The organism is Psychrobacter urativorans (assembly GCF_904846675.1).
Lineage (GTDB): Bacteria > Pseudomonadota > Gammaproteobacteria > Pseudomonadales > Moraxellaceae > Psychrobacter > Psychrobacter urativorans_B.
Genome location: NZ_CAJHBT010000004.1, coordinates 1 through 57,671 on the forward strand (window position 1 = coordinate 1; position 57,671 = coordinate 57,671).

General features: G+C 43.3%; 43 protein-coding genes, 1 tRNA gene and 1 pseudogene (1 of these 45 running past the window's edge). 34 read left to right on the plus strand and 11 right to left on the minus strand.

What is annotated here, in order from left to right; genetic code table 11:
• From tuf to rpoC, 10 genes and pseudogenes are all read left to right on the plus strand, one after another.
• Window positions 1-231: pseudogene (gene tuf / locus JMY06_RS03245) on the plus strand (elongation factor Tu); the annotation flags it as partial.
• Window positions 232-527: 296 nt separating this feature from the next.
• A tRNA-Trp gene (locus JMY06_RS03250) sits at window positions 528-603 on the plus strand.
• A gap of 50 nt (window positions 604-653) precedes the next feature.
• Window positions 654-1,139, plus strand: a complete 486-nt coding sequence (gene secE, locus JMY06_RS03255) for a preprotein translocase subunit SecE (RefSeq protein ID WP_201616188.1) — start codon at window positions 654-656, stop codon at window positions 1,137-1,139.
• A gap of 96 nt (window positions 1,140-1,235) precedes the next feature.
• On the plus strand, window positions 1,236-1,766 hold the full coding sequence (gene nusG, locus JMY06_RS03260; protein WP_201528490.1) for a transcription termination/antitermination protein NusG: 531 nt from the start codon (window positions 1,236-1,238) through the stop codon (window positions 1,764-1,766).
• A gap of 97 nt (window positions 1,767-1,863) precedes the next feature.
• Complete coding sequence (gene rplK / locus JMY06_RS03265; RefSeq protein WP_201528492.1) at window positions 1,864-2,295, plus strand: 50S ribosomal protein L11; 432 nt, start codon at window positions 1,864-1,866, stop codon at window positions 2,293-2,295.
• Window positions 2,295-2,996 carry a 50S ribosomal protein L1 gene (gene rplA / locus JMY06_RS03270; protein WP_201616190.1) on the plus strand — a complete coding sequence of 234 codons (702 nt, stop codon included), beginning with the start codon at window positions 2,295-2,297 and terminating at the stop codon, window positions 2,994-2,996. Before rplK ends, rplA begins: the two co-directional genes overlap by 1 nt.
• Before the next feature lie 493 nt (window positions 2,997-3,489).
• Window positions 3,490-4,017 carry a 50S ribosomal protein L10 gene (gene rplJ, locus JMY06_RS03275; protein WP_201528496.1) on the plus strand — a complete coding sequence of 176 codons (528 nt, stop codon included), beginning with the start codon at window positions 3,490-3,492 and terminating at the stop codon, window positions 4,015-4,017.
• 126 nt (window positions 4,018-4,143) lie between these two features.
• Window positions 4,144-4,515, plus strand: coding sequence for a 50S ribosomal protein L7/L12 (gene rplL / locus JMY06_RS03280; protein WP_201528498.1), 372 nt, complete (start codon window positions 4,144-4,146; stop codon window positions 4,513-4,515).
• 712 nt (window positions 4,516-5,227) lie between these two features.
• A complete protein-coding gene (gene rpoB / locus JMY06_RS03285; RefSeq protein WP_201616191.1) occupies window positions 5,228-9,346 on the plus strand; it encodes a DNA-directed RNA polymerase subunit beta in 4,119 nt (1,372 codons plus the stop codon).
• Between the two features lie 201 nt (window positions 9,347-9,547).
• Window positions 9,548-13,777 (plus strand): DNA-directed RNA polymerase subunit beta', encoded by a 4,230-nt coding sequence (gene rpoC, locus JMY06_RS03290; RefSeq protein ID WP_201616193.1) that lies wholly within the window; start codon window positions 9,548-9,550, stop codon window positions 13,775-13,777.
• A 278-nt stretch (window positions 13,778-14,055) separates the two neighbouring features.
• Here the strand turns inward: rpoC and JMY06_RS03295 are convergent, their stop codons facing one another.
• Window positions 14,056-16,719: a penicillin-binding protein 1A gene (locus JMY06_RS03295; protein WP_201616195.1), complete on the minus strand. Its 2,664-nt coding sequence runs from the start codon at window positions 16,717-16,719 to the stop codon at window positions 14,056-14,058.
• A gap of 254 nt (window positions 16,720-16,973) precedes the next feature.
• On the opposite strand from JMY06_RS03295, the gene JMY06_RS03300 reads away from it, so the two are divergent.
• The 9 genes from JMY06_RS03300 to JMY06_RS03340 all read left to right on the plus strand — a co-directional run bounded on the left by JMY06_RS03300 (window position 16,974) and on the right by JMY06_RS03340 (window position 27,272).
• Entirely contained in the window at window positions 16,974-18,029 is a 1,056-nt protein-coding gene (locus JMY06_RS03300; protein ID WP_201616197.1) for a pilus assembly protein PilM, read from the plus strand.
• Window positions 18,029-18,718, plus strand: coding sequence for a PilN domain-containing protein (locus JMY06_RS03305; protein ID WP_201528508.1), 690 nt, complete (start codon window positions 18,029-18,031; stop codon window positions 18,716-18,718). The genes JMY06_RS03300 and JMY06_RS03305 overlap by 1 nt, the downstream gene beginning before the upstream one ends.
• Window positions 18,715-19,431 (plus strand): type 4a pilus biogenesis protein PilO, encoded by a 717-nt coding sequence (locus tag JMY06_RS03310; RefSeq protein ID WP_201616199.1) that lies wholly within the window; start codon window positions 18,715-18,717, stop codon window positions 19,429-19,431. Before JMY06_RS03305 ends, JMY06_RS03310 begins: the two co-directional genes overlap by 4 nt.
• Window positions 19,431-19,979, plus strand: coding sequence for a pilus assembly protein PilP (locus JMY06_RS03315; protein ID WP_201616201.1), 549 nt, complete (start codon window positions 19,431-19,433; stop codon window positions 19,977-19,979). Before JMY06_RS03310 ends, JMY06_RS03315 begins: the two co-directional genes overlap by 1 nt.
• Before the next feature lie 27 nt (window positions 19,980-20,006).
• Window positions 20,007-22,496: a type IV pilus secretin PilQ gene (gene pilQ, locus JMY06_RS03320; protein WP_201616203.1), complete on the plus strand. Its 2,490-nt coding sequence runs from the start codon at window positions 20,007-20,009 to the stop codon at window positions 22,494-22,496.
• 187 nt (window positions 22,497-22,683) lie between these two features.
• Complete coding sequence (aroK, locus tag JMY06_RS03325; protein WP_201616205.1) at window positions 22,684-23,265, plus strand: shikimate kinase AroK; 582 nt, start codon at window positions 22,684-22,686, stop codon at window positions 23,263-23,265.
• A 54-nt stretch (window positions 23,266-23,319) separates the two neighbouring features.
• Window positions 23,320-24,429 (plus strand): 3-dehydroquinate synthase, encoded by a 1,110-nt coding sequence (aroB, locus tag JMY06_RS03330; RefSeq protein ID WP_201616207.1) that lies wholly within the window; start codon window positions 23,320-23,322, stop codon window positions 24,427-24,429.
• A gap of 144 nt (window positions 24,430-24,573) precedes the next feature.
• Window positions 24,574-25,626 (plus strand): hypothetical protein, encoded by a 1,053-nt coding sequence (locus tag JMY06_RS03335; RefSeq protein ID WP_201616209.1) that lies wholly within the window; start codon window positions 24,574-24,576, stop codon window positions 25,624-25,626.
• A gap of 401 nt (window positions 25,627-26,027) precedes the next feature.
• A complete protein-coding gene (locus JMY06_RS03340; RefSeq protein WP_201616211.1) occupies window positions 26,028-27,272 on the plus strand; it encodes an FUSC family protein in 1,245 nt (414 codons plus the stop codon).
• 69 nt (window positions 27,273-27,341) lie between these two features.
• Here the strand turns inward: JMY06_RS03340 and JMY06_RS03345 are convergent, their stop codons facing one another.
• On the minus strand, window positions 27,342-28,475 hold the full coding sequence (locus tag JMY06_RS03345; protein WP_265087862.1) for an ABC transporter substrate-binding protein: 1,134 nt from the start codon (window positions 28,473-28,475) through the stop codon (window positions 27,342-27,344).
• Between the two features lie 377 nt (window positions 28,476-28,852).
• On the opposite strand from JMY06_RS03345, the gene JMY06_RS03350 reads away from it, so the two are divergent.
• The 3 genes from JMY06_RS03350 (at window position 28,853) to JMY06_RS03360 (ending at window position 31,870) form a co-directional block, all read left to right on the plus strand.
• Window positions 28,853-29,119, plus strand: coding sequence for a hypothetical protein (locus JMY06_RS03350; RefSeq protein ID WP_201616213.1), 267 nt, complete (start codon window positions 28,853-28,855; stop codon window positions 29,117-29,119).
• Window positions 29,120-29,360: 241 nt separating this feature from the next.
• The gene (locus JMY06_RS03355) at window positions 29,361-30,980 is read left to right on the plus strand and encodes an AbgT family transporter (RefSeq protein ID WP_320157840.1); all 1,620 of its coding nucleotides are present in this window, start codon (window positions 29,361-29,363) and stop codon (window positions 30,978-30,980) included.
• Between the two features lie 164 nt (window positions 30,981-31,144).
• Window positions 31,145-31,870 (plus strand): hypothetical protein, encoded by a 726-nt coding sequence (locus JMY06_RS03360; protein WP_201616215.1) that lies wholly within the window; start codon window positions 31,145-31,147, stop codon window positions 31,868-31,870.
• Between the two features lie 56 nt (window positions 31,871-31,926).
• On the opposite strand, the gene JMY06_RS03365 is transcribed toward JMY06_RS03360, so the two are convergent.
• From JMY06_RS03365 to parC, 3 genes are all read right to left on the minus strand, one after another.
• On the minus strand, window positions 31,927-32,757 hold the full coding sequence (locus JMY06_RS03365; RefSeq protein WP_227672140.1) for a Cof-type HAD-IIB family hydrolase: 831 nt from the start codon (window positions 32,755-32,757) through the stop codon (window positions 31,927-31,929).
• A gap of 158 nt (window positions 32,758-32,915) precedes the next feature.
• Entirely contained in the window at window positions 32,916-33,374 is a 459-nt protein-coding gene (locus JMY06_RS03370; RefSeq protein WP_201616217.1) for a hypothetical protein, read from the minus strand.
• Between the two features lie 40 nt (window positions 33,375-33,414).
• The gene (gene parC / locus JMY06_RS03375) at window positions 33,415-35,727 is read right to left on the minus strand and encodes a DNA topoisomerase IV subunit A (RefSeq protein WP_201616219.1); all 2,313 of its coding nucleotides are present in this window, start codon (window positions 35,725-35,727) and stop codon (window positions 33,415-33,417) included.
• Window positions 35,728-36,268: 541 nt separating this feature from the next.
• Between parC and JMY06_RS03380 the strand changes: the two genes are divergently transcribed.
• The 5 genes from JMY06_RS03380 to JMY06_RS03400 all read left to right on the plus strand — a co-directional run bounded on the left by JMY06_RS03380 (window position 36,269) and on the right by JMY06_RS03400 (window position 42,887).
• Window positions 36,269-38,005: an AMP-binding protein gene (locus tag JMY06_RS03380; RefSeq protein ID WP_201616338.1), complete on the plus strand. Its 1,737-nt coding sequence runs from the start codon at window positions 36,269-36,271 to the stop codon at window positions 38,003-38,005.
• 504 nt (window positions 38,006-38,509) lie between these two features.
• The gene (locus JMY06_RS03385; protein ID WP_413786277.1) at window positions 38,510-40,246 is read left to right on the plus strand and encodes an AMP-binding protein; all 1,737 of its coding nucleotides are present in this window, start codon (window positions 38,510-38,512) and stop codon (window positions 40,244-40,246) included.
• Between the two features lie 181 nt (window positions 40,247-40,427).
• Window positions 40,428-41,144 (plus strand): ribonuclease PH, encoded by a 717-nt coding sequence (gene rph / locus JMY06_RS03390; RefSeq protein WP_201616221.1) that lies wholly within the window; start codon window positions 40,428-40,430, stop codon window positions 41,142-41,144.
• A 98-nt stretch (window positions 41,145-41,242) separates the two neighbouring features.
• Complete coding sequence (locus tag JMY06_RS03395; protein WP_201528538.1) at window positions 41,243-41,734, plus strand: hypothetical protein; 492 nt, start codon at window positions 41,243-41,245, stop codon at window positions 41,732-41,734.
• Window positions 41,735-41,966: 232 nt separating this feature from the next.
• On the plus strand, window positions 41,967-42,887 hold the full coding sequence (locus JMY06_RS03400; RefSeq protein WP_227672141.1) for a hypothetical protein: 921 nt from the start codon (window positions 41,967-41,969) through the stop codon (window positions 42,885-42,887).
• A gap of 144 nt (window positions 42,888-43,031) precedes the next feature.
• Here JMY06_RS03400 and hemJ read toward each other — a convergent pair whose 3' ends face one another.
• From hemJ to serB, 5 genes are all read right to left on the minus strand, one after another.
• Window positions 43,032-43,466 carry a protoporphyrinogen oxidase HemJ gene (gene hemJ, locus JMY06_RS03405; RefSeq protein WP_201528540.1) on the minus strand — a complete coding sequence of 145 codons (435 nt, stop codon included), beginning with the start codon at window positions 43,464-43,466 and terminating at the stop codon, window positions 43,032-43,034.
• Window positions 43,467-43,576: 110 nt separating this feature from the next.
• Complete coding sequence (gene bioB, locus JMY06_RS03410) at window positions 43,577-44,710, minus strand: biotin synthase BioB (RefSeq protein WP_201616223.1); 1,134 nt, start codon at window positions 44,708-44,710, stop codon at window positions 43,577-43,579.
• Between the two features lie 166 nt (window positions 44,711-44,876).
• Window positions 44,877-45,383, minus strand: coding sequence for a hypothetical protein (locus JMY06_RS03415; protein ID WP_201528544.1), 507 nt, complete (start codon window positions 45,381-45,383; stop codon window positions 44,877-44,879).
• Between the two features lie 396 nt (window positions 45,384-45,779).
• Window positions 45,780-46,769, minus strand: a complete 990-nt coding sequence (locus tag JMY06_RS03420) for a DUF368 domain-containing protein (protein WP_201616225.1) — start codon at window positions 46,767-46,769, stop codon at window positions 45,780-45,782.
• 173 nt (window positions 46,770-46,942) lie between these two features.
• Window positions 46,943-48,208, minus strand: a complete 1,266-nt coding sequence (serB, locus tag JMY06_RS03425; protein ID WP_201616227.1) for a phosphoserine phosphatase SerB — start codon at window positions 48,206-48,208, stop codon at window positions 46,943-46,945.
• A gap of 391 nt (window positions 48,209-48,599) precedes the next feature.
• Here serB and JMY06_RS03430 point away from each other — a divergent pair, with 391 nt between their 5' ends.
• The 5 genes from JMY06_RS03430 (at window position 48,600) to JMY06_RS03450 (ending at window position 52,158) form a co-directional block, all read left to right on the plus strand.
• Window positions 48,600-50,066 (plus strand): hypothetical protein, encoded by a 1,467-nt coding sequence (locus tag JMY06_RS03430; RefSeq protein WP_201616229.1) that lies wholly within the window; start codon window positions 48,600-48,602, stop codon window positions 50,064-50,066.
• Window positions 50,067-50,222: 156 nt separating this feature from the next.
• Window positions 50,223-50,462, plus strand: a complete 240-nt coding sequence (locus JMY06_RS03435; protein ID WP_201528552.1) for a PA3496 family putative envelope integrity protein — start codon at window positions 50,223-50,225, stop codon at window positions 50,460-50,462.
• Between the two features lie 128 nt (window positions 50,463-50,590).
• Window positions 50,591-51,148: a UPF0149 family protein gene (locus JMY06_RS03440; RefSeq protein WP_201616231.1), complete on the plus strand. Its 558-nt coding sequence runs from the start codon at window positions 50,591-50,593 to the stop codon at window positions 51,146-51,148.
• Between the two features lie 62 nt (window positions 51,149-51,210).
• A complete protein-coding gene (locus tag JMY06_RS03445; protein WP_201528556.1) occupies window positions 51,211-51,660 on the plus strand; it encodes a YbjQ family protein in 450 nt (149 codons plus the stop codon).
• A 24-nt stretch (window positions 51,661-51,684) separates the two neighbouring features.
• Window positions 51,685-52,158, plus strand: a complete 474-nt coding sequence (locus tag JMY06_RS03450) for a YbjQ family protein (protein ID WP_201528558.1) — start codon at window positions 51,685-51,687, stop codon at window positions 52,156-52,158.
• Between the two features lie 157 nt (window positions 52,159-52,315).
• Here the strand turns inward: JMY06_RS03450 and JMY06_RS03455 are convergent, their stop codons facing one another.
• Window positions 52,316-53,533: a formate/nitrite transporter family protein gene (locus tag JMY06_RS03455; RefSeq protein ID WP_227672142.1), complete on the minus strand. Its 1,218-nt coding sequence runs from the start codon at window positions 53,531-53,533 to the stop codon at window positions 52,316-52,318.
• A 329-nt stretch (window positions 53,534-53,862) separates the two neighbouring features.
• On the opposite strand from JMY06_RS03455, the gene JMY06_RS03460 reads away from it, so the two are divergent.
• Window positions 53,863-56,823, plus strand: coding sequence for a valine--tRNA ligase (locus JMY06_RS03460; protein WP_201616350.1), 2,961 nt, complete (start codon window positions 53,863-53,865; stop codon window positions 56,821-56,823).
• Window positions 56,824-56,953: 130 nt separating this feature from the next.
• On the plus strand, window positions 56,954-57,671 hold the 5' portion of the coding sequence (locus JMY06_RS03465) for a hypothetical protein (protein WP_201616233.1). It continues 275 nt past the right edge of the window; 718 of the gene's 993 nt are visible here — the first part of the coding sequence; the start codon lies at window positions 56,954-56,956; its stop codon lies off the right edge, out of view.

Genomic DNA, 57,671 nt, shown 5'->3' on the forward strand with positions numbered 1-57,671 from the left:
CGTCATACACCATTCCTAAACGGCTATCGTCCACAGTTCTACTTCCGTACCACTGACGTCACTGGCGCAATCCAATTACAAGACGGTACTGAAATGGTTATGCCTGGTGATAACGTTGAGATGGGCGTAGAGCTTATCCACCCAATCGCTATGGACAAAGGTCTTCGCTTCGCAATTCGTGAAGGCGGCCGTACGGTAGGCGCTGGTGTTGTTGCTAGCGTTAACGTTTAATACTGAATGTAGTATTTAAACCGTTAGTTAAAAAGCTGCTCTCTTTATTGAGGGTGGCTTTTTTATTGGTGTCTAGAAATCAGTATCTAAGTAAGTATTGGTATCTGAGTAAGCCCGATGCTATAAAAGACAAAATAATATGAAGGACAAGATAAACAACATGGGACCTGACCTTATTGCTCATATCAATGACTTTCAGCAGATATAGGTTATTAATTAGATTAATATGCCGGAATAGTCTCTTATAACTTGCATTATAATTAAAATCTTGTATAATTATCAGCCTTAACACCTATAGGCGATTGGCTCAATTGGTAGAGCATCGGTCTCCAAAACCGAGGGTTGTAGGTTCGAGTCCTACATCGCCTGCCATCTTACTAGCATATCTTGTTGTACCTATCCATCTCCAAAGCGAGTCCTTTATGAGCGATTATCAAGATAACCTCGATAATAAGTTATCTGATGCCAAGGCGGCTGGTGATGGAGTGCTGACTAAAAATATGCACGTATCAGCGACAAACACTTCTGCCGTTGAAGTAGCTAAAACTGGTTCAGTAAAAGATGTGCTGCTATGGCTATTAGCAATAGCAGTTTTAATCGGCGCGACTTTAGTCAATCAGTATTTACCTGGTTACTGGCAACCTGCCAATGACCTTTGGGTACGGATTGGTATTATTGTCGCCCTTTTTGTATTTGCACTAGTATGCTTAGCACTTACCCATCAAGGTCGTGCATTCAAAACTTTGTTAAAAGACGCTGCTGTTGAATTACGCCGCGTCACTTGGCCAAGTAAAGACGAAACCTTTCAATACACATGGCAAGTAATTGTCGTGATTGCCATTGTTGGGTTTTTTATTTGGTTATTGGATAACTTTTTTAATTGGTTTGTTGGTCTTTTTATCGGTTAAATGCAATAGGGGTAGAGCGTCAAAATCGCGCATTGCGAGACGTTATAATTACTGTCGTTTAACTCAAATTTTACTTATAGCGATTAGGAGCGTGTTATGCGTTGGTATATTGTCCAAGCGTTTTCAGGATATGAAAAACAAGTGCAACGTTCATTGACCGATCGCATTAATCGTAGTGACTTTGCTGAATTTTTCGGTGATGTGTTGGTTCCTACTGAAGAAGTCGTCGAAATGAAAGACGGCAAAAAGCGTAAAAGTGAGCGTAAATTCTTTCCAGGATATGTATTGATCCAGATGGAAATGAATGATAATACTTGGCACATTGTTAAAGAGTGTCCACGTATTATGGGTTTCATTGGTGGTACACCAGAGACTCCTGCGCCGATTACCCAAGTAGAAGCCGATCGCATCTTAAATCGTCTGAATCAGACTGAAGCTACCCCGCGTCCGAAGACTCTATTTGAGCCAGGCGAAGAGTTGTTGGTTATCGATGGTCCATTCACCGACTTTAAAGGGTTGGTTGAAAAAGTGGATTACGAGAAGTCTAAACTACATTTAACCGTAAACGTATTTAATCGACCGACTCAGGTTGAACTTGAATTTAGTAAAGTTGAAAAACTAGACTAAATATACATTAACCGGGGAGCTGTTAATCAGTACTGTGTTATTTATATCCATAACATGAATTATTGATTCAGCGTTATCACCCATTTAGGAGACAGTTATGGCTAAGAAGATTGATGGCTACATCAAACTACAAGTCCCTGCAGGTAAAGCAAATCCTTCACCACCGATTGGTCCAGCATTGGGTCAAAAAGGTGTGAACATCATGGCTTTCTGTAAAGAATTTAACGCTGCGACCTCAAGCCAAGAGCCAGGTCTACCGATCCCAACTGAGATCACAGTATACAGCGATAAGTCTTTTACCTTCATCATGAAATCACCGCCAGCTGCGTTCCTACTCCGTAAAGCTGCTGGCGTCACTAAAGGTTCTGGTACGCCAAATACCGCTAAAATCGGTAAAGTGAACCGTGAACAACTTGAAGAGATCGTCAAGACTAAAAATGCAGACTTAACTGCAGCTGATCTTGATGCTGCTGTCCGTACCGTCGCTGGTACCGCTCGTTCAATGGGTATTACCGTGGAGGGTGTATAATGTCTAAGCTAACCAAACGTCAAAAAGAAATTCAAAGCCGTATTGATAACGAAAAACTCTACACTATTGATGAAGCGGTACAAATCTTAAATGATTTGCCAGTGCTAAAATTTAAAGAGTCTATCGATATCGCGGTAAACTTAGGTGTTGATCCACGTAAATCTGACCAAGTCGTTCGTGGCGCAACTAACCTTCCTGCTGGTACTGGTAAAACCAAACGCGTTGCTGTATTCGCTCAGGGCGCTGCTGCTGAAGCCGCTAAAGAAGCTGGTGCAGACATCGTTGGTTTTGAAGACCTAGCAGAATCAATCAAAGCCGGTAACATGGACTTTGATGTGGTTATTGCTGCTCCTGATGCTATGCGTGTTGTTGGTCAGTTAGGTACAATTTTAGGCCCCCGTGGTTTAATGCCTAACCCTAAAGTCGGTACCGTAACGCCTAACGTTGCAGAAGCCGTAACTAATGCTAAAGCTGGTCAAGCACAGTATCGTGTTGATAAAGCAGGTATCATCCATACGACTATCGGTCAAGTTGGCTTTACTGTTGAGCAAGTTATGCAAAACGCTCAAGCACTAATTGCTGATCTTAAGCGTGCTAAGCCTGCTACGTCTAAAGGTATTTTCATTAAAAAAATCACCTTATCTAGCACTATGGGCCCAGGTATCACTATTGATCCTGTACCTTATCGCGTTATTAAATAAGACTGCTTTATTAAATAAGTAAACTCATTAATATACGTGTTCAATACTCGAGTGTTTTAATTGAAATATTACGGACAATGAGCACTACTAAATTTTAAGAATTAGGTCAGCGTAGCATCTGCTACGCTGTCTAAGACCGTAGGTAGAGAGCAGTTCAGAAGTATTGTTAATAGTTTTTAAAGTTGCTACCAATACCAATGGGCTGGTTTTGTTAATCGATGATAGATGAAAATCTTAGTTGGCCTACGCAGACGGTGGCCCACACAGTTTACGACAAGAGCGGATAGAGAAATGCTGCTATTAAAGTAGCAGCGTCAACCTATTACTCAACGTCATTCTGATAACGGTGCCGTAATCAGGCATTGCCAATAGGCAGACTGCTTATAGGTAATGTATCGTATCAAGTCAGTCTTACTTTATATTTAGATTGTGAAAGACTTCGGTTTTTAGCAGTTCAGATAATAAAGCGATTGATAAGATTAAGGAGTCAACTATGGCATTAACGCTAGAGCAAAAACAACAAGTTGTGGCTGAAGTGTCTGAAGTTGCTGCTAATGCTTACTCAGCGATCGCTGCCGAATATCACGGTATTGGTGTTGCAAAGCTTACTAAGCTGCGCGAACAAGCTCGTGAGAAAGGTGTCGTTTTGAAAGTGGTAAAAAATACCCTAGCAAGACGCGCTTTTGAAGGCACAAAGTTTGAGTGCATGTCAGACAGTCTAACTGGTCCGTTGCTTTTGGCTTTCTCAATGGAAGATTTGGGATCTGCAGCTAGAGTCGTTTTTGACTTTAGCCAAGATAACAATGCTCTTGAGACCAAATTGGTATCAGTTGGTGGTGAATTATTTGGTCCAGAAGATTTAGAACGCGTAGCGAAGCTTCCAACGCGCGACGAAGCGATATCTATCTTGATGGCAACCATGAATGCACCAGTGACCAAGCTTGTCCAGACTATGAACGCAGTTCCTGGCAAATTTGTTCGCACCGTAGCAGCAATCAAAGACGCAAAAGAAGCTGCTTAATTGCTTGTTTTAATGTAAATTTAACATTGCAGGTTGCACTTTATTGTCATACCTATTTTAAAATTTGGCAAGCAATCCAAGCAATATTAAAATCAATTAATTTTTATCAGATAACGGAGAGTTCTCATGGCACTATCTAAAGATGATGTGTTAAACGCAATCGCTGAAATGTCAGTAATGGATATCGTTGAATTAATCAGCGACATGGAAGAAAAATTCGGCGTAACAGCTGCCGTTGCTGCTGCTGCACCTGCTGCTGCTGCTGCCGGTCCTGTTGCTGAAGAGCAAGACGAATTTGACGTTGTTCTTGCCAGCTTTGGCGAGAAGAAAGTTGCTGTAATTAAAGCAGTACGTGAAGCGACTGGCCTTGGTCTAAAAGAAGCGAAAGATTTGGTTGAAAGTGCTCCAGCACCAATCAAAGAAGCTGTTTCTAAAGCTGATGGCGAAGAATTGAAAAAGAAACTTGAAGAAGCTGGTGCAACTGTTGAACTAAAATAAGTTTAATACTGTCCTAAAAAAAGCTGGTAATGCCTTGCATTGCCAGCTTTTTTTCATTATAATGACCGACTTGACCTTTTGTGTCTGCCAACATACGTAAGCATCAACACGGTGGATACCCATCAAAAGGACAGACGATATACATGCACGCAAATCTGTCAGTTTTTAAGAGCAGTTTAATATAGGCTAAACGTCAATAGATGTTTGGCGTTTTTTTGCGTCTGCATGCTTTCCTATTGTTAATAATGTTTATATCGACTCCGATCTATTTTGCTTTTAAATAGTCTAGCATGGTTTTACTGTCAGTACAGGTCTCCTCGACAGTACATATTAGCGACGATATTGTTTACGTCACCTATGTTTAACTCGCTTTAAACACGAAATGCCTAAAGATAGGCTGTTTAATACAGTCCACTATTGAAATCTTAAGCAAAAGTAATCATATCTTTATATCAGCTTTAGAATCTCGGTATTGATGTTAGAGTTTTAAGGGGTTCATTTTAGTTTGCATTGTAACTTTTTACTGCAACGTAGCAGCCAAGTTTTGATTAAGTTAAATATCTATTTCTTAAAAAGGTTTACAACAGATTATTAAGAATATTTGTAGTAACAATCGTTTTTTGTATTATCGTTTACGTCGCTAAGTCTGCATAGCATTTATGCATACTGGCCGCGCTTTAATTTGTTTTCACGTTTACTGTAAGGACTCTCGATGGCATATTCTTATACTGAAAAAAAGCGTATTCGCAAAAGTTTTGCCGAATTACCCACTGTAATGGACATTCCCTATTTACTGTCTATTCAAGTGGATTCCTACGAGCACTTTTTGCAAGAGCACAAAAAACCAAAAGCTCGTGAGAATACTGGCCTACAAGCTGCGTACTCCTCTATTTTCCCTATCGAAAGTCACTCTGGTAACGCAGAGCTACAATTCGTTGAATACTATTTAGGTACGCCTGAGTTTGATGAGCGTGAGTGTATCTTGCGTGGCTCAACTTTCGCAGCCCCTATGCGCGTCAAAATTCGCTTAATTATCAAAGATAAAGACAGCAAAGATAAGGACAGTAAAGCGGCCATCAAAGATATCCGTGAGCAGAGCGTCTATATGGGCGAGATGCCATTGATGACCAATAACGGTACCTTTATTATTAACGGTACTGAACGGGTTATCGTATCTCAGCTACATCGCTCACCAGGCGTATTCTTTGACCATGATAAAGGTAAATCACATTCAAGTGGTAAAGTACTTTATAACGCCCGTATTATTCCTTACCGTGGTTCTTGGTTAGACTTTGAATTTGATGCCAAAGATTTAGTCTTTGCTCGTATTGACCGTCGTCGTAAGCTATTGGCCTCTATTATTCTACGCGCACTAGGTTTAAGCACCTCTGAAATTCTAGACTTGTTCTTCGATAAAGTATCGGTTTATAAAGGTGAAGAGCAATTCGAAATTGATTTGGTTGCTGATCGTTTGCGCGGTGAGATGGCGCAGTTTGATATCGTAACACCTGCAGGCGATGTGGTAGTAGAGCAGGGTAAACGTATTAATGCCCGCCGTATCCGTCAGCTTGAAGAAGCCGGTATGACTAAAATTGCCGTACCTGATGAATATCTATATGAGCGCATTTTGGCAGAAGACATCATCGTTAATGATGAAGTAATCGCTAAAGCTAATACGCTAATTGACCATGAATTATTGGTGAAATTAAGCTCGTTTGAAGCCAGTGACTCTATCAAAGAAATCAGCATTCTATTCACAAATGATATCGATCAGGGCAGTTATATTGCCGATACGCTACGCGCTGATAGTACCTCAAGCCGTGAAGAAGCCTTGATTGAAATTTATAAAGTCATGCGTCCAGGTGAGCCACCAACGGTTGAGACCGCTGAGAAGCTATTTGACAGCATGTTCTTTAACGCCGATCGTTATGATTTATCAAATGTCGGTCGTATGAAATTTAACCGCCGTTTGGGGTTAGCATTTGATGACACACCTGATCCTGATGTTCAGCGTGCGCGCAGTGTTTTAACCAATGACGATATCGTTAACGTTCTAAAAGAATTGATTGAAATTCGTAATGGTCGCGGCGAAGTCGATGATATTGACCATTTGGGTAACCGCCGTATTCGTTCAGTTGGCGAGATGGCAGAAAATCAATTCCGTGTTGGTTTAGTCCGTGTTGAGCGTGCAGTCAAAGAGCGTTTGAGCTCAGCTGAATCTGATAACTTGTCACCACAAGATTTGATTAACTCGAAGCCGGTAGCGGCTGCGGTAAAAGAATTCTTTGGTTCAAGCCAGTTGTCACAGTTTATGGATCAGAACAACCCGTTGTCTGAAGTCACTCATAAACGCCGTGTATCGGCGTTAGGACCCGGTGGCCTGACCCGTGAACGTGCAGGCTTTGAAGTACGTGACGTCCATGATACCCATTATGGTCGCGTATGCCCGATCGAGACCCCTGAAGGTCCAAACATTGGCTTGATTAACTCATTAGCTACCTTCGCTAAAACTAATAGCTTTGGCTTCTTAGAGACGCCTTATCGCCGTGTGGTTAATGGTCAAGTGACTGACGCCATTGAATATCTATCAGCTATTGAAGAAGTGGGTACTGTGATTGCACAGGCCGACTCGCCAATGACTGAAGAAGGTGCGCTCAGCGATGAAATGGTCAGCGTCCGTAGCTATGGTGAATTCGTTCGTATGCCGCCAGAAAAAGTGACGCACATGGATGTGTCACCAAGTCAGGTAGTATCGGTAGCAGCAGGCTTAATTCCGTTCTTAGAGCATGATGATGCTAACCGCGCCTTGATGGGTTCGAACATGCAGCGTCAGGCAGTTCCTACTTTACGTGCTGATAAGCCGTTAGTGGGTACCGGTATGGAGCGTCACGTTGCTCGTGACTCGGGTGTTTGTGTGATTGCCAAGCGTGGCGGTGTGATTGAAGATGTTGATGCATCCCGCATTGTGGTACGCGTTAATGAAGATGAGATGGTTGCTGGTGAAGCTGGTATTGATATCTATAACTTAGTTAAATATACCCGTTCTAACCAAAATACTTGTATTAACCAACGCATTATTGTCAACCAAGGTGATGATATTGCTTCAGGTGACATCTTAGCTGATGGTCCTTCAACTGACTTAGGTGAGTTGGCATTGGGTCAGAACATCCGCATCGCATTTATGCCGTGGAATGGTTACAACTTCGAAGATTCAATCTTGCTGTCTGAGAAAGTGGTTAAAGAAGATCGTTTTACTACCATTCATATTCAAGAATTGACTTGTGTGGCACGTGACACCAAACTTGGTACTGAAGAGATCACTGGTGATATTCCAAACGTTGGTGAAGCAGCCTTATCAAGTCTTGATGAAGCGGGTATCGTTTATATCGGTGCTGAAGTAGATTCTGGTGACATTTTAGTAGGTAAAGTTACGCCAAAAGGTGAGACTCAACTGACGCCAGAAGAGAAGTTACTACGGGCCATCTTTGGTGAAAAGGCCGCTGATGTTAAAGACACGTCTTTACGTGTACCAACATCAAGCAAAGGTACGGTCATTGACGTGCAAGTCTTTACCCGTGATGGCGTCGAAAAAGATGCGCGTGCCAAAGCCATTGAAAAGTCGCAGCTCGACAGCTATCGTAAAGATTTAAAAGAAGAGTTGCGTATCTTTGAAGAAGCAGCACGTGGACGTATTGGTCATCTACTCGATGGCCAAAAAGTCAGCGGCGGTTCTGGTCTAAAAGCTGGTACCGTTATGGCGGCAGCTGATATGAAAGAGATGAGCCTTGAGATCTTACTTGATATTCAGCCTGTTGAAGAAGAAGTTTCTGAGCGTCTAACTCAAATCGCTGAGTATTTAGTCGATAAGCAAAAAGATATCGATACTAAGTTTGCTGAGAAAAAACGCAAACTGACTTCAGGTGATGACTTGCAGCATGGCGTCCAAAAAATCGTTAAAGTTTATCTAGCGGTAAAACGTCGTATCCAGCCGGGTGATAAAATGTCCGGTCGTCATGGTAACAAAGGTGTGGTATCACGTATCATGCCGGTCGAAGATATGCCTTATGATGAACATGGTAATACGGTAGATATCATCCTGAATCCGCTTGGCGTACCATCGCGTATGAATATTGGTCAGGTACTTGAAACCCATTTAGGTATGGCAGCCAAAGGTTTGGGCGAGAAGATAGAGGGTATGCTCAAAGCCCAAGCGGCAATCAAAGATTTGCGTGATTTCTTAGACCAAATCTATAACAAAGTTGGTGGCGAAAGTGTTGATCTAGATAGCTTGACTGATGATGAAATCATGACTTTATCAGACAACCTACGTGGCGGCGTACCGATGGGTACTGCGGTATTTGATGGCGCACATGAGCATCAAGTCAAAGACTTGTTAGAGCTTGCGGATCTGTCAAGAGACGGTCAGCAGACTTTATATGATGGTCGTACGGGTCAGAAGTTCGACCGTCAAGTGACAGTTGGTTACATGTATCTGCTCAAACTTAACCATTTGGTTGATGACAAAATGCATGCGCGTTCTACAGGGTCATACTCACTAGTTACTCAGCAGCCGCTCGGTGGTAAAGCTCAGTTCGGTGGTCAGCGCTTCGGTGAAATGGAAGTGTGGGCACTAGAGGCTTATGGCGCGACTTATACCTTGCAAGAAATGCTAACGGTGAAATCGGATGACGTTGAAGGACGTACCCGTATGTACAAAAACATCGTCGATGGTGAGCAGTATATGGATCCAGGTATGCCTGAGTCATTTAATGTACTGACCAAAGAAATCAAATCATTGGGTATCAATATTGAGTTAAAGCAGACCCACTAAGTATGGCTTACTGATTCTGCATTAACTGTTATAGCGTTAATTAATGAGTCAGTCATCACAATTTAGTTGTCAACTAAAGGCAGCACGCCCTTTGCTGCTGCTTTTAGTCATTTATCTCAGCCCTATTCATTGCCTTCATTCATCTTGTTAGCGTCAGTTTATTGCGCTTACAGATGATTATAAAGATAACGGAGAAGCAACTTGAAAGATTTACTCGATATCATGCAAAGCCCTACCGGCAACGGTAACCAAGAGTTTGACAGTATTCAAATTACTCTCGCCTCACCTGACATTATTAAGTCATGGTCGCATGGCGAAGTTAAAAAACCTGAAACAATTAACTACCGTACCTTTAAGCCTGAGCGTGATGGTCTATTCTGTGCCAAAATTTTTGGACCAGTAAAAGACTTTGAATGTCTTTGTGGTAAATATAAGCGCCGTAAATTCCAAGGCGTCATCTGTGAAAAATGTGGCGTAGAAGTTACCACGGCTAAAGTGCGCCGTGATCGCATGGGTCATATTGATTTAGCCAGCCCTGTTGCGCATATTTGGTTCTTAAAATCATTACCAAGCCGTATTGGTCTATTGTTAGACATGACCCTGCGTGACATTGAGCGTGTTTTGTATTTTGAAAGCTACATTGTCACTGAGCCAGGTTTGACTAGTTTAGAGCGTTATCAGTTGCTTGATGATGAAGATTATTTTAAAGCGCTTGAAGAGTTCGGTGATGAGTTCGTTGCTAAGATGGGTGCAGAAGCGATTCAAGACTTATTAAAAGATATCGACTTAGATATCGAAATTGATGAGCTGCGTGAAGCCATTCCCCAAACCGGCTCTGAGACTAAGCTTAAAAAGATGTCTAAGCGTCTCAAATTATTAGAAGCATTTCGTGACTCGCATAATAAGCCTGAATGGATGGTAATGACCATCTTGCCAGTACTGCCACCAGACTTGCGCCCGTTGGTACCGTTAGAAGGTGGTCGTTTTGCGACGTCAGATCTAAACGATCTCTATCGCCGCGTGATTAACCGTAACAACCGCCTAAAGCGTCTGCTTGAGCTGAGTGCCCCCGATATCATCGTGCGTAACGAAAAACGTATGCTACAAGAATCAGTAGATGCCTTGCTAGATAACGGTCGCCGTGGTCGCGCTATTACCGGTAGTAATAAGCGTCCGTTGAAATCTTTGGCTGATATGATCAAAGGTAAACAAGGTCGTTTCCGTCAAAACTTGCTCGGTAAACGTGTTGATTACTCTGGCCGTTCGGTCATCGTAGTAGGTCCAACGCTACGTTTGCATCAGTGTGGTTTGCCTAAGAAAATGGCGCTTGAGCTGTTCAAGCCGTTCACTTATAACAAGCTGTTATCACATGGTTTAGCAACTACGATTAAAGCGGCCAAGAAAATGGTCGAACGTGAAGAGCCACAAGTGTGGGACATGCTAGCGATGGTTATTCGTGAGCATCCAGTGCTGCTTAACCGTGCGCCAACCTTGCACCGTTTGGGCTTGCAAGCGTTTGAGCCAGTATTGATTGAAGGTAAAGCCATTCAGTTGCATCCTTTGGTTTGTACGGCATTTAACGCTGACTTTGACGGTGACCAAATGGCCGTTCACGTGCCATTGACTCTAGAAGCTCAGCTTGAATCACGTGCTTTGATGATGTCTACCAACAACATCTTGTCACCTGCTAACGGTGATCCAATCATCGTACCGTCACAAGATGTGGTGTTAGGTTTGTACTACATCAGCCGCTCGTCAGTCAATGCGCAAGGCGAAGGCATGATTTTTGCTACCGTTAATGAAGCATTACGGGCGATTGGCTCTAACGATTTACATGTGAACGCCAAGATTAAAGTGCGTGTTACCGAAACCCATATCGATGACGAAGGCAATCATACTAAAGAAATTAGCATCAAAGATACCGTTGCCGGTCGTTTGCTAATCTGGAATATTATGCCTAAAGGCATGGCGTTCGAAGAGTGTAACCAAGAGATGACTAAGAAAAACATCTCGCGTCTGATTAACTCTTGCTACCGTAAGATGGGCGTTAAAGACAGCGTTATGTTCGCTGACCAATTGATGTATCTTGGTTTTGCCCAAGCCACGTTATCGGGTGTGTCTGTTGGTATCGATGACATGGTCATTCCACCGATGAAAAAACAAATAATCGAAGTTGCTGAAGCTGAAGTTCGTGAAATTGAAGATCAATTCGAGCAAGGTTTTGTGACCGCAGGTGAGCGCTATAATAAAGTAGTCGATATCTGGTCACGTACCAATGATAAAGTCGCGAAAGCGATGATGGATAACTTGGCGGTCGATAAAGTGACTAACGCTCAAGGCGAGGAAGAAGAGCAAAAGTCATTCAACTCTATCTTCATCATGTCAGACTCTGGTGCTCGTGGTAGTGCTGCACAGATTCGCCAGCTTGCGGGTATGCGTGGTTTGATGGCAAAACCGGATGGCTCAATTATTGAAACCCCTATTAAAGCCAACTTCCGTGAAGGTTTGACTGTACTTCAGTACTTCATCTCAACCCATGGTGCGCGTAAAGGTCTGGCTGATACCGCATTAAAAACAGCTAACTCAGGTTATCTGACTCGTCGTTTGGTTGATGTGGCACAAGATTTAGTTATTACTAGCGATGATTGTGGTACTGATGTTGGCCTACTCATGACCCCGCACATTCAAGGTGGCGAGATCATCGAGAAGCTTGGCGATTTAGTATTGGGCCGCGTAACCTCACGTGATGTGACTTATAATGATAATGTCGATAAAATCTTGATTCCAGCGGGTACCTTGATCGATGAGCATTGGGTTAATACTCTTAATGAAAATGCCATTGATGATATTTGGGTGCGTTCGGTTATTACTTGTAATGTAGCGCACGGTGTTTGTGCTCAGTGTTATGGTCGTGACCTTGCTCGTGGTCATAAAGTTAATATCGGCGAATCAGTCGGTGTTATGGCAGCCCAGTCTATCGGTGAGCCTGGTACTCAGTTAACTATGCGTACGTTCCACGTGGGCGGAGCAGCAAGCTCAGCATCAGTGGACAACAGCATCTCGGTTCGTAATGCTGGTCAAGCGCATTTCGAAAACATGAAAACCGTTGAGCATATCGATGGCCATTTGGTTATCGTATCGCGCTCAGCTGAAATCGCCTTAACTGATGAACTAGGCCGTGAGCGTGAGCGCTATAAAGTTCCTTACGGTTCAAGCGTACTCGTGAAAAACGAAGATCAGGTTGAAGGTGGTCAAACTATCGCTAAATGGGATCCGCACACGCATCCTATTATCACTGAATTTGCTGGTAAAGCACGCTTTAGTGATATTACCGATGGTTTAACAGCGACGGTAAAAGTTGATGATGCGACTGGTATGAGCTCGTTTGAGATTCTTGCTACGCGTGACCGTTCAAGCTCAGCAAAAGACTTACGCCCTGCAATTATCTTGAATACTGATGCTGGTAAAGAAGTGGTTTACTTCCTACCTGCTGAAACCATCATTCGTGTTAGTGATGGTGAAGAAGTGGCTGCAGGCTCGATTCTAGGCCGTGTACCCCAAGCCTCTTCAGGTACCAAAGATATTACCGGTGGTCTACCACGGGTTGCGGATCTTTTCGAAGCACGTCGTCCAAAAGATCATGCAATCATGGCAGAGATGACGGGTGTCGTAAGCTTCGGTAAAGAAACCAAAGGTAAAAATCGCTTTATCATCACCAATGAAGACGGTGAAGTTCATGAAGAATTGATACCAAAATGGCGTCAAATTAACGTCTTTGAAAACGAGACAGTAGCACGTGGTGAAGTTATTGCTGATGGTCCACAAAACCCGCACGATATCTTACGCCTAAAAGGTCAAACAGCCCTTGCTAACTATATCGTTAACGAAGTACAAGACGTTTATCGCTTGCAAGGTGTGAAAATCAACGATAAGCATATCGAAGTTATTATTCGTCAAATGCTGCGCAAAGTTGAGGTTACTGATGGTGGAGATTCGAGCCACTTTAAAGGTGATCAACTTGAATATGCTGATATCAAAGCGCTTAACGAAAAACTAGCTGCGGAAGATAAATTCCCAGTTCAGTATGAGCGCCAACTGTTGGGTATCACCAAAGCCAGCTTGGCAACTGAAAGCTTTATCTCAGCAGCATCGTTCCAGGAAACTACGCGCGTACTTACAGCGGCAGCAGTTACTGGCAAAGTCGATGAGTTACGCGGCTTGAAAGAAAACGTTGTTGTTGGTCGTCTGATTCCTGCTGGTACTGGTCTCGCTTATCACAAAGCGCGCAAAGATAAGGCTGAGCAGAAGTTATTAGATAAAACCCAAAATGCAGCGTTTGATATGACCACGGCTAGCAGTGACAGTAAAGACTTCTCTAGCTTTGATGAAGCCTTTGCTCAAGAGCTAAGCCAAGGCAGTCAATCTGAATAGCGTTAGGCTAATTTAGACAGCCCTAAGCCAAACAGCAAAAATGATATAAAAAAGCCAGCCGTGTTGCTGGCTTTTTTTATGTTTTAAAAAAACTTAAGGTAGGGTAATCATAGCGTTTACGGTTCAGTACTGTATCGGTATGCCGGATTATTGGTATTAAGACTAAAAGCTATATTGTCATAAAGTAGGCAAAAAAAACGCTCGTTCAGTCACCACTGAACGAGCGTTTTTTTATTAATCGTTTCATCGATTGCTCTATTAATTCTAATATTGCTACTTTATTCTGGCGTATGCTCTGCGGGCGTTGCTTTTAGTGGCTTTGGCGTCTTACTATCTGGCGCTGCTAGGCGTTTGTTATCAATGCCCTCATTGAGTTTTTCTTCAGTAGGCTCAGGTTCAGGTTGTTTACGCTGCTGCTTTTTTGGAGCGGCTGGTTTTGCTGCCGCGCCTATTTCGTCTTCATCGTTATCAGGAGCAATGACACCATCATCAGTCATCTCTATAATCCGCTGCTTTTGTTTTTTTGATTTAGCGCGGTTATTAAGTGATACCCATTGATAAGGCGTCCCTTTTAACTGGGCGCGCATAAAGTCCATCCATACTGGTAACGCGGCTACACCGCCATATTCATGACGACCAAGTGTTGAGGGCTGATCGAAGCCCATCCATACGACGGTAGCATTAGTCGGATGGAATCCTGCAAACCAAGCATCTTTAGCTTCGTTAGTGGTACCGGTTTTGCCGCCGATATCAGTACGACCGAGCGCTCTTGCCCGAACGGCAGTACCATGCTGAACGACATCACGCAAAATATCTGCCATCTCATAAGCCACTCGCGGTTTCAATATTCGTGGTGCCTGGGTGGCATGTAAGTATTGAATAACCGGGGCTTTGAGACGATCTGTTGCTGGACTGGCATTATAGACGCTAAGATTAACCGCTTTTGCCTTTTGCTGCGCTTTATCTGATTCAGTAGCTTTTTTATTATCCTTAACATTTCCATCAGTGCTAACAGACTTATCTTTTGAATCAGTGGTTTCTGCTTCGCTATCATCGGGCTTATGATAGTCATCAATCAGCTTTTTATTAAGCTCAGCGACTTGTTCGTTAAAGCATAAGGCGCAAGCTTGCTGCGGATTGGCTTGGAACAATAGTTTATTATCATAATTGTAGATTTGTTCAATGAAGTAAGGCTGCACACGATGACCACCGTTGGCAAAAGCGGTATAAGCGGTCGCCATTTGTAGTGGTGTTGCCTGTCCCGTACCAAGTGCTAATGATAATGTGGTCGGCAGCTTCTCTTTATCCAAACCAAACTGATCTAATAAGTTGCGCGTATCCGAGATGCCGATAGCTTGGAGCAGACGGATAGACACTAAGTTACGCGACAGATATAGACCACGGCGTAAGGTGATATCACCTAAGAAGCGTCCGTCAGAGTTCTGAGGTTCCCAGTCGCCCACTTGAATAGGACGGTCTGAGACAATGCTGTCTGGACGATAGCCTTTTTCTAATGCAGTGGAGTAGATAAGCGGCTTGATAGTCGAACCGGGCTGACGCCAGCCTTGTAGCGCGCGGTTAAATTTGCTGTGATTAAAGTCAAAACCACCGACCAATGCATTAACCGCACCGGTATCTGGGTCTAAGGATACCAAGCTTCCTTGTACTTCAGGAACCTGAGCCAGTTGCCAGTTGTCATCATCGGTTTTGATTAAGCGAATGATGTCATTTTCACTGACGATTTGCGCTGCATTACTAGGAGCATTGCTATAGCGGTCGGCTGAGATATATTTACGCGCCCAGCTCATACCCGACCAATTAATAGTAACGTTTTCGCCAGAAGACATAGTAGCTTCAAAGCTGCGCGAATTAACTTTAGTCACTTTAGCGGGATACATGATGCCGTAACGCTGGAACTTTTCCAGCGGCTCATCATTAGCTTCGGCACCGCGCCAGCCGTGGCGATGGTCATAAGCGACCAAGCCCTTTAATATTGCCGTTTCAGCATCTATTTGTGCTTGACTATCAATCGTAAGACGCACGCGCCAACCACCATTGACCACTTGCTTGCCGTAGCGATTGACCAACGCATAACGCGTCATTTCTGCCAAATAGGGCATATTGACGTCGAGCTTTTCTTGATACAAGTTAAGACCAATTGGAGCATTAATGGCTTCGTCACGTTGAGCTTCGCTGATATAGCCAAGCTCATGCATACGGCCAACAATCCAATTGCGCCGAGTCATGGCTCGGCTAGGGTTGGCGACTGGGTTATATTTGGAGGGGGCTTTGGGTAAACCTGCTAGCATTGCCATCTCGGCAACAGTCAGGTTATCTAGAGACTTACTATAGTATTTTTTAGCGGCAGCGCGAATACCATAAGCACCTTCACCTAAGTAGATTTTATTGACATATAAGGTCAAAATCTCATTTTTACTGAGCTCGTCTTCCATTTTTCTAGCGACAAATAGCTCAGTAAGCTTACGATTTAAAGTACGTTCAGGACTTAAAAAGTAGTTTTTAGCGACCTGCATGGTTATGGTAGAGCCACCTGTTTGGCCTTCGTCATCAGTGACCACTTCGGTGACTGCACGCCCAAGACCTTTAATGCTGATACCACTATGCTGAAAAAAGGAGGAGTCTTCGGCCGCCAAAAACGCATGGGTTAAGTCTTCAGGAATTTGCTCAAAGGTGACGGGCAGCGACAGACGATTGCCATATTGGCCAATCAGCTTATCGTCACTACTATAAATCTGTAATGGCATCTCTAAGCTTGCCGTCTTAATCTCTTGAATACTGGGCAGGGTCGGCGATAAATACATCGCCATACCATAAAAGCCAATGGGTACGGCAAGCGCTAAAATCACTGCCAACGCCAAGCAGGCAATGACAATCCCCACCAAAAAGTGAATAAAAGGAGCGGTAGCAGTGGTTTTGGTCATAGTGAGACTTATCGGTTAAAATTTGCGACAAATGGCGTATTATACCTTGAACAAAACGAGTAGTTCATACTAAAAGTGTAATTTCTCCACGCAGGTCGCACCAAGAGTTTACTGTGTAGACGGGTCACGCTAAGAATGTACTTTCTATATATATAGTGTTTTTGAGTGCTTGAATACGTCTAATAAGTAACGTATTGTACTCAATTATTACAAATAACCAAGATATTAGTCACTTAATATAAAGGATAGAGGTTGTGAGGCTATTTTCTCCCAAAGGGCGACACTTAGTTGGGGTAGATATTTGCGCTACTTCAGTAAAAATAGTTGATATCCAGCGACAGCAAGGGATATTCCATATAAAATCCTATGGTATCGAAAGATTACTACCCGGTGCTGTGGTCGATAAGTTGATCGTAGATACTGAAGCCGTGGGCGATATCATCGCCGACTTAGCGCGGCGTTGTCATGTCAGTGGCAACGATGCAGCTACTGCAGTTTCGGGCTCAGCAGTCATTACTAAGATCATTGATATGGATATAGTGCTTAGCGATATCGAGCGTGAGGCTCAGATTCGTCTGGATGCTGATCAGTATATTCCTTATCCATTAGATGAGGTCAATCTTGACTTCGAAGTATTAGGCCCATCGCTGGTAGACGATGGTCTAGTACAAGTGTTGCTGGCAGCCTCGCGCTCAGAAAACGTCGATCAGCGCGTCGATGCACTCACTTTTGGCGGTCTAAAAACCAAAATAATGGATATCGAGTCGCATGCGATTGAGCGGGCTTTTGGATTGATGGTCGATAATTTAGCTAATATGCCAGAACTGGTGGCACTAGTCGATATTGGTCATAATCAAACCACCTTATATGTTGCCAAAAATGGCGAGTTTGTCTATAGTCGTGAGCAGCTTTTTGGCGGCATGCAGCTGACTGAAGCGATTCAAAATCGTTATGGGCTGTCCTATGAAGAGGCAACTATTAATAAGCACGAGCGCTCCTTACCAGATGATTATTATCCAGAGATTTTAACGCCATTTATGGAAAGTGCTATCCAACATATTACGCGCTCCTTACAGTTTTATTTTTCTTCCAGTCAATATAATAATATTGACCATGTGGTACTTGCTGGTGGCAGTAGCTCTATTCCTGGTCTTTCGGAAATGGTTCAACACAAGCTTGGCGTTCCGGTCACGGTGGCCGATCCTTTCATCAATATGACAATTGACCCTTATATAGACAGTGAGCAGCTGGCAGTTGATGCCCCAAGCTTAATGGCCGCGTGTGGTCTGGCCTTAAGGAGCTTTGATTGATGGCTCGTATTAACTTATTGCCTTGGCGGCAAGAAGAACGCGAACGTCGTAATAAAGAGTTTATGACTTTAGTAGTGGCCGTCACCTTGCTGGCGCTATTGACGGCTTTTGCGACATGGAGCTATTTTAATAATGAGCTTGCTGAGCAGCAGGATGCCAATGCGCTGATTGAACAAGAAAACAGTCGCTTAGATGCGGCCTTGACAGAAATTGATAGCTTAGAGCAGCGCCGTGAAGACATCATCTCACGCATGCAGGTTATCCAAGATTTGCAAGGCCGTCGTCCTGTCCCCGTACGCTTATGGGATGATATTGCCAATGCCATACCACCAGCGCTTTATCTAAATAATCTTAAGCGGGAAGGTGATTTGATTACCTTAACTGGACAAGCGGATAACCCGAACGTGGTATCAAGCTTAATTCGCAACTTGGATAGTAGTCACTGGATGGACAATTCTGCGGTACGTAATATTCAGAAAAACATTACTGCTTATCAGCCCGCGCCGGCAATCAATGAGACCGTTACCACCGGTGAGCAGCCGCGCCCAATGTACCCTGAAGACAGTTATGTGCAGTTTGTGATTACCACACAAGTGCAGTTACAGACTGACGAGGCGGTTACAGATAATGCTGTTATAGATGGTACTGCTACGGCCGTCGATACCGCCGTGTCTGGAGGTAGGTCATGAAACTCGTCCGTAAAAAAATACTACTCAAAAAGAAAAAGACAGCAACACGTCCTAAAAAATCCTTTAATTTTAACGAGTTTCGCCGTAGTTTTGAGTCTTTGGATACCGAGAACTATGGCAGCTGGCCGTTACCCGTTAAGGTGACCGTACTAGGATTTATTGTAGCACTGACAGCTGCATTGTCCTGGGCGTTACCCATTAGTAGTAAAATAGATGAAATTACTGCAGCTGAAAGTCAGCAGCAAACACTGCTTACTAGCTACCGTGAAAAAGAATCACGTGCCCGTCACCTATCAGCTTACAAAACACAAGTGACGCAAATGGAAGCCGAATTTACGACCTTGTTGGATCAGTTGCCCAAAGATACACGGGTATCGGAGCTGGTAGAGGGCATTAACATGACCGGTGTCGGCAGTAACATTCGTTTTCAAGATATCTCAGTTGAGCCTGAAATTGAAAATGAATTCTTTATTGAGCAACCGATTCGTATTGCTGCTTTGGGTGAGTATCATCAATTTGGTAGCTTTATTAGTGGTCTTGCCGCCTTGCCGCGTATTTTTACCATGCATGATTTCGAGGTGAGTAATCCGCAGCCTTCTTTAGATACGATACCGGAGCTGAACTTGGTATTACAGACCAAAACTTACCGATCAAAAGAGGTGACAACTGAAGATTCGGTAGCAAATGAAGCCGATGCTGCAGGAGGTAACTGATGCTTGCTTTTAAAGTTCCGGTTAAGCAACTGCCGATGCTGCTGATCTTAAGTGTCGCCACTTTATGGCTGACTGGCTGTAGCGATCGTATTGGTATGGCCGAAAAAGCCATGACTGATATTCGTAACTCGCCCTCACAGCCTATTGAGCCGCCCCCAAAAGCCGAGTTGATAGAAGATTTTGTCTACAGCGCCAGTATGCTTCGCAGTCCATTTTTGCCGCCAAGCCTGGTGAATGTACAAGCGCCTGAAGCGTCTCTGGATGGGGTTCGTCCTGATATTACCCGTACAAAAGAGCCACTTGAAGAATATGAGATTTCGCAGCTGACTTTTCGCGGAATGGTTATCTCGCCTGAAGGTCAGCAATATGCTTTAGTGCAGCGTCCTGACGGTTCGGTTGCCAGCGTCAAAGTAGGGGACTATCTCGGTTTAAATGAAGGCCGTATTGTTGAAATCACGCCGACTCAGATTAATTTGATTGAAATTGTGCCAGACAGCCGCGCCGGGTTCATCGAGAGACCCCAGTCGCTGGTTTCTCCTATTAGTTAAGGTGGCAGATTTTTTGAGGAATAAATAATGACAGTACGCAATAACAAGGCAGTACGCAATGAAAAGAGCATGACGATGAGTAACCGTTTATCCGCCACTTTTGCCCTATCAGCCTCTACCTTTGCCATACCTGCATTGGCAGCCAGTATGATCGCAATTAGCAGTAGCGCTTATGCAGATCAGCGTATCAATAACGTTTCTGTAATTCAAACGGCGCCTGCCGTTACCCAACTGCGCTTAGGGTTTTCTGGTGAGCCAGTATTGCCTGTGGCCTACCAGCTTGATGATCCCAGCCGTTTGGTATTAGATTTTGAGCAGGTAAAAAATGGTCTGAGCAGCCGCGCAACTGATTATAATATCGGTATGGTTAATGATGTCACCTCCTTAAATAATGACAGCACCACCCGTCTTATTGTGGGATTAAAGCAAAGTGGTAATTATTCTACGGCAATCAGTGGTAATGATTTATTACTGACCCTCACTGAACCGAATAGTCCGCAGGTCACCAAAAGAATTGTACGCTCGGTAACCGTGCCGGAAACAACGCCCGTCTATACCACGTCTACGATGGCGGCTAGGCCTAATAACGTGATAGTAACTGATGATATTATGAACAATAATGATATTTTAACGACAATCGCAGGGGTCACGCCTATTATCGAGGCCAGTAGCGTTGCTGGCGCGCCCATCGTAACCAGTTCTACTGCTGTTAAAGTACAAGCGCCTGCCGATACCATGATTGTGCGTGTCAATCCACTGTTAGACCCAAGACTTGCCTCTTCTCAAGTCAGTCAGCAATATAGCTATGATGGTCTATCCGCGCTTAATTTTACCGCAGACGCTAATGGCGGCGGTAAAATCAATATTGCACTGGCCAATGAAGCCATTCCGGTAGACGTGCAGCGCCAAGGTAATAAGCTGGTTGTACGTCTGACCGGTAGCACAGTACCCAGAAACTTACTGCGGCGCTTAAACGTCAATAATGGACTGGTAAGCAGTATTGATACTAGAAATCAAGGCCAAAACGGCGTCATCACTATTAATGTGACGGATGATTATGAGTATCAAGCCTACCAGTCTGGCAATCAGCTTAATATCGATATCAGTAAGCCTGAGCTGCTACGCAAGCTGACGATTGAAGAAAAAGTCTATACTGGTGAAGCGCTATCGATGGAATTCCAAGATGTTGAGATTCGTAGTGTTCTCGATATCTTAGCGCAGTTTACGGATATGAACGTGGTAGCCAGTGATTCGGTCGCCGGTAATATTACTTTGCGCCTTATCAATGTACCTTGGGACCAAGCGCTAGACATCATTCTAAAAAGTAAGAATCTAGGTAAACGTGAAAATGGTAACGTTATTTTAGTCGCACCTACTGCAGAGCTTGCAGAACAAGAAGCACGCGAGCTCGAAGCGCAGCAAGCAGTAGAAGCTTATGAGCCGCTACGGACTGAATATATTCGTCTAAGCTACGCTAAAGCAGCAGACGTGTTAACCCTCATCTCTCAAGGCAGTGGTTCATCTGGTAACAATAACAATAACAATAATATAGGAACGACCACCAATCGTGGAGTTGACAATAACACCCTGCTGTCGAATCGCGGTACAGTGACAGTTGATGAGCGTACCAATACCTTGATTATTAAAGATATGGGTCGCAGTATTGACAACATTCATAAGCTCATCAGCAAAATCGATATTCCTGTGCGTCAGGTGATGATTGAGGCGCGTATTGTCAGTGCCTCTGATAGTTTTAGTAAAGAGATTGGCGTACGTTGGGGTATCTTATCTAATGGTGCCGCCAACAACCGCCACTTATTAGTGGGCGGTAGCAATCAAACCATAGCAGACCTTAAAGACTTTGATATACAATCCACCACCATTAACGGTCAAACAGTCACTTATCCTAAATACGATATCAGTCGTCCTGATAACTTAAACGTTGATTTAGGCATTGCTAACCCAGCAGGGCGTATCGCTTTTGGCTTGCTGAGTATGTCAGATGTGATGCTTGATCTGGAACTGTCAGCGCTACAAGCAGACAACCGCGGTGAGGTTATCTCCACGCCTAAGATTTTGACAACCGATAAACAAACTGCCAAAGTGTCGTCAGGTACACAAATTCCTTATCAAGAAGCAGCGGCTAGTGGGGCGACGTCGACCAGTTTTAAAGAAGCCGCACTGAGTCTTGAGGCCACACCAAACATTACTCCAGACGGCAGAATTGGCCTACAGTTGAACATCACCAACGGCAATCCGACCATTATTAATGGTCAGGTAGCCATCTCTGAGGATTCTATCTCAACCAACGTCATCGTTGAGGATGGTCAAACCATCGTGCTGGGCGGTATTTTTAGAAACCGTACTAGCAATGGTGTGGAAAAAGTACCGTTTTTAGGTGACCTTCCTTATATTGGTCAAGCGTTTCGCCGTACTATGCGCAGTAACGATAAGCAAGAGCTGCTGATATTTGTAACCCCAAAATTGATTAATGATGGCATTAGCCGTTTGAATTAAAATTGTTCATAATTAGCCTTAATAGTTGTCTTATAAAAAGCAAGCCTAGGCGCTTGCTTTTTTATGGGCTGGCTTTTACTTATAAATAATTTTATAAGTAATTAATTTTACTGTTAATAATCACAGCGTGTTACTAGCCAGAATATCGATGACGTTGTATGATAGGGAATTTATTTGAGTAAGTGTTATGTTGGAGGAATTGCCGTCGGTGTTCTTAGTTGGGCCAATGGGAGCAGGGAAGACCACCATTGGCCGATTGCTTGCCAAGCATTTAGGACGCGAGTTTGTAGACAGTGATTGGTATGTGGAGTCGCAAACCGGTGCTGACATCCCATGGATATTTGCTAAAGAAGGCGAAGCAGGGTTTCGTGAGCGTGAGACTCGTGCGATTGATGAGCTCACCCAGCATCGGAAAATCGTTCTGGCGACAGGCGGCGGTGCAGTGATGAGCGCTGAAAATCGTGAGTTTTTGCATCAACGTGGTATTGTCATTTATCTAAATGCGCCAGTCGATGTACAAATGACACGTACTGCCAAAGATAAATCGCGACCGCTATTACAGCAGCCAAATCCTAGAAAAATACTGCAAGACTTATATCGCATTCGCGACCCTTTATACCGGCAAGTGGCACATATTATTATGCCGACAGGTCATACTTATCCGCGGAATATGGTTCATCAACTGTTGCAGCAGCTGGCGTCCTTTTCGGTATCTGCAGCTACAAATACAAATTTCACGACCGATCCAGAGTCGTCTGAAGGAAAATAATAGAGTAATGCTTTAACTAACACCCTTTAATTAAAGTAGCTTAAGGAGCATTTTATGGCATCGTCGCTATTTCATGATGGCTTGACGGTACATACCCAAAGTCATAATTATCCGATTCTCATTACTGAAAAAAGTAGCACCGTAATCAGTACTATGGCGGCACAAGTTGCGCCTTATATTACCGGTCAGCAGGTATTAATTGTCACCAATGATACGGTTGCCCCTTTATATTTGCAGCCATTACAAGAGCAGCTGGCAGCACAGTTTACCGTAGCAGCTTGTGTGTTAAAAGACGGCGAGCAGTATAAAAATCAGGCCAGTATCAATCAAATTTATGATGTATTAATGGCGCAGCACTTTAACCGTGATGTGACCCTAATTGCGCTTGGTGGCGGTGTGGTTGGAGATATGACCGGTTTTGCAGCAGCCAGCTTTATGCGCGGGGTTAATTTTATTCAAATACCGACCACACTATTATCGCAAGTGGATTCTAGCGTAGGCGGCAAAACCGGCATCAATCACCCGCAAGGCAAAAACATGATTGGCGCGTTTTGGCAGCCACAAATGGTGTTGGCAGAAATGGTCACCTTGCAAACCTTGCCGGCGCGCGAATTATCAGCAGGATTGGCCGAGGTTATTAAATATGCATTGATTATGGATGTAGATTTTTTAACTTGGCTTGAGCAAAATTTGCCGGCGATGATGGCGCTTGATCTAGCGGTGCTGGGCGAGGCAGTAAAACGCTGCTGTGAATATAAAGCCGCTGTCGTTGCACAAGATGAAAGAGAGGCGGGGTTACGGGCGTTACTTAACTTCGGTCATACCTTTGGTCATGTGATTGAAACTCATGAAGGCTATGGCAATTGGCTACATGGTGAAGCGGTCGCCGCTGGCATGGTACAAGCCGCTGAGCTGTCGCAAAAGCTCGGCTGGTTAAGCGTAAACGATGTGGCACGCATCAAGCGCGTTTTAGAATTGGCAAACTTGCCGACCACGCCGCCGCCAATTGCAGTTGACACGGCTTTGAGCCTAATGGGTCACGATAAAAAAGTGAAACAAGGACAAATCCGTCTGATTTTGTTAAAATCACTAGGACAAGCCGTGTTGACAGCTGACTTTGATGAGTCACTGCTTACCGAAGTATTATCGCAATATGCTCCATAAAGCGTGATAATAACAGATGTATTAAGTATAAGCGCAATAGATAAACATTTTGGTTAGATTGACGCCATTGATTTTTTTAACGTTTTTTATCAGTACATTTATTTTATCAGCATGTTTAACTGCACTTTTTCCAAGGATACCTTCATGGTAGCACCGAGCAAGTCGACTCGCCCCGCGAGCAAGTCATATCGCCGCCAAGCTATAATTTGGCTGATGATGACTTTGCTGCTTGGGGTCGCCACTGCGCTGGTTTGGATGTTCAGCCAGACCCCAGCGGTCGGTGCTAGAATCGAGAACGCGCCTATTTCAGCGCCGGAAGCTTTGAGTACTGAGCTTGAGCAGCCGTTATCTATCGAAGCGCTACATGAGCTTGATATTGATGTACAACCGATTAATTTTGAAGACACGGTACGCGACTTGCGCGACTATCCTGACGAGTTTAAAGACAAGCGCTATCTACTGGCTAATAAAGGCAAATGGACGGTGCAAGTGATGAATGTCGGCGAAAATGATGTCATTGCTAGTTATTTAGAAGGACGCGAAGATCGCAAAAAATTCTCTTATTTCCGCTATCGTGATGAAGAAAATCAGTTACGTTATATGCTTACTTATGGACTCATGAGCAGTCCGCAGGAGGCAGTTGGGGCGGCCAAACTGATAGATTTTGGTCTGCCAGCGGATGTGCGCGTACTGCCTGAAGAGATTAATCGTTATGTCAGTATTATTGATAATTATGAACGCCCTGAACCGATTAAAGACTTGAGTACCAAGCGTTCACGCTCTGTTAAGTTAAGACCGACTAAGCGAGAGGTTCCAGTGCGTCAAAAAGCACAACCTTCTAAGAAGGACAACAATGGCGACTCGAGCGCCAGCACAAACGGTAATAGTAGCAGTGGTAGTAAGAGCAGTACCGAAAGTATTCGTCAGTCAGCGGATACTTCTGCTACCTTGAATGTTAATGAAGGACGTAGGTTGTCAACTGAGGACGGTTCAGCAACTGCTCCGACGTCGAAAAATGAGCAAGACAGCAAAAAATCGACTGGAGCTGACAAGAACGGGTCCAATAAACCGCCGGTGGTCGCTACTCCTAAACCCCCAAGCTCTGCTAGTAGCTCCAATAATGCTAATAAAAACGCAGAGGCCGATAAGAGTAGTAATGACAGCATGAAAGAGTTGATAGAGGAGAAATCTAATTAACTTTTTAGGGTGTTATTAGCTTATATTGAGTCCGCAAGATGTAATGTCTAGCGGACTTTTTTATAGATTGAGTAGGGCGTATTAACTATTCATTTAATTAGCTATATGATATAAATTGCTAAGCAGTTATTAACATGCTTGATTTTTACCGTCTGTTATCCTATAAATTGCTAAGCAGTTATTAACATGCTTGATTTTTACCGTCTGTTATCCTTTAATGGGTACTAGTGTTCTTTAATAGGTATTAGGCGTTATTTTTCTTGCTATACCTAATAGATATCATCTGTTGATTTTATAGTGCTCATTGCTCTATATTTAATATTTTGTTTATTGATCACTCAAAAAATTATTACTTAGTAATCTATCAGTTAAAAACCCACTATTTAAGAAGAGTCCTCTGCGTGAAACCGACTGTTTGGCAACGATTTACAGCACCACTTGTTGAGCCTTATGCGCGCTATCAGCACGCTGACGTCTTGCATGCCATACGCTTAGGGGTAGCAGTATTATCGGCGTTGTCGCTAAATAGAGTCACGCATCTGCCACATGGGGAATGGACGACCATTACGGTGTTCGTTATCTTAGGCCTATTACAATATCAAGGCGCGATTTATACCAAGGCCAAAGAGCGGGTGTTAGGTACGCTGCTAGGCGTGATAGTTGGGCTGGGGTTTTTGTGGTTGAGCCAAGATATAGGAACGTTGCTGTGGTTATATTATGTGCTTATCGGCATAATCAGCGGTATTATTGGCTATGTGGCGGTCAAGCAGTTGGGTTATATTGGTCTGCTGACAGGTATCACGATGTTGATGATTGTCTCTAGTCCTGACCACAGTAATATCGCTAAAGATGGTCTGTACCGGGCGTTTAATATCTTAATTGGGGCTGGCGTGGCCGTAGCGGCAACTTTAATTTTGCCACTGAAATCGACATTAATGTGGCGGTTTTTGATGGCAAGTAATCTTGAGGCTTGTAGTAATCTATATGCAGGCGTAGGCAATCATATCGATGCTGAGGCCTTGACAGCTAAGCCTTTTCAGTACGCTAAAGTCGCCAGTTTACCTAATATTATTAATTCGACCTATCCTGTTAGGAGTACCATACCAGACGTGCCGGTCAATAAAGCCTTGGTTAAGGAGCTACAGCAAATTAATAAACGGCTGCTGGCGGTGCGTCCGCATATTGCCGCAACCGCGAGCGAATCAGGAATTGATAAAGAGACCATAGAGACTATTCAGCGTACCCATCGTAATATCATCGGCACGATTGATTTATTATTAAGTGCCGCGCCACGCTTGGCGAATATTGAGATTGATGATGACAATCACGTTTTGCTGATGCATTATCAGCACGAGTTAACGCAAGCGATGCATCACATCGCAGCGGTACTACGCAGCCCAAATGATGAGGTATTTCGGCCAATCACTCGTATTCAGGTATCTGAGTACCCGAGCGTGCAACATCTAGCCTTTGAGTGGCAAGGCTATTTTTGGTTAACCCAGACCCTGCAAGCTCAACTACAGCGGCTGAGTGACTTATTACAGACCCACAAGCCACGTTGGTTTGCAGCTTCTGGTCTCCGTTATCAACGCCGCGAACAGCGCCGAATTGAAGATCAGGGTGGTGAGACCGATTTACATTTATAATGCATTAAAAAACGCTGACAGTTATCTGTCAGCGTTTTTTTAGTTTATAGAGTTAAGTGGGTCATTATATCAGTGACTGGTTTTTAGCTTGTCCCAATACTGCTGATAAACTTGCAGCGCATCGTCACCGACATCTTCTTGGAATTCTGCTTTCGATAGCACTTCTTGACTGGGATAAATGACTGGATTATTCCTAACATCTTCTGGCATCAGCTCACGTGCGGCCAAGTTGGGCGAAGCATAACCGATTTCTTCACTAACGATCTTAGCGTTCTCAGGACGCAAGAGATAGTCGATAAATTTATATGCGGCATCGACTTGCTTGGCGTTTTTGGGAATGACAAAATTGTCCATCCAAAGAATTGCGCCCTCACTAGGAAATTTATAAACTAAGCTGGTTAAGCCTTCGTTATTGGCCATGACCGCTTCCCCATTCCATGTCATACCGATATTGGTTTCCCCTTCGATATACGGGATACGGGTGGCATCTGAGTTAAAGGTTTTAACATTGGGCATCAGGGTCGTGAGCTTATCATAAGCGGCCTTAATTTCCTCAGGATTTCTGCTGTTACCGGAATAACCGAGGGTCAATAGCGCCATCCCAAACACTTCGCGCATATCATTCATTAGCATCACCTGGTTTTTATATTCAGGACGCCAGAGGTCATTCCAGCTATTGACCGTTGCTGGGTCAATGACGTCGCCATTAATGGCAAGGCCAGTGCTGCCCCACATATAGGGAATTGAATATTTATTTTCAGGATCCACTTTGGTATTGGTAAAAGAAGTATCAAGATTCTTAAAGTTGCTTAACTTAGATTTATCCAGCTCTTGCAATAGACCTTCTTTTGCCATTTTTTCGACATAATAAGTCGACGGAATAGCGAGATCGTATTGGCTTGAATCATCGAGCAATTTTAGTTTGGCGTACATCGCCTCGTTAGAGTCAAAGGTAGTATAGTTAACATTAATGCCCGTCTCTTTTTTAAAGCCCTCGAGGATTTCTTGTGGCATATACTCTGACCAGTTATATAGGTTCAGAGTCTCAGCACTGGCGGCCGTACCGTCAGCGGCAGTATTATCAGAGTTGCTACAGCTGGCAAGTGTTAGCCCAACAGCGGCGCATAACAGGGCCTTAGGTAGCATTTGAATAGAGGCGCAAGAGGCCGTACTAGTAGACAGGCGGGATGATAATCGAGGCAAAATATCTCTCCTAAATAAGGTAAAAAGGTAAAAAATCGATGCATAACAAATGATTGGTAGCGGCTTTGAAACGGTATTAATAGTTGTAATTTTATTGTTATGGTTGTTATGTGCCTTAATTTAAAGGGCAACTGCTTGAATTCACTTGGCTTTGCATGGTCATCCTGCTGATATCCCAAACCAATAAGCGTATGAGCAGAGCGAATATTGAGCCACATCGTGATAATGAACAATCATGCTATGATGACCGTTGTTTAAAATTAAGTCGTTAGTATCAATAAATTCGTGCCATTAAAATAAAGTTTTAATAAAGAATATAACAAAAGAGCTTATATGTGTACTAATTAAATTGATATTAAAAATATAAGAGAGACAAGATGAACAACCATAAAGTTGCTGGAATCATCGCTGCTGTCGTAGGTATATCTGCCATCATGGCGTTCTTTAATGCAGGAATGTCCGTCCCAATTCTTAGATGGCCGCTAGAAGCATATCTAGGTGTAGCATTTACGATTGGTTGGTTAACAAGTATGCCGTCATGGTTGGCTTATGTGCTAGCTGCTTTATTATTTATTTTAATTATTGTAGGATTTTATAAGCTTGGTAGTAAGGTTTATGGTTGGTTAAGTGGTGGAAGGAGTTAGGGCGAATTTTTGTTAGTAGCCTAATATTGTCTAGTAATGAAGATTATTTATAATAAGAACTGTCTATAGTTAGGTAGTTCTCTCTATATGTTTTTATTTTATTATTATTCATTACTAATAGTTGTTATAACCCATTAAAAGCATTTGTTTCCGCTACAGAACTGTGTTTAAATTTAAAATTTTGTCCATGATTTTTACTAACCAGTAAATGCACTAAAATAACCACAGGGAATAGTGATTAATGCAAGAAGATAGTTCAACAAATGGCGGTCCGCCAGATAATAACTTTGAAGTAAAATCCCGAAATTCTCGTATGCAGCGCTTTTTAAAAGGCGTTGAATGGCTGGGTAATTTGCTACCCCATCCTGTGATTTTGTTTCTCTGGATGTCCGTACTGTTACTTGTGCTCTCGGCACTGTTTTCCTACTTAGACGTATCGGCGATTGACCCACGACCAGTAGGTACAACAGGGCGTAGTGAAGATGGCATTATTCATGTGGTCAACTTACTAAACGGTGAGGGGTTAGCACGTATTGTTGAGAATTTGGTCACTAACTTTACGGGCTTTGTACCACTGGGTACGGTGTTAGTAGCCTTGTTGGGCGTAGGTATTGCTGAGCGCTCTGGTATGATATCGGCAGCTTTACGCGGGTTAGTGATGAATGCGCCAAAAAAGATGGTGACTGTGACCGTCGTTTTTGCGGGCATCATGTCGAATACGGCAGCTGAGCTTGGTTATGTGGTATTGATACCACTTGCGGCAGTTATATTCCATTCGCTAGGCCGTCATCCTTTGGCAGGATTGGCAGCCGCATTTGCTGGGGTATCCGGTGGTTATAGTGCCAACTTATTGCTTGGTACGGTAGATCCTTTGTTGTCAGGGATTACCCAAGAGGCGGCACGCATCATCGACCCCGTGTACACCGTTGGGGCAGAGGCCAACTGGTATTTTATGATGGTCAGTACCTTCTTGATTACGGGCCTTGGTTATTTCGTTACTGAAAAAATCGTTGAGCCCAGTCTTGGTGAATACAACCCTGATATGGCTGGCGATCCTTCAGTATTAGAGACTAAGATTGAGCGCTTAATGTCAGTTGAGAAAAAAGGACTTATCTGGGCTGGAATAAGCATGCTGGTATTTTGCTTATTACTGGCATGGACAATAGTGCCTGCTGATGGCGTCTTGCGTAATGCTGAAACGGGTCTGGTATCAGGTTCGCCATTTCTGAAGGGCATTGTGGTCTTTATTTTTGTGTTCTTCGCACTACCTGGTTATATTTATGGCAAAATTACTGGCAGCCTGAAAAATAACCAAGATGTGGTTGATGCCATGAGTCATGCGATGAGCTCACTCAGCATTTATATTGTGTTGGTATTTTTTGCGGCACAGTTTATCGCCTTTTTTAGCTGGTCAAATCTTGGCTCAATAGTAGCAGTAACAGGGGCAACCTTCCTCACTGATATTGGCTTAACCGGACCTTTGCTATTGGTCGGCTTTATCCTAATCTGTGCGCTAGTCAATCTGATGTTAGGGTCGGCATCTGCACAATGGGCAATCACTGCACCGATTTTTGTCCCCATGCTAATGCTCACAGGGTATGCGCCTGAGATGATTCAAGCAGCGTATCGGATTGGTGACTCAACGACTAATATAATCACTCCAATGCTAGGCTATTTTGGGCTTATTATGGCAGTAGCGATTCGCTATAAAAAGGATACGGGTGTCGGAACAATGATGGCGATGATGTTACCTTATTCCATGGCATTTATGATTGGGTGGGTATTGTTGTTTTGGATTTGGGTATTTGTATTGGGTCTACCGGTTGGACCGGGTTCAGAGACTTTTTATCCAGCTAGATAGTCATTTATAGTTTGATAGACGGTTATATAAATAGTTGCTGAGTTTTAAACAATAAAAACCCTTGCTCAATATTGGTAAGGGTTTTTTATTGTTGAATGGATAGGGATGTCTGGTGTGCCAGTAGTGTTTGAGGTGATTTTATCATTACAGAAGTGAGTTAAATTATGTATTCAACAAACGAGTTTTTAGTTGAAAAACAGCAACGAATCAACGAATTTTTGCAGCGTGCCAATCTACATTTACCTGAAAATGATCCGTTGTTTTTTGATGGTAGTTTTATCACGGGGCAAACCGATAATCCTGACATTCTATTCATCGGTATTAATCCGGGTCACCGAAACTGGGATGATATTGAAAGCCGTAAAGCAGATACTCGCTTTATCGATTATGAACCAGAGGCTTGCAAATACATTGTGGAGTCAAAAGAAGGCAATCGCTTTGCTAAACGTGTAGTGAATGTCGTATGCGGCGGCGATGCCAGCAAGCTTGAACACTGCGCTGAGACCAGTCTACTGTCCTATTTTGCCAGTCCCACGGAAAGCGTGGTAAAAGCGCAAATCAAGCGACTTCCTAAAAGTATGCAGACTGAACACGAAGAATTGACCCGATTTGCTATTAAAGAGATTAATCCAAAACATATTGTTTGTATCGGTTGGCGCACGTTTGATCGATTCATGGCTCTGTATAACAAAGGTGCAGATGCCCCCGCTAAAAAGCTTCCGATTCATATCAAGGGTAATGAGAAAATGATGGATTATTATGCTCGAACCAGCGTTGACGGCATTCCGCTACATGGCGTTCGTCACTTCTCCACACCGCTTACCCACGCCATGCTGAATGATATGAAAGCTATTTTTTCTGAAGTTTGGGAGGAGATTGAGCAGCGATAGCGGAACCCATGTTGATAATCATTTCGTGAGTTTCATTCATTACATCCGCACTATAGCTACTGATCTATATGTAAGTGGTTGAGCACCGCTTGTATACCATGCTCCTCGATCGTACCGGTGACAAAATCGGCCCGCTCTATAAGGGCAGGTTGCGCATCACCCATTGCCACGGCAAACCCGACCAGGTCAAACATCTCTAAGTCATTCATACCATCACCAAACGCCATACAATCGCTAGCATCGATGGCGTAATGCTGACACATGTCCTTGATACCTTGCGCTTTTGACGATCCTATTGGCAATATATCTGCACCAGCATGATGCCAATGAACCAGTTTTAAGTCATCCTGAGCAAAGTTAACATCCTGCATTTTATCCTCTTGGTTGTTAAAAAATACGGAACATTGATAGACAGGGTTTGACTTATAATAATCTGGGTCAAGGATAGAGTTTGGTGTTATCGCATTGTATTCACGCAGTCGCTCATTCTCATTTGACCACGCAATATGAGTCGCCGAGTCAAACTTGTAGATGAGTTCACTTTTTTGGCACAGCTGAACAATCTTGTTATTCTGCTCATCTGATAATGGATAATGACTGATCATACCGTCTTTATTAAAGCTATATTGTCCATTCATACAGATGATGGCGTCCAACACGTTGGCGTCAAGCAAGGCTAAAATATCAGGCGGTAATATCGCTTTAGAACGCCCTGTTGAAATCACCAGTTTAATGTCAGTCTTGGCGAGTTCCTCAAGCGTTGCTTGGTTGTGTTCGGCAATAATGCCGTTACGGCTTAAGGTATCATCAATGTCAAAAAATATGATTTTAGGGGTAGGGGTTTTGGTAGTCATACTGGCATTATTTGCTTTATCTACTATAAACATGATTGTCCTTTATTTTAATATGTTGGTTTCGCAGAATAGGCAGTAGCGTAATTTTGTATGGCTATTAGTAGCAGAACAAGCTCCATTTGCCAACATGTTAGGATAATTATTTAAAAGGTGCGTGGTACGCCTCTATAAGACTACAAAATTTCAACTTTTCATGTAATGATCCTACGCTTATTCTTACGTTGCCTGCGCTTTTCCCATTCTAGACTTCCTTTTTGATATGTTATCAGGTCCTCAATATAACTTGTTTTTTTTAACCAAATAAACTCCATAACAAATGTTGGGAACATGAAGATTAAAGCTGAGAAAAATGAACGATCAGTAATATTATTATTTATAAGCCATAGAAAGTTGATTATAAATACAAGTAAGAAAATGATGAACCAGTTTTGAGATTTTTGTAGTTCATATAAATAGTGACGTTCATCATGGCGATTATTTTTCACTTTAATAAGTTGTTTTTTTCTAGATGAAATTCGATAGTGCTTAAATACCACAGGCAGTTTGTATGACTGCCTGTATAGTCTAGCTATAATAACCAAGAGTACACTTCCCAAAAAACCACCGAAAACATTGATTAGGAAAGGTTTACTAAAAATTTCATCAAACATCTTTGATCCTTCAAATAATGTTAATTATTTAAAAACCCAATTAGCCAACCTCAACCGAATTCACATTCTGAAAACCACGTGGCAACTGACTACCACGACTACCACGCTTAGACGTGTAATTAGCTAAGTCCATCGGCTTGAGAGTCACATGACGCTTACCCGCTGTGATAATTAAGCTGTCTTGCTGACGCAATGGCGTAATGGCCAGCACTTCTTCATTATCTTTTAGAGCAATCATTTTATTACCCTTACCGCGAGCCTGTTCAGGCAAATCGTCAAGTGCGAATATCAGTAAATATCCAGCATTAGTGACGACGGCAAGATGGTCAGGGGAGTTACTGTCCACGCTGTCATTACTATTACTCTCTGAATTACTATGCATTTCAACTTGAGCATCGATACGCGCTACCGGTAATAGGCGACTGTCAGTAGCAAGGCTGATGATTTTTTTACCGGCTTTTTGATTGCTATCTAGATTGCCAATAGTATTAATAAAGCCATAACCTTGCGAGCTGGCTAAGATAATACGTTGGTCGTTATCGCCGGTTAATAATTGCTCAAAGTTTGCATTGGCTGCTGGTTTTAACAGACTGGTGAGCGGATCGCCTTGACCACGAGCCGATGCAAGGTTATGAGCGTCAATACTATAGCTGCGCCCCGTACTATCGAGGACGTATATTTTCTCATTAGATTTACCGCGCGCGTAGGCTTGGTAGCCATCTCCAGAGCGATAGCTCATACCAGCGGCATCGACGTCATGGCCTTTGGCAGCGCGTATCCAACCCGCTTTTGACAGCACGGCAGTAATTGGCTCGCTGGGTACTAGATCCGACTCTTTTAAGGCTTGCGCCTCTTCGCGTTCTGCTAATGGCGACATGCGATTGTCACCGTGCGCTTTCATATCCTCATTCAGCTCGTCGATGATGAGATTGGTTAGACTATCAGGATTATCTAAATGCTCTTGTAGGATAGCGCGTTCAGCTGCCAGCTCATCTTGCTCGCGTCTTAGCTCCATTTCCTCTAATTTTGCCAATTGACGGAGACGAATATCTAAGATGGCATTGGCTTGAATATCCGTTAACTCATAGCCAGTCATTAATGCTAATTTTGGGTCGTCTTCTTCACGAATGATACGAATCACTTCATCAATATTGAGATAAGCGATTAATAAACCCGACAAGATATGCAGGCGCTTATCAATTTTATCGAGACGATATTGCAGGCGACGCATCACTACTGAACGGCGAGAGATGAGCCATTCTTCTAATATCTCTTTCAGGTTTTTAACTTGTGGCTTACCGTTAAGCCCAATCATATTCATATTAACGCGGTAATTACTTTCAAGATCAGTACTGGCGAACAAATGACTCATTACCCGTTGGACATCGACTCTTGTAGAGCGCAACTCTAAAACTATTCGGCAGGCATTTTCATGATCTGATTCATCATGAATATCCGTGACCCAAGGTAATTTCTTATCCATCATTAATTTGGCGATTTGCTCTTGGATTTTATTACCCGAGACTTGGTAGGGTAGCGCGTCGATGATGACGAGGTTTTTCTCTTTGTCATCGATATGGTAAGTGGCGCGCATTTTATAGCTGCCGCGTCCGCTTTCATAAATCGCTTGCAAGTCTTTTTTATTGGTAATAATTTCCGCAGGAGTTGGCAAATCCGGTGCCGGTATGGATTGGGCCAATTGCTTGACCGAAAGATCGGGGTTTTTGAGTAGCCGAATAGCTGCGCGTACGACTTCATTGAGATTGTGCGGTGGAATATCGGTTGCCATACCAACGGCAATACCCGTTGTACCATTTAATAAGATGTTAGGCAGGCGCGCCGGCAAGGTAGTGGGCTCTTGCATGGTGCCATCGAAGTTATCTTGCCAATCGACCGTTCCTTGTCCTAATTCTGCTAGTAAGGTATTGGCATAGGCGGACATTTTCGCTTCGGTATAACGCATGGCCGCAAAGGATTTGGGATCATCAGGACTGCCCCAGTTACCTTGACCGGTAATCAGCGGATAACGATAGCTGAACGGTTGCGCCATTAATACCATGGCTTCATAACAAGCGCTGTCACCATGCGGATGGTATTTACCCAGCACGTCACCGACTGTACGCGCAGACTTCTTAGGCTTGGCAGTTGATTTAAGTCCCAGCTCGCTCATCGCATAAATAATGCGCCGTTGAACCGGTTTCAGACCGTCGGCAATATTAGGTAGCGCGCGGTCCATGATGACGTACATGGCATAGTTCAGATAGGCTTGCTCAGTGAATTCCGCCACGGAACGGGTGTCCATCGCATCGTTAGGTATGATGGGATTAGTGGTATTATCAATAACATCAGGCATAAAATAGGTTTCGCTTATCAGTTTTGAAAGGTAGTGAACAATAGGTAGTGCAAATAGAGCAATGCTAATGCAAATAGAGTAATGCTAATGCAAATAGAGTAATGCTAATGCAAATAGAGTAATGCTAATGCAAATAGAGTAATGGGTATAAATATAAGGCACTATGATACAAGTTTCTATATAGATAAGGGCGCATTCGATACCGTGCAAGTTATTTAAACCCTACTGAATATAAAAATAAGATAGCGCTATCGTAAAGGAAATCAACATAATTAAAAAGGTGTTGTCCATAATAGACGACAGGAAATGACGTGCCATATGCGAACCTGTCAAATCGAAAAAACAGTGAAGGCGACTATATAATAAATAGTTAAAGGCTCAATAAAATTATAAATATCAACCACCAAAAAATTGTGCGAACTCAAGCAGCAATCTTTGTTATTGAGTAGTTTGTTCAAAGTGTGTATGTTAAGGAATAAGTGGACATTCATCGCTATAGCGTACTATTATTGGGAGAAATTAGATTATGGATAATCAGGTTATGGACAGTCAAGCTCAAAGCAAATTTACCCGTCGTGATGATAAAGTTTGGCTCAAAACCTATGAAGAGCTTGGACTGACTTACGATATTGATTTACCTGCGGACAATACCTCGCTTATTGATGTTTTTGAGAAAAGCTTTGCTGAATATAGCGCTAAAACCGCCTTTGTGTGTATGGGTTCTGAACTGACTTTTCAAGAAGTAGACCTTTATAGCCGGCAAGTTGCTGCTTATTTGCAGTCATTAGGGCTGGTGAAAGGCGATAAAGTGGCAGTAATGATGCCTAATATTTTGCAATTACCGGTCACGGTCATTGGCGTACTGCGAGCGGGCCTCACCTTAGTTAACGTCAATCCTTTATATACTACTAAGGAGCTTGAGCATCAGCTGACTGATTCTGAGGCAAAAGCCCTCATCATGGTCGAAAACTTTGCCAAAACTTACCAAAATATCGGTCGCAAAGTGGTCGATCATGTCGTTATTACTGGTATGGGTGATTTGATGGGTGCGCTCAAAGGCTTTATGGTCAATACCGTCGTTCGCCACGTCAAAAAACTGGTGCCCGATTATAAAATCGCTGGTAGCGTTAGTTTTAAAAATATGTTGAAACAAGTAACGATGAGCCAATACAAGCGTCCAAATGGTATTGGCCTCGATGATATTGCCGTTTTACAATACACTGGTGGTACAACTGGGGTCGCTAAAGGTGCAATGCTAACGCATAAAAACTTAGTAGCAAACCTTATCCAGTGCGATACCTTTTTGGGTACTGCTTTTGATGATTTTGACGATAGGGGTGAGCAGGCGGTAATTATGACTGCCTTACCGCTATATCATATTTTCTCCTTTACCACCTGCGGTATGTTCGGTCTCTATCGTGGTTGTATCGGACTGTTAGTACCTAATCCGCGTGACCTTGATAGCTTATTAAAAGCCTATAAAAACCATCCACCCGCGTTTTTTCCAGCAGTAAATACGTTATTTAATGCCCTTGCTAATAATGAAGAATTTAAAGCAATGGACCATAGTAAGTTGCGTATGTCGATGGGCGGCGGTATGGCAGTGGTGAGAGCAACCGCAGAAAAATGGCGCCAGATAACGGGTAATATTATTGTCCAAGGTTATGGTCTGTCGGAAACGTCACCAGTAGCAACAGCCAACCCTTTGAGTAGTGCGACTTTTACCGGCACTATTGGGGTACCGATGCCTGCTACTGACATCGCGATTTTAGATGATGATGGTAATGAAGTGGCACTTGGCGAGCGCGGTGAGATTGGTGTTCGTGGTCCGCAGGTGATGAAGGGCTACTGGAACCGCGAAGAAGCCACGCGCGAATCAATGACTGATGACGGATTTTTCCGTACCGGTGATATCGGTATTATGGATGAAGCCGGTTATGTGACTATTGTTGATCGCAAAAAGAACATGATTTTGGTCTCTGGTTTTAACGTTTATCCGAATGAAGTTGAAGATGTTATGGCCGGTCATCCGCAGATTATAGAGTGCGGAGTCATTGGTATTGAAGACGAGAAAAGTGGCGAGACGCCAAAAATTTATGTGGTACGTCGAGATGCTAGCTTGACTGCTGAGGAAGTCCTTGCCTACGCCAAAGAGAATTTGACCGGTTATAAACGCCCACGTCATGTTGAATTTATCGATGAGCTACCGAAGTCGAACGTCGGTAAAATTCTACATAAAGATTTACGTAAACTTGAAGAAGACAGCCAGGCTAAGTAGCTGTTTAATTCAAGACGAAAGCCAAAGCGGCTGTTTAATTTGAAAGTTGACCGGCTATTACCAGTAAGAAAAATGATAAGGTCGCTTAGATGCCGTCTTATCATTTTTTATGGGGTGCGAGTTTTATTGTATGAGAATTTTTGGTAAAACTGCTATAGTCTGCGTACTATGGTGTGGTCAATAAGGCACTTAATAGCTGTCTGATTTATAGTAAAAGCACACTCAATTAGATATGCCAAAGTAGGATAAATATAGCGCAGAGGCTTGCCTCTAATGAGGTTCAATGACTTTCGGTTCACAAATAATCACTAACCAACACTGTATTTGCCGCCTCATTAGATTATTCTATATCTTTAATTGTAACATTTAGGGAAATTTATGACTAACCATGCCAATGACAAGAGCACTAATAAAAACAATAGCACCGATGAAAATAGCAGCAACAATAAAAAATCACCAGACCATAAAGCGACCACTAAAAGCAAAGCGCATCATGAAAATCGTATGGCTAAAGGTGAAGAACCTATGACTGCATTTCCGACCATGCCAACGATTCCTAAAGACAGACCGTGGCTCAACGCCTATGAGCGTTACGGTATCAGTGCCACTATTGATATGCCCGAAGATGAAACGTCTTTGCTTGATGTATTCGAGCGTAACTTCCGCCGTTATGGACAGAAGCCTGCCTATATTTGTATGGGCGCGTCAATCAGCTTTAAGCAATTAGACTTATATAGCCGTCAGATTGCCAGTTACTTACAGTCGTTAGGGCTGGTAAAAGGTGATAAAGTCGGCGTGATGATGCCCAATATTTTGCAGTATCCTATCGTCGCGCTTGGCATTATTCGTGCGGGCATGATTTTGGTTAACGTGAACCCTTTGTATACCAGCCGTGAGTTGTCGCATCAGCTGCAAGATAGTGGTATAAAAGCGTTATTTATCGTCGAAAACTTTGCCAAAACCTATCAAGAAGCTAAAAACAAAGATCAAGTTGAGCATCTTATTGTCTGTAAGCTTGGCGATATGTTGGGCATGGTCAAAGGCACGGTAGTTAATCTCGTCGCACGTCATGTCAAAAAAATGATTCCCTCTTATCATTTGCCGGAAAGCACCAGCTTTAAAGATGCGTTAAACACGGTATCTGCCAGTAAATACAAGCGTCCCGATTTGAATCTCAGTGATGTGGCGTTATTGCAATATACCGGCGGTACGACGGGTGTTGCCAAAGGCGCAATGCTCAGCCACGGAAACTTGGTCGCCAATATGCTGCAAATTAGCGCCTTGATGGACAGTGCCTTTGACGACGATGCCAATGCTGATGATGTGATTTTGACTGCGTTGCCGTTGTACCATGTGTTCTCATTTATGGTTTGTGGGATGTATGGCATGTACCAAGGCTACGCCGGCTTGCTGATTCCCAATCCACGCGATTTAGATGGCTTGATTAAAGAGATGGGTAAATATAAGCCCTCCTTTATTCCAGCGGTAAATACCTTGTTTAATGGCTTAGTAAATAAAGATAGCTTCGCTGATTTAGACTTCTCCAACTTAAAAGCCGCTATCGGTGGCGGTACTTCAGTATTGCCAAGCGTCGCAAAAGACTGGCACAAAATTACCGGTTTGCCTATTGTGGAAGGTTATGGCTTGTCTGAAACCTCGCCGGTAGTTGCTTTTAATCCGATGACTATTGCCGAATTTACTGGAAAGATTGGTATACCAGCCTCTAGTACCGACGTGGTATTGATTGACGATGATGACAATGAAGTTGCCATTGGTGAGCGCGGTGAGATTTGTGTTAAAGGCCCGCAAGTGATGATTGGTTATCAAAACCGCCCAGATGAGACAGCAGAGACCTTTACTGAGCACGGTTATCTGAAAACGGGCGACATCGGGATTATGGATGAAAAAGGCTTTATCAAAATTGTCGACCGCAAAAAAGATATGATTTTGGTATCGGGATTTAATGTCTATCCTAACGAGATCGAAGAAATTATGAGCGAACATCCAGCGGTTAAAGAGTGCGGGGCAATTGGCATTCCAAGTGATCAGCGCGGCGAAGACCCTAAGATTTTTGTAGTCAAAAAATCTGATGTCACCGAACAAGAATTGCTTGATTTTGGTAAAAAGAATTTGACCGGCTATAAACGCCCACGTCATGTACAGTTTGTTGATGAATTACCGAAATCAAACGTTGGCAAAATATTACGTAAAGAATTGCGTAAGATGGAAGGGTTACAATAGATTTTTGACTCTAGTTTCTGGCTGCTAGTTTCTAGCTTTCGTCAAAAAAGCGTCCCAATAGTAGGTCTTTATTGTGCCATTAGAAGCTAGCTATTAGAAACTTGCTATTGAAACGTTGTCACGTTAGGATATCTCAAGATTCAACTGTCTAACTATTTATAAGACCGTACTAGGAAATTTTATGCGTATTGATAACCGTGAGCTTGACCAACTTCGCTCGATTAGCTTTGAGCGCCATTATACCAAGCATGCCGAAGGGTCAGTGTTGGTCAGCTTTGGCGATACCAAAGTATTGTGTACAGCCAGTGTTGAGTCCGGCGTACCGCGTTGGTTAAAAGGCAAAGGTAAAGGCTGGATTACTGCGGAATATGGTATGTTGCCACGCGCGACCAATACCCGTAATCAACGTGAAGCGGCACGCGGTAAGCAATCAGGCCGTACCCAAGAGATTCAGCGCCTTATCGGTCGTAGCTTGCGGGCGATGATAGATTTGAGCAAGTTGGGTGAAAACACTATCTATCTTGATTGTGATGTGTTGCAAGCCGATGGTGGCACGCGTACTGCTAGTGTCACCGGTGCGGCCATTGCCTTAATTGATGCGCTTGAGAGCATTCAAAAAACCAAAAAGCTCAAAGCTGATCCATTGATTGGATTGGTTGCTGCGGTATCCGTCGGTATGAAAGATGGCGAGGCCTATTTAGATTTAAATTACGAAGAAGATGCCAGTTGTGATACTGATCTGAATGTCGTTATGACCCAAAAAGGCGAGTTTATCGAGCTTCAAGGAACTGCCGAAGAAAAGCCATTCACCCGCGCTCAAGCTGATGACATGCTGGCCCTTGCTGAAAAAGGTATTGCTGAGCTTATCACTATGCAAAAAACAGCGCTAGGTTGGTAGTTTAATCTTTGATTGCTTTTTAGCTGCTCTATATTTTTAGTTGCTTTATAGTAGCCCGTTTTAATGATCCCCTTTAATTTGCCCGTAGGTAGTAACGCATGCTTAAGCTGACTGATGACGGCGCAAAAATCACCTTACAAGGACAGCCAGCCGCAGGTGATAAGGGGTTGTTTTGGTTTGGAGCGGCATTACTGGTGGGTGCAGTGGTGGTGGCACTGGCCATGAGTCTATTGTCAGAACGCCTAGCGATTGGGGCGTTGGCACTGCTAATTATCGGTAGTTTTATTTTTAACCAGAAGCGGCAGCAACGCAAAAAAGCCATGACTGGTATTATCAGTAACGGTATATTGTGGGTGCGAGATGGCGAGCTGGTGCATGACAATCAAGGCAAGCGCGAGCACATTCACCTGTTAGAAAATGATAAAGTTACGTTAGATGGCGAGCAACTACAAATTGTGGATGCGGACAATCAGCGTAAATATCACATTAGCGGTTTTGATAGTCTGCAAGAAGTGCAAGCGACCAAAGCTATTTTACAAGGACAAGCGCTTAGCAAACGCCATGTCAATATTAAAATGAATAGCGATTAGCTTTTATTTCTACTTAGCGTTATTGAGGTTAACTTCTTGTCCTTTTTAACCTTTTTTTAATACTTCAATCTTTTATTCCTGCCTTTCATCTCTGATTTGATACCTATCATCGTTTATTAAAGCGTTATTAATGCTTGTACTGTTCTAGCGAAATGGTTTATAACTAGACGTTGTTGATCTTATAGCCATGGCAATTTTACTGCCATCATTACTGTCTTGAGAGGAGCAGATTATGCCTTGTTTATCGGTTACCGCCTTACGTAAGTCACCGTTTGTTCATCATGTTTGCTCAAACTTATCTTATTATTTACCTGTTCAGTCTACTGTTATAAAGTCTACGTCAGCTTTATTGTTTTTAGCAATGGCAGCGAGTGGCAGTCAGGCGCATGCCGACAGTATGAGCGCCCTTATTGCACAAAAATCTGTCCAGCCCGAGTGGGTCGTGCCTTCTGCGAAAGTCAGCACGCGCTCTACTATTCAACGCGCTCGTACCAGTTATTCAGCGCCTACCGTAAACTATTCAATACCTACCCCGAAGTATCCGGTAACTGGGACCAGTTATCAAACGGCTAATAATCACTATGCTTTCGATGCCGAGCCTGTTACTAATAATACCTACGTCTATAAGTCGCAATCTACGCCAGTTGTGAATGCCTCTTATCGTTATCCCAAAGTACAACAAGCGCCTATGGTACTACCCGCGTTTCTGTCAGGAAACTATGACAATGTCGATAGCAAATATTTGCCACTATTGAGTAGTGCGGAGGCATACAGTACCCCTGCAGCTCGCGATGTAATGAGTACTGCTCGCGCTATGAGTCTCAATGAGCGCACTATTATTCAAGGCGGCTGCTGGGACTATCTTAATGCCGTTTTTAATCGGGCAGGGGTGACCAAGAATACGGTACATAAAGGTGCTTATGCAGAAGGGCCTTATGCCAGTAGTAATGAGATTGAAATAGGGGATTGGCTGTATTATATCAATCATGGCTATAATGATATCGAGCACAGCGGCCTGTTTGTCGGCTGGGTTGATGAAAGGGCTAAACAAGCGCTGATATTAAGCTATGCCGGTGAAAACCGCCAAGAGCCAGCGCGCTATCGTGTTTATGATTTGAGCCATGTCTACCAAATAATGCGCCCAATGGCTTAAGATCGCTTAAATATCTAGTCTAATATATTGAAGAAATAAATTCTTATAGACCTAAAAAAGCGTCCGTAGCTAATAAGTTACGGACGCTTTTCATGTTAAAAGTTATCAACTTCGGTAATGAGTAAGTTTAGCACTAAGTAAACTCTAGAACGGTTTGACCACCACTAAAATGACGATAATAATTAAAGCAAAAACGGGCATTTCATTAAACCAACGCCAAAAAACATGTGACTTATATTTTGGATTATCAATGAGCTTTTTACGATAAAATCCGCACGCGCCATGATAGGCTGATAATAGTATCACTAGGAAAATCTTGACATGTAGCCAGCCTTGGGTTTTGTACACATCCCAACCTAGATATACCATCCAAAGCCCAAAAGTCCAAGTCGCAATCATCGATGGGGTCATGATACCGCGATACAGCTTACGCTCCATGATAGTAAAGCGCTCTTGGCTGATGGTGTCGTCGCTCATGGCATGATAAACAAACAGGCGCGGCAAGTAAAAAATCGCCGAAAACCAGGTGACCATTGATATAATGTGTGCCGCTTTAATCCAGTTAAAATAATCTGCCATTATACAATCTCTCTAATTATTCTATCTTTTAACATAAATGAATGCCGGCAAGCTTACCGCAGATTGGTAAATGATAAAAGTCTGCTAACATACCTTCACGTCAGTTTGAGCTAGTCTGCTAGCATGACTTGTGATTCATGACCACTCATAGCATCCAGAACGGGTAGAGCTTTGGGTGCTCTTGGCGTCGCAAATTGCTTGGTTAAGCCCAGCTCACGCATGAGTCTATCGTCGCCTGATTGACTCGCATTGCCAGTGGTTAGCAGTTTATCACCATAAAAGAATGAGTTAGCACCTGCCATAAAGGCTAATGATTGCTCAGCATCTGATAAACTCTCGCGGCCTGCAGACAGACGCACGTAGCTACTTGGGCAGCAAATACGCGTTACCGCAATGGTACGAATCCACTCAAGGACGGACAGCTCGCCTTCTGCTAATACTTTATCGCCGATGGGCGTGCCGGCGATAGGCACAAGTAGATTAACCGGAATAGACTCAGGGGCTTTAGGCATTTTGAGCAGCTCATGCACCCAATCGATACGGTCATCACGGCTCTCGCCCATGCCCACGATATTACCACTACAGACATTGATGCCTGAATTACGCACGTTGGAGAGTGTATCTAGCCTATCATCATAGCTTCGGGTACTGACCACTTGCTCATAATAGCGTCTCGAAGTGTCCAGATTATGGTTATAATAATCCAGTCCGGCATCGGCCAATTGTGTTGCTTGATCCGGATTGAGCATACCCAAAGTCATGCAAGTCTCAAGCCCTAAATCCTTAACTTCCTTAATCAGCTCGACCACATAGGGCATATCTTTCGCACTCGGATGCTTCCAGGCGGCACCCATACAAAAGCGTGATGAACCGGTGGCTTTTGCGCGTTTGGCAGCGGCAACGACCTTATCAACGTCTATGCGCTTTTCGGCTTGTAGTTTGGTTTTATCACGGTGGTGACCGGATTGTGAACAGTAGCCACAATCTTCAGGGCAGTTACCCGTTTTAATCGATAATAAGGTACTGATTTGTACTTCATTGGCGACAAAACTCTCACGATGAATAAGTTGTGCTTGCAGTAATAAATCCATCAATGGCAAATCAAACAGCTGGGCAATTTGTTCGCGGCTACTTATAGTGGGCGTTGTATTGGTCGGGGATTGGCCTAGAGTCGGTATCGTGGAAGCAAAAAATTCGTCCGTGCTCTTAGCGGTAGGTTCTGTAATTGAAAGCAGTCCTGCCATGAGTTAAATCCTTTTATAAGAGATGATACGAAACACAAAAACTCTAAATATTTACGTCAAAAAAAAGTTGCGGTAACCGTAGTATACCGCAACCTCAATATAAAAAGCAGGGACGCGTTAAATGCTTTTAATTGACATTAATAACGGCCTATCATTGCCTTAATTATTATTTACCTAGTTTATGTTTGGCCACCCCAATCCAATGTTCCGCAAATTTTTGGGTTTTATAAACATAAGGTTTGGCGCGTTGGATATGTGGTTTTAGCTCTTCAGGGATAGGTGGCACGATATGTTTGGCAAGCTTATTGAACCACATAAGTAGGCTATAATTACCATCCATGCTTAGTTTTTTGTCTTGTACGGCAGTCATAAAAGCAGGCAAGTCGCCTTGGGTTAGTAGCTTCACACCCGTCATTGAGTCTTTGAAGGTAATCGTCAAGTCTGCTTTATCGGCATGGCCACTACTTTGGCTAAATTTGCCATTATCAAACTGATAATAACGAGCCACGTCAGACTCATCGCTAGCAAATTCAATGATCACTTGTTTATCAGCGAACAAGGCTTTGATATCTTCGTCATCGCTACTGGCAAGCATCGATAAACGATAGCCAATCACAGCCAGCAACACATCTAATGGATCAGATTTAACATCTAAAACTGGAATAGTAAACATGGTCGAACTCCTAAAAAATAATAAATAAAATAAAACCTACTTTATAACAATTCTTATCGCAGTTATGCAGTTATGCAGTTATAGAGTCACATGAGTCAATTATAAACATTTAGCACACTTAATTCTTTAGTAGTTGCGTAGAGGGTATTAAGCATCGTGTAACAATGTACTATGAACCTGGCATGACAGTTCATAGAGCATTCAGGATATATAAAAATAGTGCATCACCACCCCATGAACTGCCACTCCATAAGCCGCCACTGCTGCTTGCAAATATAGTCAACATCATCATCCACCTCGCTATTAGATTATAGATGATGATGGGTAGCGAGCGCTTTAAAGGTATTCAAAAACTATTTTAAAAATGTTCTAGCACTGAATAATTCATAATTTTGCTTAAGCGCGATTGCTACGATGTCCCCACCAAGATAGTGCTGAGACTAGCACTGCGCCCAATAGCATCAGGCTGATAGTAGTGAGCCAATGCGCGCCAATAGGATAATGCCACGGCGCCACGTTATTGATAGCCTCTGTATCTAGCGTGCCTAAGGCATCGGTTTTCCAGGGCCATACTTTTACCAATGAGCCGGCAATAAAACCCGTCAATAGCGCCAATGTGCCTTGATAATAACGCGCTAACAACCATTTGAGCATGCGCGTAAATAGTAGCAACCCGCTTACCATACCTGCCATCACAGTGAGAATAATAGACATGTTAAAGGTGTGAACCGCCTCCAGAACCGTATCATAAGCGCCCAACAGTAATAAAATAAATGACCCGGAAATACCGGGTAATATCATCGCACAAATAGCGAGCGCGCCTGCAAGAAACAAATACGGTAGGCTTGGCGTGGTGGTCAGCAACGGCATACTGCTAATAATCACCGCCGCGACAAGACCAATAGCAAATAGCCCAGCCCGCGCCGCATTCCAACGCTTAATCTCAGCTAATAAAATGAACACAGTAGCAATCACTAGCCCAAAGAAAAATGACCAAATAAGCAGCGGTTCATTGTCCAGTAAGTGCTTAATAATGCCAGCTAAGGTCGCAAAGCTGGTGGCAATACCCAATACCAAACACAATAAAAATGTGGCATCAACCTGTCGCCAAACTGCCAGTAAGCCCTTGATGCCGCCCTCTTGACGAAATAATTGCCACAGACTAAGGCCAATGCTACTAAGGGCATTAATCAAGCGCTCATAAATCCCCGCGATCAGTGCAATCGTACCGCCGGATACTCCTGGCACAATGTCAGCAGCACCCATGACTATACCTTTAATATAGACGCCTAATAGCTGCTTAGGGTTATCATTAGGCACGGGAGCAGTCTTTACTCGCGGACTCGGCGACGGCGAATCTGGGCGTGGGGATGGTGATGCCGTCATGGACATTCCTTTATTGTTTATAAATGACAACTTGTTTAAAAGTCATAAAAAAGCGTTAACGTTCAGTGCTAAAACTTCGGTGCTAAAAAATACTATTAAAAGTCATTTAAATTATAAAAGCTAGGCTAACGATAGACACATTAACCTAGCTTATAATGTAGGCATTATGGCAATTATTTGGCAGGAACCAGTGCCGGATAGCCAAGCGCGTACAGCACGCCTTCAAGGCCAGTGACATTGACAGCGGCATCAGCACGCGCTTGTACAATAGGTTTGGCATGATAAGCCACGCCTAAGTCGGCGTTGGCCATCATCGGTAAGTCATTAGCGCCGTCACCCACGCAGACCACTTGTGTCATCTCAAGGCCTAAGCGCTCAGCAATCTGTGCCACGATAGCGGCTTTTTTCGCGCCGTTAAGAATTGGCAGCTGAATATGACCGGTCACTTCGCCATCTTCAACATCCAAATGATTGGCATGGACCTCATCAATCCCTAATTGCTCAGCGACATAACGTGCAAAATAAGTAAAGCCGCCGGAAACCAGAACGGTATGATAACCTAACGCTTTAAAGGCGCTAATAGTGGTACGAGCGCCCGTCGATAAGGTGAGGCGCGCACAAATCTCATCGAGAACTGTGGTAGGAATGCCTTCTAGTAATGCCATACGCTGCGCAAAAGACTCATCAAAATCGATCTCGCCGCGCATTGCCGCTTCTGTAATAGCTTCGACTTGCTCGCCGACACCTGCGGTTTTGGCCAGCTCAACGATGACTTCTTGTTCAATTAAAGTGGAGTCCATATCGAAGCAGACCAGTTTATGCGTGCGCAGCATTTGACCGATAGATAAAATATGGCAATCGACTAGGTCTAGACTATCAAGCGCTGTATCTTGTGCATTTGAATAATTTTTATGGCCTTCTATTGAAGCGCTTTCTGCTAAATGCTTTTCTTCTAAATAGTTCTCTGTTAAATCACGACGTAAGCTGGTCGTCAGCTGGTCATCAATAATATGCGCAGCAGCCGTCTTTTTAGCGGGATGCATGAGCGTTGCGGTAACGGGCACTAGCAAATAACGGAACACCTGCGCAGGGATAAAAGGAGGTTTGGAGGCAGAGTGAGTAACAGATTTATCGTTAACTTCAGTACTAACATCCGTATCGTCAATAGTGATATTAACAAAGCGGGCCTTAGTATCTTCTTCAACCGTCACCAAATGCCAGTTCGGCTGCTTATCGACCCATGACTGTACATACTGATGAATATCAAGTGCTGGCACGTGCGCAGGCAAAACTACGATCAAGGCAAATACCGGCAACGATTGTAGCGCATCAAAATCCTGCAAATTGGTCTCATCAGGCAACAAGGAGGCGATAGAATCGACGGCTTGTTGCCATGCTTTGCTGTCTTTTGGTAACGAGTACGGCGTATTTTTTGGCATGGCTCAATTGTCCCTTGTATGCTCACATAAGATTAGGAATAATAACAGCTTTACCGTGCAGCGCCTATAGATGATCTATGAAGTATTTTTTAGCAACATCCCGCTGTCAGTATAAGCATTTATTAACGCCCTAAAGGGTATTAAAGTAAAAAAGTAGATGATAAAAGCGTTATGATGACGGCATCTATAACAAGCACTATGATGATATAGTAGATAAAGTCAGTGTAGCTTGATAAAAGTATTCACATTGAGGCTGTTTTTTAAATCTCATTCGTTTTTACATTAAGCTGATTGTAGTGCCATGATTACCGGCTTTAGTAGCACATTTTTCCAGAAAATGAGTACTGGTCTCATTTTTTAACTTCCCTTATTCAAAAAAGTTTACGATATCATGACGTATTTAGCGCCGCGGCAAGGGTTGTTTGCCATAATTATTTTGGTCAGTTTTTGTTTGCAGACCCTACTGCTGGTGATTAGCACCGACCAACAGCTTACCAAAAGCCGTGAACAAAAGGGTGAGCAGATGATTACCCAGCTCATCGATGAGGCGCGCCTGTCTTTAGAAAATAAAGATCGTGTGAGCCTGAGTGTCATTGCCAATCGCTATACCAGCGAGCAGGATATTGCGCGCTTGGTGATTAAAGACAACAATGATGATATTTTAGTGCCGGTGGGCAATGCGCCGATGCAGCAAGGTATTACCATCAGTCAAATCGCGACCAAAGGCGATGTGGTGATTGGTAGCGTGGCGCTGACCCTAAAAGATATTAGCAAAGGCGAGATTATCGCCATGCAGTGGCTGTTCATTATCGGCTCTCTGATTTTCCATTTGTTATTGTGGGTGGCTTACGGCTACATCGCTCGCCCTACTAAAGCGCAAATCAATGCGTTAAGCCGAGATATTGATGATCACCACCGTGAGCATTCTAAGCAGGCGGGACAGTCGCGCTACGGTCGCCATTCTGTTGATTCTAATACGCCAGTTAATGACGATATTAGTAATGGCAATATTAGGAATGACGATGGTCTTAGTAATAATGCCGCTAATGGCTCTGCCAACAAAGGAATTAATACTGCGGCTTTTCATGATGGGGTGAATACTTATGTCAATTCGCAACAAGATAGTGAGCAAGGCACTGACTCTCAAGCAAGCCGTAGTAATAATAATGGAGCTGGCGACCTAGAAACGGACCGCACTCATGGTCAGATGAATAGTGGTAATAAATTTACGCCTAGCCGCTCAAAACTGTCGTCTACCCGCAGTTTTGATAATGTCAGCGTACAGATTGTGTTCCATGATGAGTTTAATATGCTTGAACGTCTGACACCTGAGATGCGTATGCCGTATTTGGCACTTTGTACTCAGCTGTTGAACCAAGCGCTCAACGAGCTGCTGACGCTGCCATTATTATTAGGGGTGAGTGCCGTAAATAAACCATTCTTTGATGAAAATGGTGCTTGTGCGGTGCTCAAAGCCAATAATGACCATGCAAAAGTGGCGCTGGCAGGCGTGATGCTTGGTAAACTGTATTTAATGCTTAATAAAATTATTCATACCAAGCATATTGAGCTGTCGCGCTTTGCACTGCCTGCTAAAGCTGGCGTCAGTGATCAAGGTCAAGCCAGTGCTATGAGACAGTTACTTGAGACTGTAGGCCGCAAAGAGAGTCTGCTGATTTTATTACCAAATGCCGGTCTCAAGCAGCTCAGCAATCACATTCAAGTCCATAACTTAAAGCGTCCAACCACCGTTTATGAGCGTGAATGCACGGTATTCGATGGCGGTAATGCCTCTATAATGGAGCGTCTCGCTGATGTACGCAATGCGGTATTGATGAGCGAAAGTACAGAGGAATAAAAAATACAGAGGAATAATTGACGATTATAACTATTCCTAAAGCTCCTCTAAAGCTAACCTCAGCACAAAAATGATTGACAATGTCGGACAGAGACTTTATAAGGCATATATGTATCTCATTATTTTAATTTTTTGCCCAAACTATAGGAGCTTGTCATGAGTGAAGCTGATATCGATGATGATTTTGATAATGAATTCGTTGATGACGATGATGCCAAAATGGTAGAAGAGGCAGAAACTAGCGTACGCACGCGTTTAAGTAGCTTAGAGAAACGCCGTTTAATTGATAATTTGTTGGAAGAGAAGCGTCTGGCAAAAGAGCTAAAAGACGATTTGGATGATATAGATGACTTCGATGAAGACGGTGATGAGGATTGGGATGATGACGATATTTAACATTCATCATGGGCGTTAGTTATCACCCATGATAGGATTATCATTATCTAATTGTGCTAAGCTGAATTTACCTTTTTAATCGCCATATCTAGTAACAAATAACCTATCGACCCAAGGACAAGTGATCTATGAGTAACCAGCTAAGCTTTGATGAATTACTGGATTTTTTAGACAACCAAGAGAGCCCGTTTGTGCTTGATAGTGTCGCCACCCATGGTTTTTTGACCGCTACTGTCATTGGGCGTCCACTGCCAAACTGGATAGATGCGCTGTTTGAAGGCCATGTGAAAGATATTCCAGACAACGTCATCGACGGCATTCATCGCTGGCGCGCTTTCATTATGGATGAGCTCAAAAATGAGACGCCAATTGTGCTGCCATTTAGTGAAGACGCGGGCAATGAAGAAGTTGCGGTTGATTTCTCAGATGAGTCCGACATTGTGGCATGGTCGATTGGTTTCGTGGATGCGATGTATGGCGATGAAGCTAGTGATTGGTTCGAAGCTGAAGATACCGCCGAAGACGTTGCCGTATTAACCTTGCCCATGATTGTGCTCAGTGGTATTGGGGATGAAGATCCTGAACTGGCGCAAATGCGTGCCGATCAAGATAAACTGGCGCAAATGGCCAATAGCATCGAAGGTAATTTAACCGAGCTATTTTTATTATTCCATACCAATGATTAGCATTAGTGTTACGGGCCAGCGCTGTCTATAAACTCTGCCTATCATTCTTATAAGGTAATACCATGACTGTGCAACTCTCCAACCTTGAGCACTTGCCAAACTATCAAATCACTGAACGTTTGGATGTGGTTTATGGCAGTACCGTGCGCTCAAAGCACGTCGGTAAGGACTTGTTTGCCGGCCTTAAAAACATCGTTGGTGGTGAGCTAACGGCTTATACCGAGTTGTTAGAAGAGTCGCGGCAAGAAGCAATAGACCGGATGGTGGTGAAGGCGGAAGAGTTGGGTGCCGATGCAGTGGTTGGTCTGCGCTTTTCGACTTCTAGTATTGCGCAAGGGGCATCCGAGCTGTTTGTTTATGGCACTGCCGTCAAGGTCGTACGTATACAAAGCCAGCCAGCAAATAACCAACCTTTTCAAAATCAACCGGCTAACGCGCCCTATGACCAACAACAACAGGGTCAAACGCCAGCGCCGGTCGCAGACTTGCCGCGCTTCAATCCTTTTGGCTAAGTTTTTTATGATAAGAGACGTGCCATGAATAACTCTATTACTCAAATGCTATTTAACTATGCGCCCCTTATTGTGTTATTTGTGGTCGGCTGGTTCTTTGGTGCGCGTCATGAGCGTCAGCACTTGGCACAGTTAGCTATTTCAGAAAAAGCGTTAAATCATATTATTGTATCGACCGAGCGTTTTTATCGACCGACACTGATGGCTAATAGTGAAGGTGAGCTGGTACTCGGTAGTGTAGTGATTGCGCAAGATTATTTTAAAATGGTGATTGCGCGGGTGTTAAGCTTATTTGGTAAAAATCTAACCACTTATGAGACTTTGCTAGAGCGCGCACGCCGTGAAGCACTAGTACGTATGCGAACCCAAGCTCACGCTAAAGGCTATAGCCATATCTATGGTTTGCGCTTTGAGGTCAGCAATATCAACCAATTGGGCAGTATGGTAGAGGCTATCGCTTATGGTACGGCGGTAATGAATAGCGAAAAAGTCAACTAGTCTTAAAATCTCGCTAACAAGCTCCAGCCTGTCTTTGCATTAAATATAATATTCAAAATGCTATTGAAAATAAAGGCTGTATTAACTTTAAAGTTAGTACAGCCTTTATGCTAGTCGAAACATTTATTCTAATCGAAGTTGCAATCTCAAACACTGCCTAGCGCCGGCGAGCATTCATCCGCGCTCTATGGTCCTTTTCTTTTTCATCGGCTTCATCTTTGATCTTAGTAAAATCAAACAAGAAGGTACGGTTTTTGAGTACCGCTACAAATACTACCCCGCCAATGGTATTGCCCACCAGTACGATCACCAAGAACAACAGATAACTCATTAAACTGACCGTATGGCCATACATCAAGGCCGAAAATACTTCGATATTGCCCACGATACTATGATGCAAACCCAAAAATCCGATACTACCGGTAATTATTGATACCAATACAATACGGCTAATCGTATCGCGGGCTGAGGTCACTAGCCATGCTGCGACCCCCATCATCCAGCCTGCCAGGATTGAGCTACCAAAAATCACCCACCACTCAAAGTCCAAAACATGCTGGGCATAAGCATCGATATCAGCAATACTGAACAGCTGCATATTAATGCCTAAGCCAATCATGAGTGCTGCGAACAGACAACCGCCAGCGATATTACCGGCGATGACAATACCCCATAAACGCAGCAGCTTACTCACAGGTTCGACTTTATTGAGTACCGGCAAGCTTAAAAGAGAGGTTTGCTCAGTGAATAATAGCGACTGACCAATGACTACGATAATAAAACCGAGTGGATACAATAAAGACGCTAAAACGATGGCGTATTGGCTCGGTATCAGCTCACTAAGGAGAGCGAAAGCCGATAAAATAACGAACAAACTAAAACCAATCTCTAGCCCTGCGGTAAAGGCACTGGTAAATAATGAGCCAAGCGAGCGGTTAAAGGTTGCTTTGGCATCAATAACTTGCTCAACTAAAATGCTGGCGTAGCTTTTGGGTGCACTAGCATTGTCATCGCCTGCGACTTCTTTAATGGTTTCTTTATCTTCGTCACTGACGCCTTCCGAGAAAACCTCATCGTCTAGCTCTTCGGTAGCATTGAGGTTATTATTTTCCTCATCGCTGTCTTCATTATCATTGTCGTCATTATTTTCATTGTTGTTATCATCATCATTATTGTCATCGTCATCGTCATCGTCATCGTCATTTTCATTGTTGTTATTATCATTATTGGTATCGTCACTATTACTAACGCTCTTATGGTTTTCATCAGCAATATGGTCGATTTCTTCACTCTGGCTGTCAGAGTTCGATAGCTTCTTGTTATTACTATCACTGGACTTGTCATTGGACTTGTCATTGGCTTTATTAATGGTCATGGTAGTTGACTTATATCGTTTATGAATTATGGTTACAAGTTAAGCTTATCAATCTTTTTTACGCTATAGATAAAGGAAAAATCATCCGATGCTAACAAAATCTGCTCATATGAGATAAAATCATGGCACTAACTTTTTTGCTGGCACGTTTTACAGTTATTGCGCTGTCTCATTACTAATTGCGCTTATTATCCCTAGCAGCCATTATTTTTTAACCCCTGTTGCGTTGGTTAATTGTATGAATTCAGCGATAGCTAGGCGTGCTTACTATTATTCATTTATATCCATTTACGTTTTAGTCTGAGAGCCTTATGAGTAACCATCCCAATATGCAAAACACCAAAGCCAACCAAACTAATTTAACCACCTCCATTCAAGCCGCTTTAAATCAACTCGAAAATGCTTATAACCCAGGCGAAGTCGAGGCGGGCATGTATCAAGGCTGGGAAGAGAGTGGCTATTTTCAGCCAACCTTTGATAAAGAAGAATCGTTCTCTATCGCCTTGCCGCCGCCAAACGTTACTGGCTCCTTACATATGGGACATGGCTTTAATAACGCTATTATGGATGCGTTAACCCGTTATCACCGCATGGATGGTGACAATACCTTATGGCAACCGGGTACTGATCATGCGGGTATCGCCACGCAAATGGTGGTTGAGCGTCGTTTAGAAGCAGAAGGAATCAAGCGCCGTGATATGAGCCGTGAAGATTTCATCGATAAAGTCTGGGAGTGGAAAGAGGAGTCGGGCGATAATATTACCCGTCAAATTCGTCGTTTGGGCAGTTCAGTCGATTGGTCGCGTGAACGCTTTACCATGGATGATGGCTTATCTAATGCGGTTAAAGAAGTATTCGTACGTCTGTTCGACGATGGGCTTATTTATCGTGGTAAGCGTTTGGTCAACTGGGATCCTAAATTTCAGACGGCATTGTCTGATTTGGAAGTCGAAAATCATGACGAAAAAGGTAGCCTTTGGCATTTCCGTTATCACTTTACTGATAGTGATTTACAAACCCAAGATGGTAAAAACTATCTGGTCGTTGCTACTACGCGCCCTGAAACCTTATTAGGGGATACCGCAGTCGCGGTCAATCCAAGCGATGAGCGTTACGCCCATCTGGTCGGTAAGAGCATTACGCTACCAATTACTGGCCGTGTCGTCCCTATCGTTGTCGATGATTATGTCGAGAGCGACTTTGGCACTGGCTGTGTAAAAATAACGCCTGCCCATGACTTTAATGACTATGAGCTTGGTCGTCGTCATGAGTTGCCCTTGATTAATATTCTTGATGAGCATGCTAATATTTTACCAGCAATGGAAGTCTATCCAGATTTGCAAACCCGTGAACCAACGTTAGAGACCACCCCAAGTGACCATGCTGGTGTTACTTATGCTGGTGTTGAACGCTTTGCTGCTCGTAAGCAAGTCGTTGCGCAAGCGCAAGCACAAGACTGGCTACAAGAAATTGAAGATTATGCACTCAAAGCACCGCGTGCCGAACGTGGCGGCGCAATCGTTGAGCCGTGGCTGACCGATCAATGGTATGTGGCCGTTGAAAAACTTGCTCAGCCGGCGATTACTGCGGTAGAAGAAGGCCAAATTGAATTCGTTCCTGCGCAATATAAAAACATGTATATGGCATGGATGAATGGCCTACAAGACTGGTGCATCAGCCGTCAGCTCTGGTGGGGGCATCGTATCCCCGCTTGGTATGACGAGGAAGGTAGCATCTATGTCGCGCGTGATGAGGCGGAAGTTCGCAGTAAGTATAATCTAGCCGATAGCGTAAAATTACGCCAAGATGATGACGTGCTTGATACTTGGTTTAGCTCCGGTCTTTGGACGTTCAGCACGCTGGGCTGGGCAGATGGCAATGCTGATGCAAAAGTGATGGAGACTTTCCATCCGACCAGTGTTTTGGTCACCGGCTTTGATATCATTTTCTTTTGGGTGGCACGCATGATTATGATGACCATGCACTTCGTCAAAAATGAAGATGGCACCCCGCAAGTCCCATTTAAGACGGTTTATGTACACGGTCTAGTCCGCGATAGCTTTGGACAAAAGATGTCTAAGTCTAAAGGTAATGTCCTCGATCCAATTGATATCATTGATGGTATCGATCTTGAGACCCTAGTGACCAAACGTACTAGCAACATGATGAACCCGAAAGACGCGGCCAAAATCGAAAAGCAAACCCGTAAAGAGTTCCCTGAAGGTATTCCAGCGTTCGGTACCGATGCGCTGCGCTTTACCTTCACGTCATTAGCCAGTACCGGTCGCGATATCAACTTTGATCTAAAACGCGTTGAGGGCTATCGTAACTTCTGTAACAAAATATGGAATGCCAGTCGCTTTGTATTGATAAACTGTGTTGATAGCGAAGGTACTGCTAAGCCTATCGATCAAACGGCTAAGCCTGAAGTGTGGGAGCTTCCTGAAAAGTGGATTATCAGCCGTCTGAACTCTACGATTGCCAATATCCATCAGCATTTTGGTCAGTATCGTCTGGACATGGTCAGTCATGATATCTATGAATTTATCTGGAATGAATATTGTGATTGGTATGTTGAGCTTGCTAAGGCCAGCTTAAATGATGACTCGGTGACGGATACGCGTAAAGCACAAATTCGCTATGTATTGCTGCATGTCCTTGAGACTGCGCTACGCTTCACTCACCCAATCATGCCGTATCTGACTGAGCAAATTTGGCAAACTATCGCCCCTCTATTAGATCGTAAAGATACTGATAGCATCGTCATCGCTGCTTATCCACAAACGGATACTGCGCAAATTAACACGCAAGTTGAAGCGGATATGGCATGGCTACAACAGCTCATCGCTAGCGTCCGTAATATCCGTGGTGAGATGAAATTGGGCAACGCCGTACGGTTACCAGTCTTGCTACAAAACGTCTCGCTGGTTGAGGACGAGCGTCTAGCACGTATCGCCAATCAGTTTAAAGCACTCGCAAAAGTCGAAAGCTTAACCATTCTAAAAGAAGGCGATGAAGTGCCACTATCCTCGTCGAGTATGATTGGACAGCTGCGCGTACTCGTACCGATGAAAGGGTTAATTGATCCGACTGCTGAGCTAACTCGTTTGGGTAAAGCCCATGAAAAGCTACAAAAGCAAGTTGAAGGTATCTCGCGAAAATTAGGCAATGAAGGCTTTGTCAGTAAAGCGCCTGCCGAAGTGGTAGAAGCTGAGAAAGCAAAACTGATTGAGTTAGAAGGGCAGTTGACCGCAATGACGGCGCAGATGGATCAGTTAAAAGCGCTATAAGAAGGTAAAGTCGTAAGCATTACCAACTATTTATAAAAACATGGCTTATGATGAGATTTATCATAAGCCATGTTTTTTAGTAGTAACCCATAAATGTTATTTATAAATTTATTAGAACTGGAATACACTTATGGATAGTATCTTTTTTAAGCTTATCATTATAATTTTGCTACTTGCTATCCCTATATATATTCTATATCGAAAAACACTACAAGACTCTCCAAAGTATAGACAGCTAAAGACCTATTCTAATATATCCTTCGCTAGAGAAGAGCATTATGAGAGTCAATTTAAAAGTACTATACTATTTTTATTGACTTGCGGTAGTCATGAACAATCAATCAAGAGCAGAAGCTCCTATGATAATACCTATGAGCAATATAGCTTTATCTTTAACAAAGTCACTGAGTTACAAGAACAGGTCAATGCTAGTATTGCTAAGTTAGAAGCCAATATATCTCTTATTATAAAAGAGCTGAAAACTAGCAGCCGCTTAGTAGAATATACTGAAAATATAAAAATATTAATAGAAGAGATAAAATCTACTGACAAGATAGATATCAAAGTAGAGATGATTGATAGTCTTGGCTTTACTAAAATAGATAGATTGAGGGAGTGGCTACCTTCTATATCAATGTTTACAGGCATGATGGCGGGGCTACTAACGATATTAGTTATTTGGTTCTTGGTACTAGCCTTGGGCGGTGCGGGTACAACACTCATGACTTACTTAATTAGTGTAGTCATGCTAATCATACCTATAGTTATCCTCTCTACATTACAATCTCGCGCTAATACCAGAGCTTTTGAGAACCAAGATAAGTTAATCATAGAAAGTATAAAATCTA

Coding starts and splice junctions, on each gene's coding strand:
- secE (WP_201616188.1), top strand. CDS start 654: ATGAGCGATTATCAAGATAACCTCGATAATAAGTTATCTGATGCCAAG.
- nusG (WP_201528490.1), top strand. CDS start 1,236: ATGCGTTGGTATATTGTCCAAGCGTTTTCAGGATATGAAAAACAAGTG.
- rplK (WP_201528492.1), top strand. CDS start 1,864: ATGGCTAAGAAGATTGATGGCTACATCAAACTACAAGTCCCTGCAGGT.
- rplA (WP_201616190.1), top strand. CDS start 2,295: ATGTCTAAGCTAACCAAACGTCAAAAAGAAATTCAAAGCCGTATTGAT.
- rplJ (WP_201528496.1), top strand. CDS start 3,490: ATGGCATTAACGCTAGAGCAAAAACAACAAGTTGTGGCTGAAGTGTCT.
- rplL (WP_201528498.1), top strand. CDS start 4,144: ATGGCACTATCTAAAGATGATGTGTTAAACGCAATCGCTGAAATGTCA.
- rpoB (WP_201616191.1), top strand. CDS start 5,228: ATGGCATATTCTTATACTGAAAAAAAGCGTATTCGCAAAAGTTTTGCC.
- JMY06_RS03295 (WP_201616195.1), bottom strand. CDS start 16,719: ATGACCAAAACCACTGCTACCGCTCCTTTTATTCACTTTTTGGTGGGG.
- JMY06_RS03305 (WP_201528508.1), top strand. CDS start 18,029: ATGGCTCGTATTAACTTATTGCCTTGGCGGCAAGAAGAACGCGAACGT.
- JMY06_RS03310 (WP_201616199.1), top strand. CDS start 18,715: ATGAAACTCGTCCGTAAAAAAATACTACTCAAAAAGAAAAAGACAGCA.
- JMY06_RS03315 (WP_201616201.1), top strand. CDS start 19,431: ATGCTTGCTTTTAAAGTTCCGGTTAAGCAACTGCCGATGCTGCTGATC.
- pilQ (WP_201616203.1), top strand. CDS start 20,007: ATGACAGTACGCAATAACAAGGCAGTACGCAATGAAAAGAGCATGACG.
- aroK (WP_201616205.1), top strand. CDS start 22,684: ATGTTGGAGGAATTGCCGTCGGTGTTCTTAGTTGGGCCAATGGGAGCA.
- aroB (WP_201616207.1), top strand. CDS start 23,320: ATGGCATCGTCGCTATTTCATGATGGCTTGACGGTACATACCCAAAGT.
- JMY06_RS03335 (WP_201616209.1), top strand. CDS start 24,574: ATGGTAGCACCGAGCAAGTCGACTCGCCCCGCGAGCAAGTCATATCGC.
- JMY06_RS03350 (WP_201616213.1), top strand. CDS start 28,853: ATGAACAACCATAAAGTTGCTGGAATCATCGCTGCTGTCGTAGGTATA.
- JMY06_RS03355 (WP_320157840.1), top strand. CDS start 29,361: ATGCAAGAAGATAGTTCAACAAATGGCGGTCCGCCAGATAATAACTTT.
- JMY06_RS03360 (WP_201616215.1), top strand. CDS start 31,145: ATGTATTCAACAAACGAGTTTTTAGTTGAAAAACAGCAACGAATCAAC.
- JMY06_RS03365 (WP_227672140.1), bottom strand. CDS start 32,757: ATGTTTATAGTAGATAAAGCAAATAATGCCAGTATGACTACCAAAACC.
- JMY06_RS03370 (WP_201616217.1), bottom strand. CDS start 33,374: ATGTTTGATGAAATTTTTAGTAAACCTTTCCTAATCAATGTTTTCGGT.
- parC (WP_201616219.1), bottom strand. CDS start 35,727: ATGCCTGATGTTATTGATAATACCACTAATCCCATCATACCTAACGAT.
- JMY06_RS03380 (WP_201616338.1), top strand. CDS start 36,269: ATGGACAGTCAAGCTCAAAGCAAATTTACCCGTCGTGATGATAAAGTT.
- JMY06_RS03385 (WP_413786277.1), top strand. CDS start 38,510: ATGGCTAAAGGTGAAGAACCTATGACTGCATTTCCGACCATGCCAACG.
- rph (WP_201616221.1), top strand. CDS start 40,428: ATGCGTATTGATAACCGTGAGCTTGACCAACTTCGCTCGATTAGCTTT.
- JMY06_RS03395 (WP_201528538.1), top strand. CDS start 41,243: ATGCTTAAGCTGACTGATGACGGCGCAAAAATCACCTTACAAGGACAG.
- JMY06_RS03400 (WP_227672141.1), top strand. CDS start 41,967: ATGCCTTGTTTATCGGTTACCGCCTTACGTAAGTCACCGTTTGTTCAT.
- hemJ (WP_201528540.1), bottom strand. CDS start 43,466: ATGGCAGATTATTTTAACTGGATTAAAGCGGCACACATTATATCAATG.
- bioB (WP_201616223.1), bottom strand. CDS start 44,710: ATGGCAGGACTGCTTTCAATTACAGAACCTACCGCTAAGAGCACGGAC.
- JMY06_RS03415 (WP_201528544.1), bottom strand. CDS start 45,383: ATGTTTACTATTCCAGTTTTAGATGTTAAATCTGATCCATTAGATGTG.
- JMY06_RS03420 (WP_201616225.1), bottom strand. CDS start 46,769: ATGACGGCATCACCATCCCCACGCCCAGATTCGCCGTCGCCGAGTCCG.
- serB (WP_201616227.1), bottom strand. CDS start 48,208: ATGCCAAAAAATACGCCGTACTCGTTACCAAAAGACAGCAAAGCATGG.
- JMY06_RS03430 (WP_201616229.1), top strand. CDS start 48,600: ATGACGTATTTAGCGCCGCGGCAAGGGTTGTTTGCCATAATTATTTTG.
- JMY06_RS03435 (WP_201528552.1), top strand. CDS start 50,223: ATGAGTGAAGCTGATATCGATGATGATTTTGATAATGAATTCGTTGAT.
- JMY06_RS03440 (WP_201616231.1), top strand. CDS start 50,591: ATGAGTAACCAGCTAAGCTTTGATGAATTACTGGATTTTTTAGACAAC.
- JMY06_RS03445 (WP_201528556.1), top strand. CDS start 51,211: ATGACTGTGCAACTCTCCAACCTTGAGCACTTGCCAAACTATCAAATC.
- JMY06_RS03450 (WP_201528558.1), top strand. CDS start 51,685: ATGAATAACTCTATTACTCAAATGCTATTTAACTATGCGCCCCTTATT.
- JMY06_RS03455 (WP_227672142.1), bottom strand. CDS start 53,533: ATGACCATTAATAAAGCCAATGACAAGTCCAATGACAAGTCCAGTGAT.
- JMY06_RS03460 (WP_201616350.1), top strand. CDS start 53,863: ATGCAAAACACCAAAGCCAACCAAACTAATTTAACCACCTCCATTCAA.